Raw genomic sequence first — 57,671 nt, forward strand, 5'->3', positions numbered from 1 at the left:
ACGCCCGGTGCCCCGCTTCCGGTCCGGCCGGGGCTGGCGGCCTCCACGGTTCGCGTCCTGCTCCCCGCTCCTGCCGGGTCGGCGGGCCCAACGCCCGGTGCCCACCTGCACTCCGGGCGGGTCGGCGACCTGACCACCCGGTGCCCCACCTGCACTCCGACCGGGGCTGGCGACCTCAGCGGTTCGCGTCCTGCTTCCACTCCGGTCGGATCGGCGGGCCCAACGCCCGGTGCCCACCTGCACTCCGGCCGGGTCGGCAGCCTCAGCGCGTCGCGTCGTGACCGCACTGCGGTTGGGCTGGCGGCCTCAGCGTGTCGGGTCCTGCTCCCACTCCTGCCGGGTCAGGGCGTATTCGACCTCGCCGTGTTCGTCGCCGGGGATGGGGTTGGGCCAGTTCTGGAAGAACGTGCGCACGTACCGCAGGCCCGCCTTGGCCATGACCCGGCGGGAGGCGGTGTTGACCGTCATCGTCTCGGCGAAGATGCGGTCGACGCCCAGTTCGGTGAAGCCCTTCTCGATCAGGGCGCGGGAGCCCTCGGTCGCGTAGCCCAAGCCCCAGGCCGCGCGGCGGAGGCGGTAGCCGAGTTCGACGCCGTCGCGGTCGCCGTCGGGGTGGGGGCGGAAGTGGAACCAGCCGAGGAACGCGCCGGTCGTCCTCTCGATCGCCGCCCAGAAGCCGAAGTCGCCGCGGTCGTAGTAGGACAGCCAGTTCGGGATGATCTCGTCGCGGACCTCCTCCGGCGGTGTCGGCCTGCCGCCGGAGAGGTACCGCATCACCTCGGGGTCGCTGTCCAGCTCGACGATGAGGTCCACGTCGGCGGGGGTGAACCGGCGCAGCACCATCCGAGGGGTCTCCAGGTACACGTGCACGCCGTCATCGTCGACCAGACCGCCCGGCTCAGGCCAGCGAGATTCAGTAGACCCGCAGCTCATACAGCGAGTACCCGTGCCGGGTGCCCCTGCGCTCCCCCTGCATGCGGACGTAGCGCGCCGTCGTCGGCGGGAAGGTCACCACGTCCAGACCGCCCGTCCGGCCGGACAGCGCGGCCGCGGTCTGCCAGGTGCTCCCGTCCACCGACGTCTCGACGCGGTAGTCCGCGCCGTAGGCCGCCTCCCAGTGCAGGGCCACGCGGCTCACCGGCCGCGCCTGGCCGAGGTCGACCCGCAGCCACTCGCCGTCGCGGTTCGTGCTGGCCCAGCGGGTCCGCATGTCCCCGTCGACCGCGTGTCGGGGGCGCAGGTCGGTCAGGAGGTTGGACTCCGTGCTGCTCGCCGTCGCCGTCCCGGCGAGCGGGACCGGCGGCACGTGGGCCTCCGCCGCCCGCATGGTGCGCAGATAGGACTCCGCGCCGCGGACGAGGTCGTCGACGATCTCCGCGCCCGCGACCTTGCGGATGTCCTCGATCCAGTCCGGCATCAGCCCGTAGTGCGCCATGCCGTCGGTGTTCATGTCCCAGGTCCGCTCACCCATCGTGTACCGCTCGACCCGCACAGACCCGTCGGCGGAGGTGAACGGGTAGGTGACCGGGTCGCCGCCCGCGCGCGGGCCGGGCAGGCCGCCGATGCCGTTGGCGTCGATGCCGAACCCGTAGCCGTCCACACCGTACTGGTCGCGGACCGGCTCGCTGCGCCGCCACTCCTCGGCGAACGCGCCCGCGCCGTGGCCGTACTGGGCGACCATGCCGCCGAGGGCGTAGATGCGCGGGAACAGCTTCGGGTCGCTCCAGCTGTGCGAGGACACCACGCCCGGGTAGTCCGCCTCCTCCAGGATGTCCAGCGTGCGGTCGGCGGCCTTGACGCTCATGTGGTCCAGCTCGATCAGCATGCCGCGCTCCATCATCCCGCGCACCATGTGCTCGCCGAGCGCGCTGAGCCCGTGCACGTTGCAGTGCGGCGCGGGCGGGTACAGCGGCAGCGCCGGGACGAGCGGGGCGATCGGGTCCGGCAGGACGCCGTCGGGGGTGACGGTGTTGTCGGCCAGCTCGCCCGTGCAGGTCCTGGCCTGCCAGAACCGGCCGGTGCTCAGGAAGTTGCCCGCGTTGACGAACACGCCCTGCGCCCCGGAGTCGAACCGCACCCCGCACAGCGCGTTGTCGTACTTGTGGCAGACGAACATCGAGCGCACGCCCAGGGCGTGCATCTCGTCCAGCCCCCGGTCGATGTCGGCCGTCGTGCACTGCGGCACGCCCAGGACCTGCCTGCAGCCGAACGGCTCGGAGGTCTCCACCCCCAGCAGCACGGCCAGCCTGCCGCTCTCGATGACCTGCCGCGCCTCGGCCTCGCTGCGCACGATCCGCAGCCAGCCCCGCCCCGGCCCGCCGTTCTCGGCGTCGATGAACGCCTCCAGGTCGCGCATCATCCGCGCCTGCAGCCGCAGCGACTCCATCTCCCCGCACGGCTTGTTCTTCAGCGGGTAGATCTCGCACAGTTGCCGGTTGGCGACCAGGTGGTTGACCATCAGCCGCAGGCCGCCGCGCCAGGCCCGCTCGATCCACTTGTAGTAGGCGGCCTGGTGGGTCAGCGAGTCGTGCGCGGGCCAGTCCGTGAAGGTCGGCCAGCCGGTGGGGTCGTGCGTGCCGACCGGGCTGCCGTGCCGGGTGAAGTTCTCGAACCAGGCGAACTCGCCGTTGGGCTCGTGGTCGTGGCAGTCCTGGAGCGCCGCGGCGGGACCCCTGGCGTCGAAGACCTTGCCGCAGATGAGGTTGCCGCCGAAGGCCACATCGGACATCACGTGGTTGTGCGCGTCGAGCAGACCGGCCACGCTGCCGTCGGGCAGGGTGCCGCGGAACGGCTCGCCGATCACCCCGACGTCGGCGCCCGGCTCCGCGCCCTGCGCGGGCGGCGTGCCGAGCACGGCGACGGCGGCCAGCAGGGCCATCCCGAGGATGACTGGACGTCGGGGCATGGCGGCCTCCTCCTCAGCGAGATGAGGGCCGACCATACTCGTGAAACGGATTCACGTATAGGTCCGATCCGGGGAACGGCGAAGGCCCGGCACACACCTGTGCCGGGCCTTCGCGGGAGAGCCGTTACGCCTCGGTGGGCTGGGTCAGGCAGTAGACGACCTTCGGCTCCGGGTACGCCAGCGGCGTGCCCTCGGCGCAGTCGGCCTCGGCGGTGACCTCGGTGACCTTCAGCGCGCCCTGGGTCGAGCAGGGGACCTTCGGGTAGCCCATCGTGGTGGAGCCGGAGAACTGGTGGCACTCGCCAGCGACCAGCCTCGGCGCCAGGCACAGCTTGGAGTCCGGGCCGCGCCGCGCGGTCTCGGTGTACTCGTCGTAGCCTTCGCCGCAGCTCTCCGAAGTGGACGACAGCACCTTGCCGACGGTGTAGTTCGCCTCCGGGGCGGTGCACTCCACGGTGCTGAACTCCGGCGCGCTCGTCGTGCCGGTCACGCTCGCGCAGTCGCCCGCCTTGGTCTGCGCGGCGTCGCTGCTGAAGTAGTTGACGGCGTAGGCGACGCCGCCCGCCACCACGAGCGCGACGACGAACCCGAGGATCCGCTTCGCGACGCTCGGCTTCTTCGTGGGCGCGCTCGACTGGTCAGGCGTCTCAATGGTCATTCAGAAATCCCAGATTCTCCGTAGGTCCCCAGTACCTCGGTTGAGGTGCGCGGCGGATGCTAGCCAGGTCACGATCCGGTGTAGCCACCGGGGTGATCGTCACCGGAACAGCCGCGCGGGGACCGCCGCGGCCAGCGCCGCCATGCCCGCGTCGTTCGGGTGCAGGTGGTCGCCGCTGTCGTACTCGGGCCTGAGCCGCAACGGGTCGGCCGGGTCGCGCAGCGCCGCGTCGAAGTCGATGACCGTGTCGTACTCGCCGCTGGTGCGGATCCACTCGTTGACGGCCTGGCGCTTGGCCTCGTTCTCCGGGCTGTGGAAGCCGAGCGTGTCGCCCTTGAACGGCAGGATCGTGCCGCCGTGGATCCGCAGGCCCGCCTCGTGCGCCCGGGTGATCAGCTGCCGGTGCGCGCCGATGATCTCCTCCGCGGTCACCACTTCGGACAGCGGCGCCGACGTGCCCGGGTGGCCGAGGTCGTTGACGCCCAGCAGGACGATGACGTGCTCGACGCCGGGCTGGGCCAGCACGTCGCGGTCGAACCGGCGCAGCGCGCTCTGCCCGAAGTACGCCGCGTACGCCTCGGCGGGATGGCCGGCGGGCGGGTTCGGGTCGTGCAGCAGCCGGTTGCCCGCGACGCCGAGGTTGAGCACCCCGGTGTGCCGCAGGCGCTCGGCCAGCAGGTCCGGGTAGCGGTGGTTGGCGCCCACGGCGGTCTCGAAACCGTTGGTGATGGAGTCGCCCAGGGCCACGACCGCCTTCGCGTGCGGCTGTCGCGTTCGGACGCTGACCCCGGACAGGAAGTACCACTGGGTGATCGTCTCGGCGACCGTGACCGAGCGGTCGTCGGTGGCGTTGCCCGCCGCGATCACGTTCTCCTGGTAGGCGAACCCGTGCACGGTCGTGACCGGCGTGGTGTCCGGCAGGTAGATGCTGACCACCAGGTCGGCGGCCGCCGGCAGGCGCAGCTCCACCGGATCGCTGAGCAGGGGAGACCCGGCGGGGATGGTGACCGAGCGCTGGCCGCCGAAGGTCACGGCCCGGTCGGTGGCCGGATCGATGTCGGTGCCCTTGGTCCCGGCCCGCAGCGCCACCCTGACCTCGCCGACCCGCAGCGCGACGTCGCCGAACTCGTTGGTCAGCCGCAGCCGCAGCTGGTCGCCGCCGATGCTGGTGCGCAGCACCTGCCGCACGGTCTCGTCACGCAGTTCCGCCGTCCCGGACACCGGGGTCGCCGTGGGCACGCTGGCCCACGTCCCGACCCAGGCTGGCCGAGGACTCGCCGTGCCGGTCGCGGTCCACCCGCCGAGCAGGAGCGTCACGGCGGCCAAGAGTAGGGCCAGGCGACGGGATCGGGACATGGGACGCCTCCTCGGACATCCGGAAGTTTCCGGAAATCTAGAAGCGCGCCCGCCGCGCTGTCAACGACCGGCGGGCGCAGTGCTGTCCCGGACCACCAGCTCGGTCGCCAGCTCCACCCTCGGGCTGTCGATCTCCTCGCCGCGCAGCAGCCGCTGCACCGTGCGCACGGCGAGCTTGCCCATCTCGGCCATCGGCTGGCGCACAGTGGTCAGCGGCGGGGACGACCACCGGGCCTCGGGCAGGTCGTCGAAGCCGACCACGCTCACGTCCTCCGGCACCCGCAGGCCCCGTCGCCGCAGTGCCTCGTAGACGCCCAGCGCCATCTGGTCGCTCGCGGCGAACACCGCCGTCGGCGGCTCGGGCAGCGCGCACAGCCGCTCCCCGGCGCGGAACCCGGACTCGTAGTCGAACTCGCCCGGCACGATCAGCGCCGGGTCGACGCTCAGCCCCGCGGTCTCCAGTCCCGCCCGGTAGCCGTCCAGCCGGGCGCGGCTGCACCACAGCTCGGCGCGGCCGGAGACGAACCCGATCCGGCGGTGCCCCAGCCGGATCAGGTGCTCGGTCGCGCTGAGCCCGCCCGCCCAGTTGGTCGCGCCGATCGTCGGCACGTCGAGGCTGGGCACCCCGGCGGGGTCGACCACCACGGCGGGCACGTGCAGCTCGCGCAGCTCGGCGTGCAGCGCGGGGTCGAGGTCGGTGGTCACCAGGATCGCCCCGTCGCTCGCGCGCGAGCGGACGTTGTCCAGCCACTGCCGCGTGGAACTGGCCCGCCGGTGGATGGCCGAGACCACGGTGCCGCTGCCCGCCGCGTGCGCCGCGTCCTCCACGCCCCGGATGAGCTCCACGGCCCACGGGCTGTCCAGGTCGTTGAAGACCAGGTCGAGCAGACCGATGGCGGCCTGCTGCCCGCCCCTGCGGCGGTAGCCGTGGTCGCGCAGCAGGGCCTCGATCCGCTCACGGGTGGCCGCGGCGACGTCGCCCCGGCCGTTGAGCACGCGCGAGACCGTCGGCGCGGACACCCCGGCCGCCGCGGCGATGTCCGAGATCGTCACGGCGGGTCGTTGGCTGGCCACGGCGTCCTCCTTCTCCGACCGTTCGGGTCTTGACGGTCGCACAGCGGGCAATCTAGCGTTCCGCGGCATCGTATTCCGGAATATTCCGAAACTATATCGCTGGGGTTCACCCCGAACGCAGGAGACGCGATGAAGCCCCTCCGCATTGTCGGCACCACTCTGCTCGCCACCGCGCTCACGATCCCGCTCGTCGCCCCGGCCACGGCCGCGTCGCTCGAGCGCCACCAGCCGCCCGGCCACGCCAAGAAGGACACGCTGCGGGCCGCGGCGCCCAAGGGCTTCGTCATCGGCACGGCGGTCGCGGGCGGCGGCCACCACGAGAGCCAGCCCTACCCCGACCCGTTCACCAGCGACGAGCCCTACCGCGCCGCGCTGGCCCGCGAGTTCAGCTCGGTCTCGCCGGAGAACCAGATGAAGTGGGAGTACATCCACCCCGAGCGCGACCGCTACAACTTCGCCGCAGCCGACGCCATCGTCGACTTCGCCCGCCGCAACCGCCAGGTCGTGCGCGGCCACACGCTGCTCTGGCACAGCCAGAACCCGGCGTGGCTGGAGCAGGGCGGGTTCTCCAAGGAGGAACTGCGGGAGATCCTGCGCGAGCACATCTTCACCGTGGTCGGCCGGTACAAGGGCCGCATCCAGCAGTGGGACGTCGCCAACGAGATCTTCGACGGCGAGGGCAACCTGCGCACCCAGGAGAACATCTGGATCCGCGAGCTCGGCCCCGGGATCATCGCCGACGCCTTCCGCTGGACCCGCGAGGCCGACCCGAAGGCCGAGCTGTTCTTCAACGACTACGGCGTGGAGAGCATCAACGCCAAGAGCGACGCCTACCTCGCGTTGATCAAGGACCTGCGGGCCCAGGGAGTGCGGGTCGACGGCTTCTCCGCCCAGGCGCACCTGAGCATGCGCTACGGCTTCCCCGCCGACCTCGCCGACAACCTGCGCCGCTTCTCCCGGCTGGGCCTGGAGACCGCGATCACCGAGCTGGACGTGCGCATGGACCTGCCCGAGAGCGGCACGCCCACCGACGAGCAGCTGGCCACGCAGGCCGAGTACTACCAGCGCACCCTCGACGCCTGCCTGAGCGTGCGCGGCTGCGACTCGTTCACCATCTGGGGCTTCACCGACAAGTACTCGTGGGTGCCGGTGTTCTTCCCCGCCGAGGGCGCGGCCACCGTCATGTGGGACGACCTGACGCGCAAGCCCGCGTACTTCGCCCTGCAGGACTCGCTGAAGGAAGCCTCGAACTGCCGTAGGTAGGCCACAACCGGATCAGGGAGCGTGCGGCCATGAGCAGGGTGTCCTCGATCGTCGCCATCGTCGGCATGGCAGCGGCGGCGGTCGCCGCGTCGCCCGTGGCCGCACGCCCCGGACCGGAACCGGCCCACCACGCCCGGTGGGTCCACACGTGGACGGCCATGCCGCAGCTGACCGAGCCCCACAACCTGCCGCCCGCGCCGTTCACCGAGGACGGGCTGGTCATGGCCGACACCACGCTGCGGCAGACCGTCCACACCTCGATCGGCGGGCGGACCGTGCGGCTGCGGTTCTCCAACGCCTTCGGCGGTGCCGCGCTGCCGATCACCGCGGTGTCGGTGGCCAAGCCCGCGGGCGGGCAGGCGGGCGTCAGCGCGATCGACGCCACGACCGCGCGGCAGGTGACGTTCCACGGCAAGCCGTCCACGGTGGTCCCGGTCGGGGCGCAGGTGGTCTCCGACCCGTTCCCGTTCCCGCTCGGCGCGCAGGAGAACCTGGCGGTGTCGGTGTACCTGGCCGACGGGCAGGCGACGAACGAGGTCACCTCCCACCCCGGCTCACGCACCACATCCCACCTGCTGCGCGGCAACCACGTCGCCAGCCCCGACCTGCCGGGCGCCACGCCCACCGACCACTGGTACCTCCTCAGCGGCGTCGAGGTCATGGCCAGGGCGAGCGCGGTCGCCATCGTGGGCGACTCGCTGACCGACGGGCGCGGCTCCACGACCAACGGCAACAACCGCTGGCCCGACCGGCTGCTGGCCCGGCTCCAGGGACATCCGTCCACAGCGGACATCGCCGTGCTCAACCAGGCCGCGGGCGGCAACCGCGTCCTCAACGACGGCCTCGGCCCCAACGCCCTCGCCCGCCTGGACCGCGACGTGCTCGCCCACAGCGGCGTCCGGTGGATGATCGTGTTCGAGGGCGTCAACGACCTCGGCACGGCCGCGCCCACCGAGGCGGCGCAGAAGCAGGTCGCCGACGACCTGATCGCCGCGTACGAGCAGCTGATCGTCCGCGCCCACGCCCAGGACATCCGGGTGTACGGCGCGACCCTGCTGCCCTTCGGCGGCCACACCGGCTACGACGACCCCGACGGCCACCGCGAGGCCGCGCGGCAGCGGGTCAACGACTGGATCCGCGCCAGCGGCCGGTTCGACGCGGTCATCGACCTCGACCGGGCCGTCCGCGACCCGCGGAACCCGCGCGCCCTGCTGCCCGCCTACGACGACGGCGACCACCTGCACCTGAACCCGACCGGCTACCAGGCCGTCGCCGACGCCGTCCCGGCCCGGCTGTTCCGCTAGCCCCAGATCCGGCGCCCCGCGAGCCAGGTGCCCAGCACCGCCACGTCCGCGGGGCGCCCGGCCGTCGTGGGGTCCTCGGACAGCAGCGCCAGGTCGGCCTGCCTGCCCACGGCGAGCGTGCCGCGCTCGTGCTCGGCGAACGCCTGATAGGCGGTCCCGGCCGTGTAGCAGGCCAAGGCCGTCTCCCCGTCGACGCGCTCGGCGGGCACCCAGCCGCCGGGCGGATCACCGGAGAGGGTCTGGCGGGTCATGGCGACCTGGACGCCCTCCAGCGGCTTCAGCGAGTCCACCGGCCAGTCGCTGCCGAAGGACACCCGGGTCGTCGCCGTCAGCGTCCTGATCGGGTACTGGGCGGCGGCCCGGTCGGGTCCCAGGCGCGGGATCGTCAGCTCGGTCTGGGCGGGGTCCAGCTGCGCCCAGTACGGCTGCAGGTTGGCGATCACCCCCAGCTCCCGGAAGCGCGGCACGTCCGCCGGGTCGACCAGCTGCACGTGGGTGATCACCGGCCGCCGGTCGCGGGGCGGGTTGACGGCGGTCGCGTGCTCGACGGCGTCCAATGCCAGCCGGACGCCCGCGTCGCCGATGGCGTGCAGGTGCAGCTGGAAGCCCGCCGCGTCGACGGCGGCCGCCGCGGCCAGCAGCTCGGCCCGCGGCCAGACCGGCGTTCCGTGCCCGCAGGAATGGGCGTAGGGGGAGAGCAACGCGGCGGTCTCGGTCTCGATCACGCCGTCGGTGAAGAACTTGACGGTGTGCCCGCTGACCAGGTCCGTGGCGACCCGCTCGCGCTCGGCGCGGAACAGGGGGAGCTGGTCGCGCCAGTGGTCCGGGTCGGCCCGAAGCGCCAACGCCACGCGCAGGCCGGGGTTGGCCAGGTAGGCGTCGGCGAACCCGGAGTCCAGGTCGACCCACGCGTCCTGCACCCAGGTCACCCCGGCGGCGGCGTAGGCGGCGTAGGCGTGCCGGACGGCCGCGCCCAGGTCGGTCAGGCCCGGCGGGATCAGCCGCAGCACGAGATCGCAGGCCGCCCACTCGCGCAGCGTGCCCAGCGGCGAGCGCACGATCCCCTCGACCGTCGAGTCCTCGACCCCGGCCCGCGCCAGCGCCGCGGAGTTGCACCACACCGCGTGGTAGTCGCCCGCCCGCAGCACGACCGGGCGGTCCGGGACCGCGGCGTCGAGCCAGCGGGCGTCGTAGACCCCGTCCGGGGCGAGCGTCGGGTCGTAGCCCGCGCCCACGATCCACGGCACGTCCGGGTGCGCCTCGGCGTACACCCGGACCGCCTCGACGATCTCGGCCACGCTCGCCAGGCCCGCCACCGGCGGGCCCTGCCGCTCCAGGCCGCCGAGGACCGGGTGCGCGTGGCCGTCGCCGAACGCGGGCATGAGGAAGCCGCCCGCGAGGTCGATCTCCGCCGTGCGGTCGCCGATCAGCGCGGCGTCGCCGAGCGCGTGGACCCGGCCGCCCCGCACGGCGAGGGCGTGCGTGCGGCCCGTCCCGGTCCACACGGTCCCGCCCCGGAAGACGACGGTCGGCTCGTCGGCGCTGTCGGTCACGTCCGTATGATCTCCCGTCGGGAGTGCTCCATCTCATGGGATTCGTCGCGGAGACGGCCGTCCGGTCACGTATCATCCGCAGTCGAGTACTCGCGTCCCCAGGGGGAAGACCGGTCGAAGTCCGGCGCTGACCCGCAACGGTAGGCCACTCGTGGCGAGCCCGAACACCCGAGGACGCGACCTGCTCCGGACACCGTCGAGGACAGCGGGTCGGGGCCTGGCAACCGGGCTTCGTTCGCGCCATTTGAAGGGCGTGACACATGGGCGTGCGCACGGCAGCGAGAGTCGCCATCGCGTTGGCACTGATCGTCGGGACGGCGCCGGTCGCCGCCGCCGATGAGCAACCGGGACCGGCCGAGGCCGCCGCGAGCTGGCTGGCGGGCCAGTTGGCCGACGGCACCCACATGACCACCACGTTCGACGGCACCGCCTACCCCGACCACGGCCTGACCGCGGACGTCGTCCTGGCCCTCGACGCCGGGGGAGTGGCCCAGGACGCCGCCTCGGCGGCCACCGCGTGGCTGGCCGCGAACAGCGGCGCCTACCTCGGCGAGGGCGATGAGGCCTACGCGGGCGCGCACGCCAAGCTGGCGCTCGTCGCCCAGGCGCAGGGCGCCGACCCCACCGACTTCGGCGGCGTCGACCTGATCGCCCGGCTCACCGCGTTGCAGACCGACTCCGGCCGGTTCAGCGACAAGTCGCAGTACGGCGACTACAGCAACGGCATCAGCCAGGCGCTGGCCGTGCTCGCCCTGCACCGCGCGGGCGGCGCGCCTGCCGATGCGGTCGACTTCCTGGCCAAGGCCTGCCCCGACGGCGGCTTCCGGCTGCTCATCGACCAGGAGCCCTGTGTGTCCGATGTGGACGCGACCGGGTACGCCGTCCAGGCGCTCGTCGCCGTCGGCCGCGACGCCTCCGCCGCGCTGGACTGGCTGGAGGGCAAGCAGCGCGCCGACGGCGGCTTCCCCGGCAGCGACCCGACCCCGGGCGTGAACGCCAACAGCACCGGCCTCGCCGCGACCGCGCTGGCCGTGGGCGGGCGCGACGCCGCGGCGGCCAAGGCCGTGACCTACCTGCTGAAGCGCCAGGTCGACTGCTCCGGCAAGGCCGCCGCCCGCGGCGCGATCGCCTACGACGAAGGCGGCTTCGACTCGCGCGCCGCCCGCGCCACCGCCCAGGCCATCCCCGGCATCGTGGGCGTCTCGCTGGCCGAGGTGAGCGCCGACGGCGCGGCGGCCGACGCGCGCGGGCTCACCTGCGCCACCCAGCCGACGTCCTCCACCCCTCCGGGGACCACGCAGGCGACCACGACCGCTCCGGCCACAACGACCACCAAGGGCGGCGTCGTGCCCGCCGCCGACATCGACGACCTCGCCGACACCGGCGTGGAGGTCGGTCCGGCCGTCGGCCTCGGCGCGCTGCTGGTGCTCGGCGGGGCGGGCCTGCTGTTCGTCGTCCGCCGCCGACACGCGTCGTGACCCGGCTGTCCGCGCTGGTCGCGGCGCTGGTCGCGACCGCGTCCACCGTGGTGTGGGCGCCCTCGGCGGCGGCCGCGGCCTGCTCGGGGACCACGGGCGTGACCGTCGTGGTCGACTTCGGCTCCCTGGGCGGCGGCACGCGGGTCGCGTGCGCGCCCGGCGACCCGTCCAGCGGGATGGGCGCGCTGTCCGGCGCGGGCTTCGGGTACACCGGCGTGTCCAGCCATCCGGGCATGGTCTGCAAGATCAACGGCCAGCCCGCTGCGGAGGCGTGCAGGCGGCCGCCGCCGACCACGGCGTACTGGTCGTACTGGTACGCCGCCCGCGGCGGGTCGTGGACCTACAGCTCGACGGGCGCCGGATACCGCGACCCCGCGCCCGGAACGGTCGAGGGCTGGGCGTTCGGCGCGGGAAGCCCGCCCGGCACACCGCCGCCCGCGCCCGCGCCGAAACCGCGGCCGCCCGCTCCCGAGCCGACCGCTACCACCCGGCCGGGCGCTCCGCCGAGACCCGCGCCGTCCGGCCAGGAGCGGACCACCACCCCACGCACGAGCACGACTCAGACCACCACCACGGCGGCTACGACCACATCCGGCCAGTCCGCATCCGCCGAGCCCACAACCAGCCCGTCCACGACGGGGCAACCCACGGGTGAGCCGACGACGTCGGGGCCGGTCGGTGTGGACGTGGCGCCCAGCGCGGCCGAGCGGGAGGACGGCGGCGCGCCGACGTCGTTCCTCATCGGCGCGGCGGCCGTGGTGCTGATCGGCGGGCTCGCGATCGGCGCGGCGCGGCGGCGGGCCAAGGCCGACCCGTGACGGTCCACCCCGGGGCGTGGTGGCTGTGGGCGCTCGGACTGGCGGCCGTGGCCGCGCGCACCACCAACCCGCTGCTGCTGGGACTGGTGGCGGTCGTCGCGGGCTACGTCGTCATGCGCTGCCGCACGGCCGCGCCCTGGGCCGCGGCGTACGGGATGTTCCTCAAGCTCGGGTTGATCGTGATCGCGATCCGGGTGCTGTTCCACGTCCTGATCGGCGGCACGTCCGGCCCGACGGAGCTGTTCGCGCTGCCCGAGGTGCCGCTGCCGGACTGGACCGGCGACATCCGGCTGGGCGGCCCGGTCAGCGCCGAGGGCCTCGCCCACGCCGTCTACCAGGGACTGCAGTTGGCGGTCCTGCTCGGCTGCGTGGGCGCGGCCAACGCGCTGGCGAACCCGAAACGCCTGCTCAAGACGTTGCCCGCCGCGCTGTACGAGGTGAGCGTGGCGGTCGTGGTGGCGTTGACCGTCGCCCCGCAGTTGGCCGTGGCCGCGCGGGACGTGCGGCGCGCCCGGCAGTTGCGCGGCGACCCGGCCCGGGGCAGGCGGGCCGTCCGGACGCTGCTCGTTCCCGTTCTGGAGGACGCGTTGGACCGCGCGCTGACGTTGGCCGCCGCGATGGACTCGCGCGGCTACGGCCGCACGGCCGGGCTGCCCGCGCGCACCCGGCTGCTCACCTCCGCGCTGGTCGTGGGCGGGCTGCTCGGGCTGTGCGTGGGCGCGTACGGGCTGCTCGACGCGAGCGCGCCCGCGGTCGTGGGGCTGCCGATGCTCGTGGCGGGCGCCCTGCTCGCCGTCGCCGGGCTGCGGCTGGGGGCGCGGCGGGTGCGGCGCACGATGTACCGCCCGGACCGGTGGAGCGTGCCCGCCGGGCTGATCGCCGCGTCCGGGGTCGCGGCGATCGCGGTGACCGTCGTCGCCGAGGTCATGGGCACGGTGCTGGTGCCGCAGACCGTCCCGCTGGTGTGGCCCGAACTGCCGCTGCTGCCCGCGGTGGGCGTCCTCGTCGCGCTCGCGCCGATCGCCCTGCGGCGTCCGGAGGTGCCCGCGTGATCCGCTTCGAGAACGTCTCCTTCGCCTACGGCGACACACCCGTGCTGTCCGGTGTGGACTTCGAGCTGCCCGAGGGCGAGCTGTGCCTGGTGATCGGCGGCACGGGGGCGGGCAAGTCGACCCTGCTGCGCGCGATCAACGGCCTGGTCCCGCACTTCACCGGCGGCACGCTGACCGGGCGGGTCGTGGTCGACGGGCGCACGACCCGCGATCACCCGCCGCGCGAGCTGGCCGACGTGGTCGGCATGGTGGGGCAGGACCCGGCGGCCGGGTTCGTCACCGACACGGTCGAGGAGGAGCTGGCGTACTCGATGGAGTCGCTGGCGCTGCCCGAGGCCGTGATGCGCAAGCGGGTGGAGGAGACCCTGGACCTGCTCGGCTTGGCCGAGCTGCGGGCCCGCACGCTCAGCACCCTCTCCGGCGGGCAGCAGCAGCGGGTCGCCATCGGCGCGGCGCTGACCGCCCACCCGCGCGTGCTGGTGCTCGACGAGCCGACCAGCGCGTTGGACCCCGGCGCGGCCGAGGACGTCCTGGCCGCCCTGCACCGGCTGGTGCACGACCTGGGCATGACGGTGGTGATCGCCGAGCACCGGCTGGAGCGGGTCGCCCAGTACGCCGACCGCGTCCTGTGGCTGCCGGGCGCTGCCGGGGCCCCGGTGCTGGGCGATCCCGGGCCGGTGCTCGCCGAGGCGCCGGTCGCGCCGCCGGTGGTGCGGTTGGGCCAGCTCGCGCGGTGGTCGCCGCCCCCGGTGTCCATCCGGGACGCGCGCCGCAAGGCCGGTCCGCTGCGCGAACGGCTGGCGGCGCTGCGGCCGGTCGTCGAGCAGGCGGTGCTCGGCGATGTGCTGCTGAGCGCGTCGGACGTCAGCGTCCGCTACGGCGCCACCCACGCGGTCCGCGCGGCCGGGCTGACCGTGCGCGCGGGGGAGCGGGTGGCGCTGATGGGCCGCAACGGGTCCGGCAAGTCGAGCCTGCTGTGGGCGTTGCAGGGCACGGGGAAGCGCGCGGGCGGGACCGTCGAGGTGGCGGGGTCCGACCCGGCGGCGCTCAAGCCCGCCCGCCGCCGCGCCCGGGTCGGCCTGGTGCCCCAGCGCCCCGCCGACCTGCTGTACCTGCACACCGTCGCCGCCGAGTGCGCCCAGGCCGACCGCGAGTCGGCCAAGCCCGCGGGCACCTGCCGGGCGATCCTGGACGACCTCGCGCCCGGCCTCGCCGACGAGAGCCATCCCCGCGACCTCTCCGAGGGCCAGCGGTTGGCCCTCGTGCTGGCGATCGCCCTCACCCCCGCGCCGGACGTCCTCCTGCTGGACGAGCCCACCCGCGGCCTGGACTACCCGGCCAAGACCCGCCTGGCCACAGCCCTCCGCGCCTTGGCCGCGCAGGGCCACGCCGTCCTCCTCGCCACCCACGACGTCGAGTTCGTGGCCGAGACCGCCACGCGGGTGGTGGTCATGGCCGACGGCGACATCGTCACCGACGGGCCCGCCGCCGAGGTCGTCACCGCCTCGCCGGTCTTCGCCCCCCAGGTGGCGAAGGTCCTGGCCCCGGCCCCCTGGCTCACCGTCACCGACGTCCGCACGGCCCTGGAGTCCGCGTGAAGCGCGCGGACGGAGGCGGGCTCGATGGCGTGATGCGGGCTCGCGAGGTGGCTGTCCATCCGCGGCGGAGGTCGGGGGAGCGGGCAGGCGTGGTGCGGATGGGGCCGCGGGCGGCGGTCGCCGTCGGGCTGTCCGGGGTGTTGGGGATCGCGGCGTTCTGCTGGCCGTTGCTGGTCGATCCCGGCGCCGGGGTGGCCCATGGCGGGGACGCGCCGTTGACCTTCGCGTTGCTGCTGCCGCTCGCCCTGGCCGTCGTGCTGGCTGAGGTCAGCGAGGGCGGGATGGACGCCAAGGCGGTCGCCATGCTCGGGGTGCTCAGCGCGCTCGGGGCGGCGATCCGCACGCTCGGGGCGGGGACCGCGGGGATCGAGACCGTCTTCTTCCTGATCGTGCTGGCCGGGCGGGTGTTCGGGCCCGGGTTCGGGTGGGTGCTCGGCAACACGACCCTGTTCGCCTCGGCGCTGCTGACCGGCGGGATCGGGCCGTGGCTGCCCTACCAGATGCTGGGCGCGGCCTGGGTCGGGCTGGTCGCCGGGCTGCTGCCGCGCGCCCGGGGCCGGGTGGAGCTGGCCATGCTGGCCTGCTACGGGATGGTGGCCTCCCTGGTCTACGGGATGCTCCTCAACCTGTCCTTCTGGCCGTTCGCGCTCGGCACCGGGACCGAGCTGTCGTTCGTCCCCGGCGACCCGGTCTGGGACAACCTCGCCCGGCTCGTCGCGTTCAGCCTGGCCACCTCGCTGGGATGGGACATCGGCCGCGCGATCACGACCGTCGTCCTGGTGCTGGCCACCGGCACCGTCCTGTTGCGCGTGTTCCGCCGCGCGGCGCGGCGGGCGCGCTGGGGTCAGGAGACCTCCCACGTCGTGTAGTCGATGTGGAGGTTGCGTCCGCTGGGCCCCTCGCTGGTCCCGGTGATCCGCACGGCGGAGGGGCGGCCCTCGTCGGTCCACACGCAGACCACCGTGCCCACGGGCAGGTCGTCCGCCGGGATCTCCGCGCTCGAGGTCTTCGCGGTCGCGCACGTCCGGTGCTCCGGCGAGACCTGACCGACCACCGCGGCCCCGCCGGGGGACATGGGCTGCAGGTGGAAGGCGAGGGTGTTGGCGTCCTGCCCGAAGTAGAGGTCGCCGCCGTGCGACGGGCTGTAGGCACCGGTGTCGAGGTCGACCCAGTTGTAGCGGCCGACGACGATGCTCGTCTGCAGGTGGACCGGTTGCGCCCGGGGGGTGGTGGTCGTCGTGGTCGGCCGAGGCGGTTGCCCGCCGCCGGTCGCCCGGGTGGTCGGGCCACCGGTCGGACCGGGGCCGGGGCCGGGACCAGGGCCGGGGCCCGGACCGGGACCGGGGCCGGGTTGGCCCTGCGGGCTGGTCAGGGTGGTCACGCTGGTGATCGGCGGCGCGCTCCCCGCCGGGACGGCCAGGTAGAGGATCACGCCCGCGCCGTCGTCCAGCCGCGTCCCGGCAGGCGGGTCGGAGCGCACGACCGAGCCCGGCGGCAGCCCCGACGGCTCGGGCACGGTTGCCCTGACGACGAGGTCCTTGGCCCGCAACTGCTCCTCGGCGGCCGCCTGCTGCAGGCCGGTCAGGTGCGGCACCTCGGTCTTGGGCTGGTGGACGAACACCCACCAGGCCACCACCGCGACCACGCCCACCAGCCCCGTCCCGGTCACCGCCAACCCGGTCGACGACCACTGGATCCCGAGGTCCAGCCGCCGCCACCACGGCTTGCGCTTGTCCTCTTCGGGTGCGGGCTGCTCCTGCTGCTGCTGCTCGGTCATGTCCATCCCACGCTGCCGGAAGCGCCGATGCGGTCGCTTCGGTAATCGGCGGGTGCGGGCGATCATGGCGGGCCCGGCCGGAAGATCACCCGAAAGGCTGACGGACGGATGTGGCGCAGGCCGCTTGATCGGCACTTTGGGACGACGCGACCTTCGGTTATGTTAGGCACGCCTAACTAAGGCTAGCTTTACCCAGGTGTCGGGGCGCGTCCGTTCGAAGGGAAGTCCATGTCCATCATGTCCACCGGGTCGAGGCGCCTGCGCCTGGTCGCCGCCGTCCTCACCGCGGGCTTCGCGCTCGCCGCGTGCGGTGGCGGCGGCACGGCCGAGACGCCCGCCAGCACGACCGCCGCCGCCCAGACGCAGGCCGAGGGCAACTCGCTGCCGGTGACGGTCGAGCACAAGTACGGCACCACGACCGTGGAGAAGGCCGACCGCATCGTCACCCTGGGGCTGTCCGACCACGAGATCGTGCTCGCCCTGGGCGTCAAGCCGGTCGGCGCGGTGGACTGGTTCGGCGAGCGTCCCTTCGGCGTCTTCCCGTGGCAGGCGGAGAAGTGGGCGGGCACCGAGCCCGCCATCGTCGGCGTCCGCGACGACTACGACATCGAGAAGATCATCGAGCTGCAGCCGGACCTGATCATCGCCCAGTACTCGGGCATGTCCCAGGAGCAGTACGACACCCTCTCGGAGCTGTTCGACGTCGTCGCCCAGCCCAAGGAGCACGCCGACTACGCCGCCCCGTGGCAGGCCATGACCCGCGCCGTGGGCAAGGCCATGGGCAAGGCCGACCAGGCCGAGGCCCTGATCAAGGGCATCGACGAGAAGTTCGCCAAGGTCCGCGCCGAGCACCCCGAGTTCGCGGGCAAGACCGTCGTGGTCGCCGACGCCTTCCAGCCGGGCACCTACTCCGCCTTCGCCGCGCACGACCCCAAGGTCGTGTTCATGAACGAGATCGGCTTCCAGTCGCCGCAGCGGATCAAGGACGTGCCGAAGGAGAAGAACGTCATCGACGTGTCCTCCGAGGGCCTCGACCTGTTCGAGTCCGACCGCCTCATCTGGCTGACCTCGGACCCCGAGGCCGAGAAGCGCATCAAGGCCGACCCGCTCTACGGCAAGCTGAAGGTCGCCGCCGAGGGCCGCGACCTCTTCGTCCCCTACTCCGACCCGCCGGTCGGCGCCGCGATCTCCTTCAACACCGTGCTGAGCATCCCGTACGCCATCGACAACATGGTGCCCCTGCTCGTCGCGCAGTCCTAACCGGACACCACACGTGATCCCCGCCCGCCTCGGGGGACAACCCACCGAGGCGTCGCGGGCAAATTATCGATCACGCGTTCGAGATGTCAAACGGGTTTCAGCAGATCAAGTCCGAAAGGGACAACGGTGGCGATCTCCTCGTCCGGCCTTCCGCTGACCGGCGGCCAGTTGGGTGTCTGGCACGCGCAGCGCATCGACCCCGACAGCGCGGTGTTCCGGGTGGCGGTCGTGGTGGAGATCGGCGGCGCCGCCGTCCCGGTCGACGTCGACCGCCTGGCCGCCGCGGCGCGCCGGGCGGTCGAGGAGACCGAGTGCCTGCACATGACCTTCGCCGAGGTCGACGGCGCGCCCCGGCAGTTCCCGACCCGGGTCGACGTCCCGCTGCCGGTGGTCGACCTGCGCGGGGAGGCCGACCCGGAGGCCGCGGCGCTGGCGCGGCTGGACGCCGAGCGCGCCCGGCCGATGGACCTCGCGGTCGCGCCGCTGTTCGCCCACGCCCTGGTGCGCCTGGCCGACGACCGGGTGTGGTGGTCCATGGTCGGGCACCACCTGCTGTTCGACGCCACCAGCACGATGATGGTCGCCGCGCGGGCCGCGGCGCGCTACTCCGGGAGCGAGCCCGGCCCGATCCCGTCCTTCGCCGCACTAGTCCAGTCCGAACAGGACTACCTGGCGGGCCCGCAGCACGAAGCCGACGCCGCCTTCTGGGACGAGCGGATGGCGGGCGTCGGCGAGCCCGCCCGGGTGCTCCCCGCCGCCGAGCGCCCCGCGGACCGGTCGCACCGGCAGGTCGTCCGGCTCGACGCCGAGCGCACGGCAGCGCTGCGCGCCGTGGCCGAGGCGCGTGGCACCCGGCTGTCCCGGCTGCTGATCGCGGGCATCGCCGCCTACACCCACCGCGCCACCGGCGCCCACGACATCGTCATCGGCCTGCCCGTCGCGGGTCGCCCCGACCTGCTCACCCGCAGCACGCCCGCGATGCTGGCCAACGTCGTGCCGCTGCGCCTGGCGGTCGCACCCGGGCAGACCGTCGCCGACCTCCTCGACCACACCACCGCCCGCATCGCCGACGTCCTGGCGCACAGTCGGTTCCGCGGCGAGGAGGTCGCCCGGCGCATCGACGCCGCCGCTGGCGTGCACGGCCTGGTCGGCCCCTCCGTCAACGTGATCCCCTTCCACCGGCCGATCCGGTTCGGCGAGCACGGCTCCCGGCTCCTCCCCGTCTGGTACGGACCGGTCAGCGACCTCAGCGTCACCGTGCACGACCCGGCCGACGGCCATCCCACCCGCATCGACATCGAGGCCGACCCCGGCGTGTGCTCCGCCGACGAGCTGGCCCGCCACGCCGCCCGTCTGACCGCCGTGCTCGACGCGCTCGCCGACCCCGGGCGCAGGCTCGCCGAGATCGATCTCCTCGACGCCGACGAGCGCGCCCGCGTGCTGGCCATGGGCATCGACGAGCACGACTCGCCCGAGGTGACCTGGCCGGAGGCGGTCGAGGTCCAGGCCGCCCGCGACCCCGACGCGGTCGCCGTGGTGTGCGAGGACGTCCACCTCACCTACGGCGAACTCGACGCGCGCGCCAACCGGCTGGCCCGGATGCTCGCCGCGCGCGGCATCGGCCCCGAGGACGTCGTCGCCGTCGCCGTGCCGCGCTCGGCGGACCTCGTCGTCGCGCTGCTCGGCGTGCTCAAGGCGGGCGCGGCCTACCTGCCGCTGGACTCCGACCACCCGGCCGAGCGGCTGGCGTACATGGTGTCCGACTCCGGCGCCGCCGCGGTGCTCAGCGGCGGCGGGGACGTGCCCGACCTGGGCGTGCCCGTGCTGGACCTGGCCGACCTGGCCGATCACGACAGCGCCCCGCTGGACGTGCCCCGGCGGCTGGACGCGGCCGCCTACGTCATCTACACCTCCGGATCGACCGGCAGGCCCAAGGGCGTCGTCGTCACGCACGACGGCATCGGCAGCCTGATCACCACCGCCGTCGAGCGGCTGGGCGTGCACCGGGGGAGCCGGGTCGCCCAGTTCGCCTCCGTCGGCTTCGACGTCGCCGTCTGGGACCTGGTCATGGCGCTCGGCACGGGCGCGCGGGTCGTCGTCGTGCCCGCCGAGCGGCGCGTCGCGGGCCCGGAGCTGACCGGGTACCTGACCGCGCACGGCGTCACGCACATGATCCTGCCGCCGTCGCTGGTGGCCGCGCTGCCCGCCGAGTGCGAGCTGCCCGAGGGCGGCGTGCTGGTCGTGGGCACCGAGATGGTGCCCAACGAGCTGATCGCCCGCTGGTCGGGCCGGATGCGCGTGGTCGTGGCCTACGGCCTGACCGAGGCGACGGTGAACTCCACGCTGTGGCTGTCGGAGCCAAGCTGGGAGGGCGCAGCGCCGATCGGCGTACCGGACCCGAACACCCGCTGCTACATCCTCGACTCCGCGCTGCGCCCGGTCCCGGTCGGCGCGGTCGGCGAGCTGTACGTGGGCGGCCGCGGCCTGGCCCGCGGCTACCGCGGCCGGGCCGACCTGACCTGCACCCGGTTCGTCGCCGACCCGTACGGGCCCGAGGGCGCGCGGATGTACCGCACCGGCGACCGCGCCCGCTGGCGCGCCGACGGCACCATCGACTTCCTCGGCCGCTCCGACGGCCAGCTCAAGATCCGCGGCCACCGCATCGAGCCCGGCGAGGTGGAGAACGCGCTGATGACGCACCCGGCGGTCGCCGCGGCGGCGATCGCGGTGCGCAAGGACCACCGCGGCGCCGCGCGGCTCGTCGGCTATGTCGTCGCCCAGGAGTCGGGCGCCAGCCCGGCCGATGTCCGCGCCCACGTCGGCAGCCTGCTGCCCGAGGCGATGGTGCCCTCGGCGATCGTGCCGCTCGACCGGCTGCCGCTGACCCCCAACGGCAAGACCGACACCGCCGCCCTGCCTGACCCGGACTGGACGGCCGGGACCTCCGACGTCGCCCCGCGCACCCCGGTGGAGACGGTGCTGGCCGACTGCTTCGCGGCCGTGCTCGGGCTGGAGTCCGTCGGCGCGCACGACGGGTTCTTCGACCTCGGCGGCGACAGCATCGTCGCCATGCAGCTGGTCAGCCGGGCCCGCGCGGCCGGGCTGCTCATCACGCCCCGGCAGGTGTTCCAGCACCGGACCGTGGCCGCGCTGGCCGCCGTGGCCGAGCCGGTCGCGGTGGTGGCGGCCGAGTCGGGCGTCGGCGACGTGCCGGTCACCCCGATCGTCGGCTGGCTGCGCGGGCTGGGCGCGGCGTCGGTGGACCGGTTCCACCAGTCGATGCGGGTGCGGGTGCCCGCCTCGGCCGACCGCGCGCGGCTGACGTCGGCGCTGCAGGCCGTGATCGATCGCCACGACGCGCTGCGCGCGACCCTGACCCCGGAGTGGGAGCTGCGGATCGCGCCGGTCGGCGCGGTGCGCGCGGTCGTGGAGGTGTCCGACGAGCCCGTCGACGCCGCGGCCGGGCTGGACCCGGCGGGCGGGGTGATGCTGCGGGCGGTGTGGTCGCCCTCGGCGGGCACGCTGCTGCTCGCGGCGCACCACCTGGTCGTCGACGGCGTGTCCTGGCGGATCCTCCTGGAGGACCTCGCCGCCGCGTGGGCGGGCGAGCCGCTGCCTGCCAGCGTCTCGCTGCTGCGCTGGGCGCGCACGCTCACCGCGGCGTCCTATGAGGACGAGCTGCCGCACTGGCGGGCGATCGAGCCCGACGCGCCGATCGGCGCGCGGGCGCTGGACCCGGTGGTCGACCTGGCCGCGACCGCCCGCGCCCGCGACATCGCGCTGGACGCCGAGACCACCGAGCCGCTGCTGACCACCCTGCCCGCCGCGTACCACCTGGGCACGCACGAGGTGCTGCTGACCGCGTTCGCCGTCGCCGTGGCGCACTGGCGCGGCGGCGGGTCGCGGGTGCTGGTCGACGTCGAGGGGCACGGCCGCGAGCCGATCGCGGGCGTCGAGCTCGACACCACCCGCACGGTCGGCTGGTTCACCAGCGTGCACCCGGTGGCGCTGGACACGGGCGCGGTCGACTGGGCCGAGTTCGCCGAGGGCGGGCCGGTCGTCGGGCGGGCGCTGGCCGCGGTCAAGGAGCAGCTGCGGGCCGTCCCGGGCCACGGCCTCGGCTACGGCGTGCTGCGGCACCTGCGCGGGCACGACCTCGCGCAGGCCCACTACCTGGTCAACTACCTGGGCCGCTTCCCGGCGACGGGCGGCGACTGGACCCCGGACGGGCCGATGGGCGCCGGGCCGGACCCGGCGATGCCGCTCGGGCACGCCGTCGAGCTGAACGCGATGGTCGCCGACGACCGGCTGACCGCGACCCTGTCCTGGGCGGGCGGGGTGCTCACCGAGACCTCCGCCGCCGAGCTGGCCGCGCACTGGCTGACCGCGCTGCGCGGGCTGGCCGCGCACGCCGCGCGCCCCGGCATCGGCGGGTACACCCCGTCGGACTTCCCGCTCGCCGACCTCGACCAGACCACAGTGGACGAACTCGCCACGCCGGGCGTCGTCGACATCCTGCCGCTCACCCCCGTCCAGCGCGGCATCTACTTCCACGCCGCGACCTCGGCGACCGACCCCTACACCGTCCAGCAGGTCATCGAGCTGGCCGAGCCCGTCGACGCGGGCGCGCTCGCCGCCGCCGTCACCGCGCTGGTCGCCCGGCACGCGCCGCTGCGCACCGGGTTCGCACGCGCGGGCGACGGCCGGGTGCGGCAGGTCGTCGTCGCGCCCGTGCCCGTCCCGGTCACCGCCGTCGACGGCGACGCCGACCGGATCGCGGCCCGGGAGAAGGCGGCCGGGTTCGACCTGGCCACCCCGCCGCTGCTGCGCTGCGCCCTGGTCGGCGGCACCCGGGTCGTGCTCACCCTGCACCACCTGGTGGCCGACGGCTGGTCCGTGCCGCTGATGCTGCGCGACCTGCTCGGCCTGCTGCGCGGCGAGCAGCTGCCGCCGGTCGCGCCGTTCCGCGACCACATCGCCTGGCTGGCGACCCGCGGCGGCGAGGCGACCAGGGCGGCGTGGGCCGCGGCGCTCGCGGGCGCGGAGCCGACCCGGCTCGTCGCGCCGGGGGAGGCCTCCGGCCGCACCCGGCTGATCGACGTGCCGCTGGCCGCGCCCAAGACCGTCCTGACGGCAGCGCGCGAGCTGGGCTTGACCGCGAGCACCGTCGTGCACGGCGCGTGGGGACTGCTGCTGGCGGCCGAGACCGGGCGCTCGGACGTGGTGCTGGGCAGCACGGTGTCCGGGCGGAACACGCCGGTGCCGGGCGTGGCCGACATGGTCGGCCTGTTCATCAACACCGTGCCGGTCCGCGTGCGCGCCGCGGCGGGGGAGACCCTGTCGGCGGTGCTGACCCGGCTGCAGGACGAGCAGTCGGCGCTGATCGAGCACCAGCACCACGGCCTCGGCGACATCCAGCGGGAGACCGGCGAGCTGTTCGACACGCTCGTCGTGGTCGAGAACTACCCGCTCGACGCCGACGCGCTGCGCGCGGCCGGGATCGTCGACCTGCAGGTGCACGACGCCACGCACTACCCGGTGTCGCTGATGGCGATCCCGGACCCGGCGCGCGGGCTGGTGCTGAAGCTGGAGCACGACCCGGCGCGGATGACCGACTCGGCGGCCGACGCGCTCGCCGCGCGGCTGGGCCTGCTGCTGGACACCTTCGCCGTCGACGCCGACACCCGTGTCGCGGCCGTGCCCCGCACGCTCGACCCGTCGAGCGGCAGGCTGTCCGGCGACGTGGTCCCGCTGCCGGATGAGTCCATTGTGGACACGATCGACCGGGTCGTCGCGCAGGCCCCGGACGCGGTCGCCGTGCGCGCGGAGGACGGCGAGCTGACCTACGCCGACCTCGCCGCGCGCTCCGACGCCGTCGCGAATGCCCTGCGGGCCCGGGGTGTCGTTCCCGGCGACGTCGTCGCGGTGGAACTGCCCCGGTCGCTGGACTGGGTCGCGGCGCTGCTGGGCGTGCTCAAGACAGGCGCCGCCTACCTGCCGATCGACCTCGACCTGCCCGCCGAGCGGCGCGAGTTCCTGCTGGCGGACTCGCGGGCGCGCGTCGTGATCGACGCCGACTTCGCCGCCGACGGCGGTCCGGCGGGCACCCGCCCGCACCCCGACCACGGCGCGTACGTGATCTACACGTCCGGGTCGACCGGCACGCCGAAGGGCGTCGAGGTCACCCACCGGGCCGTCGTGAACCAGCTGGCCTGGCTGGAGGGCGTGTTCGGCCTCGCGCCCGGCGACCGGGTGCTGCAGAAGGCCCCGGGCGGCTTCGACGTGGCGGTGTGGGAGCTGTTCTGGCCGCTGGTGCGCGGCGCGACCGCGGTGCTGGCCCGGCCGGGCGGGCACCGCGACCCGCTGTACCTGGCCGAGGTGATCCGCCGGGAGCGGATCACCGCGGTCGAGTTCGTCCCGTCCCTGCTCTCGGCGTTCCTCGACGGCGGGCCCGGCCCGCTGCCGAGCCTGCGGCTGGTCTTCAGCGGCGGCGAGGCCCTGACCGGCGACCTGGCCCGCCGCTGGGTCGACGCCACCGGCATCCCGCTGCACAACATGTACGGGCCGACCGAGACCACGATCGGCGTCACCGGCTACACGTTCGCCGAGGACGTGCCCCAGGTGCCCATCGGCTACCCGGTGTGGAACACGACCCTGCACGTGCTGGACGCCCACCTGCGCCCGGTGCCCGAGGGGACTCCGGGCGAGCTGTACGTGGCGGGCGTCCAACTGGCCCGCGGCTACCTGGGCAGGCCCGCCCTGACGGCGGCGCGGTTCGTGGCCAACCCCTTCGCCGCCGACGGCTCCCGCCTCTACCGCACGGGCGACGTGGTCGTCCGGGGGGAGGACGGCGCGCTGACCTACCTGGGCCGCACCGACGATCAGGTCAAGATCCGGGGGAACCGGGTGGAGCTGGGCGAGGTGGAGGCCCGCGTGGCCGACCTCCCGGGCGTCGCCAGGGCGGCGGCGGCCGTGCGCGGCGGCAGGCTCGTCGCCTGGGTGATCCCCTCGGGGTCCGACCTGGACGTGCGCGGGCTGGCCGCGCACGCGGGGGAGCGGCTGCCGTCGGCGCTGGTGCCGTCCGCGTTCGTCGTGGTGGACGCCTTCCCGGAGACGGCGGCGGGCAAGCTCGACCGCGCGGCCCTGCCCGACCCCCGGCCCTCCGCCGAGCCCCGACCGCAGGTGTCCGCGCCCTCGACGGTCCAGACACTCCGCGAGGTGTTCGCCGCTGTGCTGGACGTGCCCTCTGTCGGTCCTGACGACGATTTCTTCGTGTTGGGTGGGGACAGCATTCTGTCGATGTCGGTGTCCACGCAGGCCCGTCAGCGGGGAGTGGAGGTCAGCCCGACCGACGTCTTCACCCACCGCACGCCCTCGGCGCTGGCCGCTGTCGTCGGTGCGCAGGATTCCGTCGCCGCGCCGACCAGCGCGTCTGTTGATGTTCTGCGCGAGGTGTTCGCCGCTGTGCTGGGCGTGCCCTCCGTCGGTCCCGATGACGACTTCTTCGTGCTCGGCGGCGACAGCATCCTGTCCATGGCGGTGTCCACGCAGGCCCGTCAGCGCGGGCTGGACGTCAGCCCGACCGACGTCTTCACCCACCGGACACCGGCCGCCCTGGCCGCGCGGACGCCCGACGCTCCCGTCGCGCCCGCGCCCACCGGGGACTCCGACGGCGTCGGGGACGTGCCGCCGCTGCCGATCGTGCACCAGCTGCGGGAGGACGGCGGCGGCATCGACCGGTTCACCCTGCCCGTCCTCGTCCGCACCCCCGCCGACGCGACGCTGCCCGCGCTCACCCGCGCGCTGTCCGCGCTGATCGCCGCCCACGACGCGCTGCGGCTGCGGCTGACCCGCATCGCCTCGGTGCTCTGGACCCAGGAGATCAGCGCGACGGCGAGCGCGGACGATTTGATCGTCCGGGTCGACGTCACCGGTCTCGACGACGACGCCCTGCGCGCGGTCATCGCCGAGGAGGCCGACGCCGCCGCGGGCAGGCTCGCCCCGGACGCGGGCGTCGTGCTCCAGGCCGTCTGGTTCGACCGCGGCGACCGGCCCGGCAGGCTCGCGCTCATCGCCCACCACCTCGTGGTCGACGGCGTGTCCTGGCGCGTGCTGCTCGCCGACCTCGCCCGGGCGTACGCGGGGCTGCCGCTGGAGCCCGTGCCGACCTCGCTGCGCCGGTTCGCCCGGCTCGTCCACGAGCAGGCGGCCAGCCCGGCCCGGCTCGGCGAACTCCAGCACTGGGCCGCGACCCTCGCCCCCGGCGCAGACCTGGTCCCCGCGCACACCCCCGCCACCGTCGCCGAGGCCGCGACGCACCGCGTGACGCTGTCCATCGAGGACACCCGCCCGCTGCTGACCACCGTCCCGGCCGCCGCCGACGCCGATGTCACCGAGGTGCTGCTGACCGCCCTGCGCGTCGCCGCGCGCCGCTGGCAGGCAGCGCCGACCGACGACCTGCTGGTCGACCTCGAACGCCACGGCCGCGAGCCCATCGACGGGATGGACCTGTCCCGCACCGTCGGCTGGTTCACCAGCGTGCAGCCGGTCCGCCTGCCCACGGCCGACACCGCCGCCGCCACCCTCGCCGTGGTCCGCGACGCCGTCCGGCAGGCCCCGGACCACGGCATCGGGCACGGCCTGCTGCGCCACCTCAACGCCCAGGCCGCCCCGGTGCTGGCCCGCATGGCCCGCGCCCAGGTGCTGTTCAACTACTACGGCCGCTTCGCCGCGGGCCACGACGCCGACTTCACCCCGGCGCCCGAGCCGCTGGCCGTCCGGCCCGACGACGACCTGGCCCTGCCGTACGCGCTGCAGGTCGACGCCGTCTGCGACGACACCCCCGACGGCCCGGCGCTGACCGCGGCGTTCACCCACGGCCCGAGCCTGTCCGCCGCCGACGTCGCCGCGATCGCCGACGCCTGGATCGATGCGCTCAAGGAGCTGTCCGCCCAGGTCAGGCCGCGCGCGCTGATCGAGCTCACCGACGAGGAGATCGCGCGCGTCACCGCCCGGGGCGAGGTCGACGACATCTGGCCGCTGTCCCCGCTGCAGGAGGGCCTGTACTTCCACGCGGGCTACGACCAGGGCGACATCGACGTCTACACCGCCCAGGACAGCTACGACTTCGCCGCCCGCATCGACGTCGACCGGCTCCAGGCCGCGCTGCGCGCCCTCGCCCGCCGCCACCCCAGCGTCCGGGTCGGGTTCACCAGCGACGGCCTCTCCCGGCCGGTGCAGTTCGTCGCCAGCGACCCGGGCATCCCGATCACGGAGATCACCACGGACGAGGCGGGCGTCGACCGCATCCTCGCCGAGGACCGCACCACCCGCTTCGACCTCGACCGCCCGCCGCTGCTGCGCGTGCTCGTGCTGCGCCTGCCCGACCGCGACCGGCTCGTGGTCAGCCACCACCTGCTGCTCTGGGACGGCTGGTCGGCGGGCATCTTCACCAGCCAGCTGCTGGCCCTCTACCGCGACCCGAACGCGGCGCTGCCCCCGGCGGGCACCTACCGCGACTACCTCGCCTGGCTGGCTGAGCAGGACGAGCGCTCGGCTCGCGAGGCTTGGAAGAGCGCGCTTTCCGGTCTCGACGAGCCCACCCTGGTCGCGCCCGAGCCCGGCCACCCCGCCGTCCCCCGGCAGCGCCGCCGCGCCCTGTCCGAAGCGGACACCCGCGCGCTCCGCGACGCCGCCCGCGCCGCGGGCGTCACCCTCAACACCGTGCTCAGCGCGGCATGGGGGCTCGTGCTGGCGGCCGAGACCGGCCGCGACGACGTCGTGTTCGGCACGACCGCGGCGGGCAGGCCCGCGAGCGTGGCGCACGTGGAGACCGTCATCGGCATGTTCCTCAACACCGTGCCGCACCGGATCGCGCTGCGGCCGGACGAGCCGGTGCTGGCCTTCCTGCGCAGGCTGCAGGACGAGCGCACCGCGCTCATGGCCCACGACTACCTCGGCCTCGGCGAGATCCAGCGCGAGGCGGGCCACGACCGCCTCTTCGACACCCTCTACGTGCTGCAGAACTTCGCCGACGAGGACGGCGCGGCCGCGCTCATGGCCGAGCACGGCATCACCGCGGGCACCGGCGTCGACGCCACCCACTACCCGCTGACCGTCGTCATCACCCCGGGCGCCGCCATCAAGGTCAAGCTCGACCACCGCCCCGACCTGATCGACGACGAGCGGGCCGAGGCGATCCTCACCCGGTTCCTCACCGTCGCCCGCAGGCTCGCGGAGCGGCCCGACGCGCTCGTCGGCACGCTCGACCTGCTCATGGACCACGAGCGCGCCGAACTGGCGGCCGAGTGGGACGCCAGCGCGAACCCGGTGGTGGAGAAGACCGTCGCCCAGCTGCTGGCCGAGCAGGCCGAGCGCACCCCGGACGCCACCGCGCTCGTCTTCGGCGACCGGCGGCTGACCTACGCCGAGCTCGACGCCCGCATCAACCAGCTCACCCGCCTGCTCATCGACCGCGGCGCTGGCCCGGAGCAGGTGGTCGCGCTCGCGCTGCCCCGCTCGGTGGAGATGGTGGTCGCGCTGTTCGCGGTGCTGCGCGCGGGCGCGGCGTACCTGCCGCTGGACCTCGACCACCCGGTCGACCGGCTCCAGCTGATGATCGACGACACCCGCCCGCTGTGCGTGCTGACCACGTCCGCGCAGAGCTTCACGGCCGAGGTGGTCAACCTCGACCAGACCGACCTCGACGCCTACGACGCGTCCCCGGTCGAGGTGGCGCCGTTCAGCCTGGACCACCCGGCGTACGTCATCTACACCTCCGGCTCGACCGGCCGCCCCAAGGGCGTCGTCACCCCGTACCGGGGCCTGACGAACATGCAGCTCAACCACCAGGAGGCGATCTTCGGCCCGGCCATCGCCGCCGCGGGCGGGCGCAGGCTGCGCATCGCCCACACCGTGTCCTTCGCCTTCGACATGTCGTGGGAGGAGCTGCTCTGGCTGGTCGAGGGCCACGAGGTGCACGTCTGCGACGAGGACCTGCGCCGCGACGCCGAGGCCCTGGTCGCCTACTGCCAGGCGCACCGGATCGACGTCGTCAACGTGACCCCCACCTACGCCGCGCTGCTCATCGAGCAGGGCCTGCTGCGCGGGCACGTGCCGCCGCTGGTCCTGCTGGGCGGCGAGGCCGTGTCGGACTCGGTGTGGACGACGCTGCGGGAGACCGACGGCACCTACGGCTACAACCTCTACGGGCCGACCGAGTACACGATCAACACCCTCGGCGCGTCCACAGAGGACAGCGCGACCCCCGCCGTCGGCCGGGCCATCTGGAACACCCGCGCCTACGTGCTCGACCCGCACCTGCGGCCCGTCCCCGTGGGGACTCCCGGCGAGCTCTACATCGCGGGCATCGGCCTGGCCCGCGGGTACCACGACCGGCCGGGCCTGACCGCCGACCGGTTCGTCGCCGACCCGTTCGGCGCGCCCGGCACCCGCATGTACCGCACGGGCGACCTCGTGCGGGCCCGCCGCGACGGCATCCTCGACTTCCTCGGCCGCACCGACGACCAGGTCAAGATCCGCGGTCACCGGGTCGAGCTCGGCGAGGTCACCTCCGCGGTCAGCGCGCACTCCGCGGTCGCGCACGCCGCCGTGATCGCCACCGGCGAGGTCAAGCGGCTCGTCGCCTACGTGGTGTGGTCGGGGGAGGAGCGGTCCGACGAGCTGCGCGCGCACCTGAGGACCCGGCTGCCCGACTACATGGTCCCGGCCGCGGTCATGACCGTGGAGCGCATCCCGCTGACCGTCAACGGCAAGCTCGACGTCCGCGCGCTGCCCGCGCCGCGGATCGAGGCGACGGCGGCCAAGCGCGAACCGGCCAGCGAGGCCGAGCGCGTGCTGTGCGACCTGTTCGCCGAGGTGCTGGGCGTGCCCGGCGTCGGACCGCTGGACAACTTCTTCGAGCTGGGCGGGCACTCGCTGCTGGCCACCCGGGTGATCAGCCGCGCCCGCACCGCGCTGGGCGCCGAGCTGGCGATCCGCGACCTGTTCGAGGCGCCCACCCCGGAGGAACTGGCGGTGCGCGCCGCCCGCACCGGCGAGACGCGTCCCGCCCCGGTCGCCGCCGCCCGCCCGGCGCGGCTGCCGCTCTCGGCCGCCCAGCGGCGGCTCTGGCTGCTCCAGCAGTGGGAGACCGGGTCACCGGCCTACAACTTCCCGCTGTCGCTGCGCCTGCGCGGGCCGCTGCACGTGCCCGCCTTCCGCGCCGCGATCCGCGACGTGGTCGGCAGGCACGAGGCGCTGCGCACCCGCATCGCGGTGCACGAGGGGGTGCCGTACCAGCACATCGTGCCCGCCGCGGACGCCGACCCGGCGTTCGAGCTGGCGCAGGTCGGCGACCTGGCCGCGTTCGTGCAGGAGCGGGTGGACCGGCCGTTCGACCTCGCCGCCGAGCTGCCCATCCGGGTCTGCGTCGGCCGGATCGGGCCGGACGACCACGTCGTCGTGGTGCTGCTGCACCACATCACCACCGACGAATGGTCCGACCTGCCGTTCCTGCGCGACCTCGACCACGCCTACACCGCCCGCTCGGCAGGCCGAGCTCCACAGTGGACTCCACTGCCGCTGCAGTACGCCGACTACACGCTCTGGCAGCACCGCCTGCTCGGCGACCCCGCCGACCCGACGAGCCTGGCCGCCCGCCAGCTCGACTTCTGGCACCGCAGCCTCGACGGCGCGCCGGAGGACCTGGAGCTGCCCGCTGACCGCGGCAGGCCTGCGCACCCGACGTTCACCGGCGGCGAGGTCGACTTCGCGCTGTCGGCCACCCGGCTGCGCCAGGTCGCCGCCGACACCGGGGCCAGCATGTTCATGGTCCTGCACGCCGCCGTCGCCGCGCTGCTGCACCGGCTCGGCGCGGGCGCCGACATCCCGCTCGGCGCGCCCGTGGCGGGCCGCACCGACGCCGCGTTCGACGACCTGATCGGGTTCTTCGTCAACACGCTCGTGCTGCGCGCCGACGTGTCCGGCGACCCGGCGTTCACCGAGCTCGTCGGCCGCGTGCGGGAGACCGCGCTGGCGGCGCTGGAGAACCAGGACGTGCCGTTCGAGGCGGTCGTGGAGAAGGTCAACCCGGTCCGCTCGCCCGCCCGCAACCCGCTGTTCCAGGTCATGGTCGGCTACCACGCCCGCTCGGGCGACGGCGTGCGGCTGGGCGGGATGCGCGCGGAGTGGGTCGAGCACGAGACCCGCGCCGCCAAGTTCGACCTGGTCTTCAGCTTCACCGACCACCTCGACACCGACAGCCTGCACTGCCGCCTGGAGTTCGCCCGCGACCGCTTCGACCCGGCCACCGCGGCCCGGCTGGCCGAGCGGCTGCGCGGACTGCTCGACGCGGCCGCCGCCGACCCGACCGTGCGGGTCAGCGCGCTGGACGTCGTCACCGACGCCGAGCACAAGCAGGTCGTGGACCTGTTCAACGCCACCGACCGCGCCGTGCCCGCCCAGACGCTGCCCGAGCTGTTCGCCCGCTGCGTGGCCGACGGCCCGGCGAAGACCGCGGTCGTCGACGGCTCCGGGGTCACCGACTACGCGACCCTGGACGCCGAGTCCGACCGGATCGCCGCGCTGCTGGCCGCCGACGGCGTTGGCGAGGGCGCGGTCGTGGCGATCGCCGTGCCGCGCTCGGCGCGCATGGTCGCCACCGTGCTGGCCGTGCTCAAGCTCGGCGCGGCCTACCTGCCGCTGGACCTGGCGCACCCGGCCGACCGCATCGCCTACCTGCTCACCGACTCCGGCGCGGCCGCCATGGTCGCCACCGCCGCCGAGGCCGTCCGCGTGCCCGATGTGGACGGCGTGCGGCGGGTGCTGGTCGACGAGGTGCCCGACGCCCCCGCGCCCGAGTACCCGGCGCTGACGCTGGAGCACCCCGCGTACGTGATCTACACGTCCGGGTCGACCGGCAGGCCCAAGGGCGTGGTCGTGCCGCACGACGGCATCGCCAGCCTCGCCGCCACCGCGATCGACCGCATGCGCCTGACCCCCGACAGCCGGGTGCTGCAGTTCGCCTCCGTCGGCTTCGACGTCGCGGTGTTCGAGCTGACCATGGCGCTGACCGTCGGCGGGGCGCTGGTGTTCTGCCCGGCAGACGCCCGCGTCGCCGGACCGGCGCTGACGGACTTCCTCGCCGCCCAGCGGATCACCCACATGATCCTGCCGCCGTCGCTGGTGGCCGCGCTGCCTCAGGACTGCGAGCTGCCCGCCGGGTCGACGGTCCTGGTCGGCACCGAGGTCGTCCCGCCGTCGGTCATGGAGCGCTGGGCGGGCAAGGTCAACATCCTGTGCGCGTACGGCCTCACCGAGGCCACCGTGAACTCCACGCTCTGGCAGGCAGAACCGGGCTGGACCGGCGCCATCCCGATCGGCGTCCCCGACCCCAACACCCGCTGTTACATCCTCGACGAGTACCTGCGGCCCGTGCCGCCCGGCGTCGTCGGCGAGCTGTACGTCGGCGGCCGCGGCCTGGCGCTGGGCTACCTGGGCAAGCCGGGCATGACGGCGTCGCGGTTCGTGCCGAGCCCGTTCGGCCCCGCCGGGGCCCGGATGTACCGGACCGGCGACCGGGCCCGCTGGCGCGCCGACGGCAACATCGACTTCCTCGGCCGCGTCGACGACCAGGTCAAGGTGCGCGGCTTCCGGGTCGAGCTGGGCGAGATCGAGGCCGTGCTGGCCGACGACCCGGCCGTGCGGCAGGCGATCGTCGTGCCCGACCGCGACGGCGACATCGTCCGCCTCGCCGCGTACGTTGTCCCCGACGACGGCGCCGCGCCCGACCCGGCCGCCCTGCGCGCCCGGGTGGCCGGGTCGCTGCCGGAGTACATGGTGCCCGCGGTCGTGATCGTCCTCGACGGGCCCGCGCCGCTGACCCCCAACGGCAAGCTCGACAAGCGCAGGCTGCCCAAGCCCGACTTCGCCGCGCTCGCCGGGGCCGACGCGCCCGCCACGCCGGAGCAGGAGGCGCTGGCCGCGCTGTTCGCCGAGGTGCTCGGCCTGCCCAGGGTCGGCGTCCGGGACGGCTTCTTCGACCTGGGCGGCCACTCCATGGCCGCGATGCGGCTGCTCGGCCGCGTCCGCGCCGTGCTGGGCGTCGACCTGTCGATCCGCGACGTGTTCGACGCGCCGTCGGTGGCCGCGCTGGCCGAGCGGCTCGCGGGCGCCACCGCCGCGCGGCCGCCGCTGCTGGCCACCGGCATCACCGGGCCCCGGCCGCTCGCCCCCGCGCAGCGGCTCTACCTCGGCGGCACCCGCTACGACCACTCGCTGCTGCTGCGGCTGCCGGAGCCGTTCGACGTCGACGTCCTCCGGACGGCGCTGGCCGACGTGTCCGCCCGGCACGCGCCGCTGCGCACGTCGGTCGACGCGTCCGGCCAGACCCCCTGCGACCCGCCGGAGCTGGGGATCGCCCTCGGCGCCGATCCGACCGCGCTGGCCCAGGGCCCGGCGACCGCGCCGTGGCGGCCGGTCCTGGTCGCCGAGGACGCCCTGCTGCTCCTGCTGCGCTACACCGTGGTCGACGAGTGGTCGGTCGTCCCGCTGGTCCGCGACCTCGGCGCCGCCTACGCCGCGCGGAAGGCAGGCGCCGCGCCGGACTGGACACCGCTGCCGGTGTCCTATGGCGACTACACCGACTGGGCACTGCGCGTGGCCGATGACCCCGCGCAGCTCGCCTTCTGGCGGGAGGAGCTGGCGGGCCTGCCCGACGCCGGGCTGTCCTCCGGCACGCGGCGGGGCACCGGCGACCACGTCGCCTTCGAGTTGCCCGCGGACCTGCGCGCCGAGCTGGACCGGTTGGCGTCGGAGACCGGCACGAGCCTGTTCATGCTCCTGCACACCGCCTTCGCCACCCTGGCCGCCCGCCACGGCGCGGGCGCCGACCTCGGCATCACCGCCCAGGTCGCGGGCCGGGGCGACGACCAGCTGGTCGACCTGGTCGGCTGCTTCGCCAACCACGTCGTGCTCAGGGTCGACGCCGACGGCGGCTTCACCGACGTGCTGGCCCGGGTCCGCGCGGCCACGTTGCGCGCGCTGGACAACCAGGACGTGCCGTTGACCGACGTGCTCGCCGCCGTGGACCTGCCCCGGCCGCGCCTGGCCGTCGTGCACCACGAGCAGGCCGTGCTGGGCGGCGAGGCGGGCGCCCGGGTGGACGCGCTGCCCACTGGCGTCGCCCACACCGACCTGACCCTGAGCGGCTACGAGACCCCGGCGGGCCACGCGGTGCAGTGCTATCTGGAGTACGCCGACGACCTGTTCGACCGGGAACGGGTGGCGGCATGGGCACAGGAACTCCTGGCGATCCTGCGTGGAGCCGTGGGTAGGCAAGGCTAGGCTAACCGTCATGGCCGTCCAGTCCCCACCGGTCGAGCGCGCCCCCGCGGCGCGCTTCATCGGGCTGCTCGCCGCGCTGGGCGTGCTCGTGGTCGCCGTCGGCCTCAGCGTGTGGGTCGGCCTGAAGGACATCCCGTTCAGCACGGTGCTGTCCGCGCTGCTCGACGGGGACGGCAGCACCGCATCGGTCACCATCCGCGACGTGCGGCTGCCCCGCGCGCTGCTCGGCGTCCTCGTCGGCGCGGCGCTCGGCCTGGCGGGCGCGGTGATGCAGGCGCTCACCCGCAACCCGCTGGCCGACCCCGGCCTGCTCGGCGTCACCATGGGCGCCTCGACCGCCGTGGTGCTCGCGATCTCCGTCTTCGGGATCTCCAGCGTGCTCGGGCACGTCTGGTTCGGGCTCATCGGCGCCGCCCTGGCCTCGCTCATGGTGTACGCGCTGGGCGCGACCGGCAGGCAGGTCACCACGCCCGACCGGCTCGTGCTCGCCGGGGCCGCGGTCTCGGCGGTGCTGTTCACGGTCAACTCGGCGATCCTGCTGCTCGACCCGGCGGCGTTCAACCAGTTCCGGTTCTGGAACGTCGGCTCGCTGGCCGGGCGCGAGGTGGGCGTGCTGCCGGTCGTCGTGTGGTTCCTGGCGCCCGGGATCGTCCTCGCCGTGCTCATGGGCCGCGCGCTCAACGCGCTGGCCCTCGGCGACGCCGCCGGGCGCGGGCTCGGCGCGAACGTCGGCCGGATCCGGCTCGTCGGCGTGGCCGCGATCATGGTCCTGTGCGGCGCGGCCACCGCGGCCGTCGGCCCGCTGGTGTTCGTCGGGCTGGTCGTGCCGCTGGTGGCCCGGCTCATCGTCGGCGCCGACCAGCGGTGGGTGCTCGCCTACTCCGCGGTCCTCGCCCCGACGCTGCTGGTCGCCGCCGACATCGTCGGCAGGCTGGTCGTGCAGCCGGGGGAGCTGCAGGTGGGGATCGTGACCGCGGTGCTCGGCGCCCCGGTGTTCATCGCGCTGTGCCTGCGCAAGCGGGTGGGCCAGTGGTGACCGCGCGCGTCACGACCGGCGTCGTCGTCCGGGCGTTCGGCGTCAGCGTCCGCGTCGCCCCGCGCACGCTCGTCGTCGTCGCGGTGCTGGCCGCGCTCGCCGCGGTGGTCTCCGTGCTGTCGATGACCGTCGGCCAGGTCTCGCTCAGCCCCGGCGAGGTCGTCGCGGCGCTGTTCGGCGGCGGCACGCCCGTCTCGGAGATGGTCGTGCTCCGGCTGCGCCTGCCCCGCGCGCTCACCGGACTGCTCGCGGGCGCCGCGCTCGCCGTCAGCGGCGCGCTCCTGCAGAGCATCACCCGCAACGTCCTGGGCAGCCCGGACTTCATCGGCATCACCACCGGGTCGGCCACGGGCGCGCTCATCACGATCATCGTGCTCGGCGGCGGCATGCACCAGACCTCGCTCGGCGCGCTCGTCGGGGGACTGGCCACCGCCGCGGTGATGTACGCGCTGGTGCTGCGCCGCGGCCTGCAGGGCTTCCGGTTCGTGCTCGTCGGTGTCGGCGTCGCCGCGCTGCTGCTGGCGGTCAACTACTACCTGATCACCCGCGCCGACATCTACGACGCCGTCGCCGCGCAGGAGTGGCTGACCGGCAGCCTCAACCTGCGCACCTGGCCGCAGGTCATCGCCATCGCCGTGACCGTCGCGCTGCTGCTGCCGCTGGGCGCGCTGTGGTCGCGCAGGCTCACCGCGATGGAGATGGGCGACCCGATCGCGGGCGCGCTCGGCGTCCCCCTGGTCCCCACCCGGCTCGTGCTGATCGGCGCGGCGACCGGGCTCGCCGCCGTCGCCACCGCCGCCACCGGCCCGATCGCCTTCGTCGCGCTCGCCGCCCCCCAGCTCGCCCGCGCCGTGACCAGGGCCAACGGGCCCGCCGTGCTGACCTCCGCGCTCATGGGCGCGGTGCTGCTCGGCGCCAGCGACTTCGCCGTCCAGCGGATCTTCGGCACCGCCCAACTGCCCGTCGGCATCGTCACCAGCGCCGTCGGCGGGCTCTACCTGGCCTGGCTGCTCGCCGCGCGCTGGCGCGGCCGGACCTGACGAGGAGACCACCCGTGAGCCGACTGACCGCGGAGAACCTCACCCTGGCCTACGACCGCCGCGTCGTCGCCCGCGACCTGGACGTGGCCATCCCCGACGGCTCGTTCACCGTGATCATCGGCCCCAACGCGTGCGGCAAGTCCACGCTGCTCAACGCCTTCGCCCGGCTGCTCACCCCGACCGCTGGCCAGGTGCTGCTCGACGGCAGGATGATCTCCGGCTACCGGTCCAAGGAGGTCGCGCGCAAGCTCGGCCTGCTGCCGCAGTCCTCCACCGCGCCCGGCGGGATCACCGTCGGCGACCTCGTCGCCCGCGGCCGCTACCCGCACCAGAAGCTGCTGCGCCAGTGGTCGGCCGAGGACGAGGACATCGTGCGCGAGTCGATGGCCCGCACCGGCGTGCTCGACCTCGCCCACCGCGCGGTCGACGAGCTGTCCGGCGGGCAGCGCCAGCGGGTGTGGCTGGCGCTGGTGCTCGCCCAGCAGACCGACATTCTGCTGCTCGACGAGCCGACCACGTTCCTGGACATCGCGCACCAGTTCGAGGTGCTGGACCTGTGCGCCGACCTCAACGAGCGCGAGGGCCACACCCTGGTCGCCGTGCTGCACGACATCAACCAGGCCTGCCGCTACGCCACGCACCTCATCGCGCTGCGGCCCGGCGGGGTGGTCGCCGCGGCGGGGCGCCCGGCGGAGATCGTGGACGCCGACCTGATCGCCGACGTGTTCGGCATCCAGGCCAGGGTCATCGACGACCCGGAGACGGGCACGCCGATGATCGTGCCGGTCGCGCGGACGCGGGCGTCAGCCCCGAGCCTGGCCTAGCTTCCAGTAGCCGGAGAACAGCACCTGCCTGCGGTCCATGCCGCACTCGTGCAGCAGGTGCCTGCGCACGCGCGCCACCATCCCGGCCTCGCCGCACACCCAGGCGAACTCCGGGGCGGCGGGCGGGTTCGCGGTCAGCGCCTCGATCAGCCGGTCGCCGTGCTCGCCGTCGCGGCGCAGCAGGGTCGGCTGGACGGCGGCGGCGATGGGGGAGGGGCGGAAGTCCGGCCCGACCTCCAGGTAGACCCGCAGGTCGGGGGTCTCGGCGGGCAGGGACTCCAGGATCGCCGCGAGCGCGGGCAGCGCCGCCTCGTCGGCGACGAGCACCTGCGTGCCGGTCGGCGGCTGGTAGCCGGACCCGCCAGCGCGGAAGCCGACCTCGTCGCCCTGCCGGGCGCCCGCTGCCCAGCGGGTGCCGGGACCCGCGTGCTCGTGCAGCACGAAGTCGACGTCGATCTCGCAGACGGCGGGCCGGTGCGCGCGCACGGTGTACCAGCGCAGCTCGGGCCGCTCGTGCTCGCCGATCCGGTGCACGGCCTGGCGGGTGTTGAGCCTGCCCGGGTCCGGCATGACCAGGCCCGCGGCCGGGTGGGGGATGAGCAGGCCGAAGTACTCGTCCGGGCCGGTCACCGCGAAGTCGGCGAACTCCGGCGCGGTCAGCGTCACCCGGCGCTGGTGGGCGCTGAGGTCCTCGGTCCCGGCGACCCGCGCCCGGAACTGCACGGGCGTCTCCCGCCTGCGCGAGGGCGCGGTGACCAGGTTGTTGACCTTGTCGATGAGCTTCATCTGCAAGCGATCCACCCCGTACACGCGGTCTCCTCCCCCAGTAGGATTAGGTAAGCCTAACTTATCTCCTGCTCCTGCGGGTCCGGAACTGTGCTGTGCCCCACGACGAAGGCCGCCGGGACGCTGCCCGGCGGCCTTCGCGGATCGGGTCGTCAGTGCGGGGTGTACACCTTGCCCACGAACTCGGCGATCTTCTCGTCGCTGAGGTTCCGCGCGATCTCGGCCTCGCTGATGATGCCGACCAGGCGCATGCCCGCCTGGGTATCGATCACCGGCAGCCGCTTGATCTGGTGGCGCTCCATGGTGTCGAGCACCTCCTGGACGTCGGCGTCGGCGTCGATCCAACGCGGCGTGCCCTGGGCGAGCTCGCCCGCCCGCACGCGCCCGGGGTCACCGCCCTCGGCGATGCACCGCACGACGATGTCCCGGTCGGTGATCATCCCGCCGAGGCGGTCGTTGTCGCAGATCGGCAGGGCGCCGACGTCCAGCTCCCGCATCAGCTGCGCGGCTTCCCGCAGACTGCGGTCCGGCGGGATGCAGCGCACGTCCCGGTGCATGATGTCGCGTGCCTTGAGGTTCTTCGAGGTCATCTCCCGTCCTCCTCACGGTGGCCGGTCACGGCGACTCGGCCACGAACCAGGATGAGCCGACCGCCCGGCGCCAGCCACCGCACGCTAGAGCGCCGCGAGCCTGGCGAACCCGTCCGATCCGCGCCCGGCGTCGATCGCGCGCTGCACCTCGGCCCGCGCGGCGCTGAGCACGCCGTTGTCGAGGCCGTTCGCCCGGATGGTGCTCAGGACGTGGTCCATCGCCGCGGCCGCGGCGCTGATCGGGCCCCCGTCGCCGGGGAAGTCGCCCGCGGCCAGCTGCCCGGCGAGCTGGTCGATCATGTCGGGGAAGAAGCCGAGCAGCGCCTTGGCGTGCCCGGCCAGCTCGGTGGCGTCGATGTTCTCCGCCCTGGCCAGGGCGAACGCGTGCACCGCGCCGCTCATCGATGTCCACAGCAGGTCCTGCAGGGCCGCGTCGAACGCGGCGGCCCGGCCGGGGTCCTCGCCGACGTGGGTCGCGTTCTCGCCGAGCGCGGCCAGGGTCGGCCGGTGTGCGGCGTAGACCTCGTGCTGGCCGCTGTAGAACAGCGCCGCCTCCGGGCCGCCGATCGCCTCGGGCGGCGCCATGATCACGCCGTCGAGGTAGTCGGCGCCGTGGTCCGCCGCCCACGCGGCCAGCGCGCGGGCCTGCTGCGGGGAGCCGCCGCTGAGGTTCACCAGGGTGCGGCCCTTCAGCGTGTCGGTGTCGACGATCTCGCGCGCCACCTCGTAGTCGCGCACGCACACGATGACGAGCGGACTGGCGGCGATCGCGTCGGCTGCGGTGCGCGCCACGGCGGCGTCGAGGTCGTGGTCCTTTCCGGGAGTGCGGTTCCAGACGGTGGTGGGGTGCCGGGCGGCGACGAGGGCGGCGGCCAGGGCGTGTCCCATGGGGCCGAGTCCGAGGACGGTCACTGCGGTCATGCCGGGGAACCTAAACTCTGACATCGGTGTCAGAGTCAACTCGAAACCTCGGGGGCGGCCATGCGGATCGGTGAACTGGCCCGGCGCACGGGCGTCAGCGAGCGGTCGTTGCGCTACTACGAGACGCAAGGGCTGCTGACCCCGGAACGGCGTCCGAGCGGATACCGCGTCTACCGCGAGGCGGATGTGGCGGCGGTGCGGAGGATCCAGATCCTGCTGGCGGCCGGTCTGGGCACGACGCAGATCGCGGAGATGCTGCCGTGCGTCGTCGACGACGACGGCCTGCTGACCCCGGACTGCCCGGGGCTGGTCGACGCCCTGGTGCGCCACCGCGACCGCATCGACGCCGCGATCGCCGAACTGGAGTCCACCCGCGCCAACCTCGACGCGATCATCGCCAGGGAGCGCCGGTCAGGCGATGGTGATCCAGCGGCGCGCGAGCCGTCGGCAGGCCTCGACGAGCTCGGGCGGGCGGACGTCGGTGAGCTCGGTGTCGAACGTCGCGAGGATCCCGGCGACGCCCGCCCAGGACCAGGCGCCGAGCGTGAGCCTGCAGTGGTCGTCGTCAAGGTGCTCGACCACAGAGCCGCCCGGCGCCCAGCGGGCCACGACGTGGGCGGGCAGGGCGAGCCGGGCGGAGCCGGTGCACTCCCAGTCGGCGGGCGTGTCGCCGCGGTCGGGGCTGCTCATCACGAAGCGGGCGAGGTCGTCGTCGGGGAGCCTGCGGGCGGGGAAGCGCCGCGTCGTGGGGCGGGGGAGGAGCCGGTCGACCCGCAGCACGCGCCAGCGGGCGTCGGTGAGGTCGTAGGCGACGAGGTACCACCGCGCGGCCCAGACGACCAGGTGGTGGGGCTCGACGTGGTGCGCGGGCCGGAAATCGGGCTCGCCCGGTTCGGCGCGGGTGCCGTCGGGCCGCAGCGTCTCGGCGACGAGTAGGCAGCGCTGGCGCACCGCCGCCCCGACGGCGGTCAGTGCGGCCGGGTCGATGGGCGGGCCCGGGAACTCCCAGTAGTTGCGCAGCCGGGTCAGGCGCAGGGACTCCATGGCGGCGCGCAGCGTGGGCGGCATGACCTGGTGCAGGGTGGCCAGCGCCCGCGCGGCGTCGTCGGCGAGGCCGAACATCGTGCTGGGCGCGGTCTGCAGGGCCACCGCGACCGCGAGCGCCTGGTCGTGGTCGAACAGCAGCGGCGGCAGGGTGTGCCCGGGTCCTAGCTGGTAGCCGCCGTCGGGGCCGTGGATGGTGGAGATCGGGTAGTCGAGCCCGCGCAGGGTCTCGATGTCGCGGCGGACGGTGCGCTCGCTGGCCCCGAGCCGGTCCGCCAGTTCCCGCAACGGCCACCGCCGCCCTGATCCGAGCAGGGACAGCAGTCGCAACGCCCGCTGTGAAGTGTTCGCCACGGTCCCATCATGGCCGGTACTGGCCACTCGATGTCCAGTACCGCTGACAGGGTCGGTCCCAGTCGAGCGAAGGGACGGTCGGTATGCGGGTGGTCGTGGTCGGTGGGGGGATCGGCGGGCTCGCCCTGGGGGCGGGGCTGCGGCGGCGGGGGTTCGAGGTGGCGGTGTTCGACCGCGACACGGACGTCACGGCGACCGGCGGCTACCACATCACCCTGGACGAACGGGCGCAGTCAGCGCTGAGCGAGCTGGTGGAACCCCGGATCATGCGGCGGCTGCTGGCCTCGGCCTCGGCCCTGCGCCTCCGCGAGCGGGACGCGTTCTGGGACCGGCGCGGCAGGCTGCTCGGCCACGGCCCGGACCTCAGCGGCAGCCGCAGCGTGGACGTCGACCGGATCACCCTGCGCATGCTGCTCGCCGAAGCGGTCGGCGACGACCTGCACCTGGGCTGCCGGGTGTCCGCGGTCGGCTATGACGACGACGGCGCGCCGCAGGTGCTCTTCGCCGACCGCGAGCCGGTCTCCGCGGACCTGGTGGTGGGCGCGGACGGCGTTCATTCGGTGGTCGCCCGGCATCTGGCAGGCGGCCCGACCAACCGTCCCGCGGGCATCATCGGTTTCTCCGGCCGCACCCTCCGCCGGGACCTGAGCGCGGCCGAACGGCAGCGCCTGCGCCCCCGATCGAGCCTGGCCGTAGGCCCGCACGGCGCGGCCCTCTACATCGGCTACCTCGACCCCACCGGCAACGCCGCACTGGACGCCCCCGAGCTGCGGATGTCGATGACCACCGAACCCACCTACATCTGGGGCGCCATGTTCCCCGCCCCCGACGCCCCATCCGGCGACGATCTGCAGGCCGCGCTGCTGGCGAAGTTCCAGGAGCGCGGCTGGTCCGCCCACACCCTCGAGGTCATCACCCGCGCCGCCCCGGACAGCGTCGCCCGATACCGCTTCAACGCCGCCTCCACCCGAGCCCACGACCTCGCCCCCTGGCCACCGGGAAGAATCACCGCCCTCGGCGACGCCGTCCACGCCACCCCGCCCACCGCCGGAATGGGCGCTGGCGCCGCCATCCGAGACGCCGCCAGCCTGCTCGACCACCTCAGCGAGAGCCCCACCATCACCGAGGCCGTCGGCGGCTTCGAGGCGGAGATGCGCCAGCGCGGCAGCGAAGTCCTCACCCTCGCCATGAAGACCGTCCGCCTCATCCTGGCCACCAACACCCCACTCGGCGCCGCGGCCACCGCCCTGACCACCCCGCTCCTGGCCGCGACCGCCCGCCTCCGCCGCTGACGAGTGGCCCAGAGGCCGACACCCCTCGCCCACAGCGAAGGCGGCGGTGAACTCCCCGTCGCCGATAGCGCGCTCGCTCGCGGGCCGTGAACGCCCGCACACCAGCCGAGGCCACGGCTGAACGGCGCCGAACGACCACCTCAGGGCCCCTCGTCTCGCACTCTCTACTCCACTCCCCCCGAATTTACCTCTTTACTATGCACTATCAAGATAACCAAGAGGGCCTATCCAGCCAGCGGCACACCAGTATCACTGCGACCTGACCGAAGGTGGGGTGACCCAAACCCGCCCAGAAGGAGAGCGGCGAGAGGTGGCAACCTTCCTGTGTCCAATTGGGTGAGATGGTCACGGAGGACCCACTCGGCAGGGATGCTCCTTTTCGGGGAGCGGCTGGAAGCGCATGCCCGGCGACGGCCACGCCGACTACATCTAGCACCGGTTGGCTAGGCGACTGGTACAACTGCACGCCGTGGTCGAAGGGCGCCCTCCCGAGACTCCGATCCGGGAGGGCGCGTGTCCTCAGTGGGCGGTGCCGAACCAGCGGGATAGGTGCGTGTGCAGGTCGTCCTGTTCTTCGCCTACCCACGCCACGTGGCCGTCGGGGCGGAGGAGGACGGCGGGGGCGTCGAGTTCCTCGCTGGCGTCGACGACGTGGTCGACTCGGTCGGACCAGCCTGCGGTGGAGAGTGTGGCGGTTTGGTCGAGCAGGAGGCCGCGGCCGCGGTGCATCAGCTCGTACAGGCGGCCCCGCTTCAGCGGCACGTCCCGCAGGCGTGTGCCGAGGAGGGGGTGGCCGTCGCCGAGGTCGTAGCGGATGGCGGTGGCGGTGATCTTCTCGGTGAGGCGGCGGTTGACCTCGGGGAGGTCCATCAGCTCCGACAGGAGCCTGCGCACGGCCTGCGGGCCCGGCTCAGGGGAGAGCAGCTGCATCTGGGCGCGGGTGTTGTCCAGGACGTCGGCGGCCACGGGGTGGCGTTCGCTGTGGTAGGTGTCCAGCAGGCCCTCGGGCGCCCAGCCCGCGATCTGAGCGGCCAGTTTCCAGCCGAGGTTGACCGCGTCCTGGATGCCGAGGTTGAGGCCCTGTCCGCCGAGCGAGCGGACGAATGTGCCCGGCGCCGGGTCCTTCTCCACCACGACCACGCGTACGCCGTGCAGGCGCAGTTCGCAGGCCAGCATCATGCCGGTCGGTCCGCCGCCTGCGATGACCACGTCGATCACGTAACCCCCGTTTGTTTCCATGAAATCGAATTCGGACGCAGAGTGTGCGGGACGGCCCCGGTCTTGCCGCAAGTCCCCCGGTGCGCTATAAGTTGGAGGTGGCAAGGAGTGGTTTATCTCCTTGCCTTTTTGTTTTCGTGGGCTGGACGGAGAACGAGGACATGCTGAGTGACATGGGGGTGCGGGCGTGAACTGGACGCTGGAGGTGATCGTCGTCCCGGTGTCGGATGTGGACCGGTCGAAGCGGTTCTACGCCGAGGTGCTGGGTTTCGCGGTCGACCACGACACCGAGGTCGGCGGCGGGCGGCGGATCGTGCAGCTGACGCCGCCGGGGTCGGGGTGCTCGGTGGTGATCTCCGACGCGCTGTCGGAGATGGCGCCCGGGTCGCTCAAGGGCGTGCAGCTGGTGGTGAATGACGTGCGCGCGGCGCGCGAGCAGTTGCTGTCGCGGGGGTTCGACCCGGGGGAGGTCGTGTTCGTGGGCCGGGAGGGGATGCGTCCGGCCACCGAGGAGGACGACCTGAACAACCAGGGGTTCCTGTTCTTCGCCGATCCGGACGGCAACGGCTGGGCCGTGCAGCAGATCACCGCTCGGCCGTGATCCCGAGGGGGTGGTGACGCGCTGCTCCGAACGGCCCAACCTCCGTTTTGCCGGTCGGGGCCAGTGGTAGCCATCGGGCAAGCGACCTTGAAGGAGATCCGATGTCCACTGGAGCGATCATCGGCATCGTCGTCGCCGCGGTTGTCGTGCTCGGCCTGTTGGTGCTGGCGGCGGTCGTGCTGCGGCGCAGGCGGTCCGGTTTGGCGTTGCGCCCGTTGGAACCGAGGGCGCGGGAGCAGTTCAGCAGGCGGTGGGCGCGGGCGCAGGAGCAGTTCGTCGACCGTCCGGACGCCGCGTTGGCCGAGGCCGAGCGGATCGTCACCGACGTGATGACCGAGCGCGGCTACCCGGCGATCGCCGACCACGACCGCCGCGAGGCCGATCTGCCCCGCGGCGACCGTGAGCACTACCGCGCCGCCCACTCCGTCCTGGAGCGCGTGCCCAACGGCGCGTCCACTGAGGACATGCGGGCGGCCATGGTCCGGTACCGCAGCCTGTTCCAGGACCTGATCGGCGACGACCGCGCCAAGGCGAGCCACTGAGGAGGACAGCATGCGTTCCACCGACCACCGCCGCGGCGTCGAGGACTGGCAGGGCGGGCCCGACGGCCATCCGACCCCGGACGACGCGGGCACCCCGTCCCGTCACCCGGAGGCACGGCGCCCGGAGGCCCGTCGTCCGGAGGCACGGCACGGCGAGCAGTCCACCGCGGATGAGCGGACGGCGGCGATCCCGACCCGGCGCGACGGTGTCTTCACCGCGCAGGAGGCCGACGGTTACCGCGACCGCTGGCACCGGGTGCAGGGCGCCTTCGTCGACAACCCGTCGGTCGCGGTGGAGGAGGCGGACAAGTTGGTCGTCGACGCCATCCGCACGCTCTCGGAGCACAAGCGCTCCTTGGAGCGCTGGCGTGAGGGCGCGGAGACCGAGGAACTGCGTCAGGCCCTCCAGGGCTACCGGTCCTTCCTGGACCGGCTGCTGAAGGTCTGACCGCAAGGCCCAGTGGGGAGTCCCGCCATCGCGGCGGGGCTCCCCACTGTCGTCCGCCCGGCCTCGGTTCCGGTGGCCGGGCAATCGCTTTCCGCTGCTGCCACCGTCCAGGACGGACTCATCGGTGGGATGATCCACTGATGTCGTCCGGGCCCCGCCGGGGGCTGTGGGCTCAGTCGTGGGGGCTGTCGGCGCTGGTGTCGGCTTGCCAGGGGCTGTCGGCCGAGTCCACCGGGGGCGCGGGGCGGCGGGCCGGGCTGTCGGCGGATTCCACCTTCGGGCGGACCACCCGCGTCGCCGGGCTGTCGGCCGAGTCGAGGCCGGACCCGCCGGACGGGGAGGTACGAGCGGTCGGGGAGGCGTCGGAGTCCGTGGATTCCGGCGAATCGTTCACGGACGGGGTGGGGGAGTCGGCCGATTCCGGGGACGGGTCGCTTCGGTCGGGGGTGTTCGCCGAGTCGGCGGGAGAGGCGGTCGGGGAGTCGGCGGATTCGGGGGAGGCGTCGGCCAGTTCGATCGCGCCCACCGGTTCCCTGTCGTGCGCCTCTCCGGCGTCGGCGAGGGCGACGGCGGTCGTGCCGAATCCGGCGAGCGCGAGTGTCGCGGTGGCTACCAGCCAAGGGCGCCGCATCGTCATGGTTGATCCCTTCCTGTTCTGTCGGACATCTCAAGCCTCGTGGGCGTGGATGAGTGGGGGCCGAGTGCGGCGTGAGGGTTTCCTCATGACCATTCGACCCACTGCTGGGCCAGTCGCAGGCGGGCGCGGGTGTTCTCGCGCCATCGTGGTTCCTGGACGCGGTGGGGTCCGGTGGCCAGTGACAGCACGACGGCGGCGGTGCGGCGGCGCAGGGCCGAGGGGCACAGGTCGCGTTCGAGGCGTTCCTGCAGTCGGGTGCCCGTGGCGGTGATGGCGGGTGCGCGGTCGGGGCGGAGTTGGGCGAGGACGGCGAGGTGGCCGAGCAGGCAGGCGGCGTCGTCGAGGCGTTCGCCCTGTCCGGTGGTGTCGAGGTCGAGCAGGCCGGTGGGCAGGCCGGACTCGACCATGAGCTGGGCTTCGTAGAAGTCGCCGTGGACGGGGACGGTGGGGCCTTCCGGGCTGGGGTGGTCGACGGCGGTGGCCAGGTCGGTGGCCCAGGCGCCGAGTTCCGGGGCGATGCCCGCGATGACGCGCGCGTAGTGCGGGGCCTTGCGTCCCCAGGTGTCGCGGTGTTCGGGGATGTGGGGGAGCCGGTCGAGCAGGGTGATGACCGCGTCGGGGTCGAGGTGGGGTTCGCCGGGGGCCAGGAGGGTCTCGCGGAGGGTGCGGCCGGGGAGGGCGGTCAGCACCACCAGGCCGTCGTCGGTCCAGCCGAGGGAGCGCGGGGCCGGGCAGTCGTGGGCGGCGCGGTGGCGGGCGTGCAGGGGTTGGGCGCGGGTGGGTCGCACGACCTTGACGAACACGGTGCCGCCGGTCGTCTGCGCCTGGATGACGGCGCGGCGGCGTGGTCGGTAGGCGCGGAGTCGGATCGTGGCGGGTGTGCCGTCGCCGACGCCGAGGTCGGCGGCGAGTCGTCCGATGCGGTGGGGGTCGGTGGCGTGGGGGAGGCCGGGCAGGTCGGGGTCGTGGGGGAAGCGCCAGAGGCCGATCTCGGTGTCGCCGTCGCGGAGGCGGGCGGTGGCGGCGGGGAGGTCGCCGTGGCAGGCGCCGAGGGTCTCGGTGGTCTCGGCGCCGTCGGCCCAGCGGACGCGGGCCCGGTAGGCGACGGTGGTGCCGGTGCCGGGTTGGTGGTCGACCTGGCGTGGGGTCCAGCGGAGGAGTTCGCCGCCTGCGGCGGCGAGTGCGGCGGCCAGGGGGTCGGCCGCGTCCGGTCCGGTCAGCAGTCGGAGCCCGTCGTTCATGGGGTCAGGGTCGTCGGGGGGTGTGAGGGGTGGCTGAAGGGCGGATGAGCGCGGCTTCATGTCTCAACCTCTACTTGAGGTTGACCCTCAAGTAGAGGTTGAGCATTGTCGTTGACCTGCTATAACCGTGTGCCGGTGAAGGTGGCGGTGAACTCCGCCGGCGGCGCCGCCAGACACGGCCCGCGCGCGGTGACGGATCCCGTCACGGCCCCGCCGGCCCCGAAGCGCACCTCCATGCGCCCCTCGGACACCGGGTGCAGGCACTCCAGGGGCCCGATGAAGGCGTTGAGCCCGGTGACCGCCGGGTCGGCATCGACGGTGACCGTCGCCCCCGCGGCGCTCGTGCGGGCGAGGTCGGTGTCGGCCAGGCCGACGTTCGGGAAGCAGCCGGTGTTGCTGCCGAACCACACCGCCCCGGCCTCCGGGGTGGCGAGCGGGAAGCCGGCGGCCAGGCAGACGTCGAGCGCGTTGACGCCGTTGGGTGTGCCGGTCTCGGTGATGGTGCCGGTGACGGAGAGCTGCGCGGGCCGTTCGACGGGCTGCCCGTCGAGGGTTCCGGTCAGCGTCACCGCGTATTCGCCGAGCTGGATGTCGGGTTGGACGGCGGCGCTGGTCGTGGTCGGCGGGGCGCTGACCGTGGCGCGTGCGGTCGTGCTCGGCGGCGGTGGGGCGGTCGTGGTCGGGGCGGCGCTGGTGGGGGCGGTGGTCGTGGTGGTGGGCGCGGGTGTGGCGCGCGCCACGGGCGCGCCCGGTTCGGGGCGCGCGCACGCGGTCAGCGCGGCGATCAGGGCGGTGAGGACGACGAGACGGGCCATCACAGGCGGCGTCGCCCGCTTCGGCGCCGGTGTTACCGCGTCGCGGCGGTGGGGCGGGGCGGTGGGCCGATAGGCTGATCGCATGGCGAGCACGGACCAGGACATCGCGCGGACGCGGCTGGATCGAGCCCGGCGGGCGGCGGTGGCCGCCGGGGTGGACGCGCTGGTCGTCGCCCCCGGCGCGGACCTGCGGTACCTGATCGGGCAGGCCGGGCATTCCTTCGAGCGGCTCACGGCGCTGCTGGTGCCCGCCGATGGCGAGCCGGTGCTGGTGGTGCCCAAGCTGGAGGCCCCGGGCTTCGGCCCGCTGGGCGGGCTGGGCGTACGCGTGGCGACCTGGGTGGACGGTGAGGACCCGTACCGGCTGGCCGCGGAGGTCGTCGCGGGCGCGGGCCGGGTGGCCGTCGGCGACATGCTGCCCGCGCTGCACGTGCTGGGCCTGCGGGCGGCGCTGCCGGGCACCGAGCAGGTGCTGGCCGGGCCGGTGCTCAGCGGGCTGCGGATGCGCAAGGACGCCGCGGAGGTCGCGGCGTTGCGCGCGGCGGGCGAGGCGATCGACCGGGTGCACGCGCGGATGGGCGAGTGGCTGCGGCCGGGGCGCACGGAGGCGCAGGTGGCCGCGGACATCGCCGAGGCGATCGTGGCCGAGGGGCACACCAGGGCGGACTTCGTGATCGTGGGGTCCGGGCCGAACGGGGCGAGCCCGCACCACGAGGTGTCGGATCGGGTGATCGAGGCCGGGGACGTGGTGGTGGTCGACATCGGCGGGCCGACGCCGGAGGGCTACTGCTCGGACAGCACGCGCACCTACAGCCTGGGCGAGCCCAGGGAGCCCGACGTCGCCGAGGCGTACGCGGCGCTGGAGGCGGCGCAGGCGGCTGCGGTGGCCGCGGTGCGGCCGGGGGTGAGCGCGGAGTCGGTGGACGCCGCGGCGCGGCAGGTGCTGGCGGAGGCGGGGCTGGCGGAGTTCTTCATCCACCGCACCGGGCACGGCATCGGCCTGGACGTGCACGAGCACCCGTACATCGTGGCCGGGAACGGGCTGGTGCTGGAGCCGGGGATGGCCTTCAGCGTGGAGCCGGGGGTGTACCTGCCGGGGCGGTGGGGCGCGCGGATCGAGGACATCGTGGTGGTCACCGAGGACGGGGTGGCGGCGTTGAACAACCGCCCGCACGGGCTGGCGGTGCTGTGACCGAGTTGGAGCCCATCGACGCGGCGATCGTGCGGGTGCTGTCCGACGATGGGCGCTGCAGTTTCACCGACCTCGCCGAGCGGGTGGGGTTGAGCGTGTCGGCGGTGCACCAGCGGGTGCGCAGGCTCGAGCAGCGCGGCGTGGTGCGCGGGTACGCCGCGCGGCTGGACAGCGAGGCGATCGGGCTGCCGCTGACGGCGCTGATCTCGCTGACGCCGATCGATCCGGCCGCGCCGGACGACTACCCGCAGCGGCTGGAGCACATCCCGGAGATCGAGTCGTGCTACTCGGTGGCCGGGGACGAGTCGTACGTGCTGCTGGTGCGGGTGGCGGGGCCGACGGCGCTGGAGGACCTGCTGCGCAAGATCCGCGAGTCGGCGAAGGTGTCCACGCGCACGACGGTGGTGCTGTCGACCCCGTACGAGGGGCGTTCACCCGCGCTCTAGCCGGAAGGTGACCACGGTCAGCCCTGGTTCGGGCTGGAACTGGCCGGTGCGGGTGAAGCCGTGGCGCTCGTAGAGGGTGATGGCGGGGGTGTTGGCGGCCACGGTCGAGACGGTGACCGGCCCGCTGGTGCGGGCGAGCAGCGCGGTGAGCAGCGTGGTGGCCAGGCCGCGGCGGAAGTGGTCGGGGTGCACGCACAGCCGGTCGATGTCGACGACCTCGTCCTCGACGGTCCAGGCGATGATCGCGTCCGGGGCGCCGACGCCGAGCCAGCGCAGCGGCAGGGCGCGCAGTTCGGCGAGGGTCTCGCGCAGCGCGGGGATGGCGTCGGAGCCGATGAGGTCGGCCTCGACGCGGTAGGCCGCCCGCACCACCTCGTGGGCGGTGCGGGCGGTGGTGTCGTCGGTCAGGTCGAGTTCGCGCGCGGTCACACGGTGGTTTCTACCCGCCTCCGCTGCGGGGCCAGGTACAGGCGGTGCCAGACGGTCTCGATGGGGCCGCGTTCGAAGCGGCGCGTCCACCCGGCGGCCCCGGCCATGAGCAGCGCGGTGACGGTGAGCCACGCGCCCGCGGTGAGCCAGGGGCCGTGGTGGCCGAACCGGTCGGCCAGGCCGAGGCCCCAGTCGTAGCAGAGGGCCGAGGCGATGAGGTTCTGCAGGATGTAGCAGCTCATCGCGCAGCGTCCGACGGCGGTGAGCCCGGCGCGCAGCGGCCCCGGCCGGGGGCGCATGCGGTGCACGACGGCGGTGATCGCGCCGAGCAGGCCGAAGGCGACCAGCGGCGCGCACAGGTAGCGGTCGACGAGGAACCACGACGGCCCGGCGAGGGCGGCCAGGAAGTTCAGCGGCACGCCGACACCGATGCCCCAGCCGATGAGGCGGGCGCGCAGCGCGGCGCCGCGGGCGGTGTCGGTGAGCGCCCCCGCCCGCCACAGCAGCACCCCGGCCAGGAACAGCACGGTGGACAGCGGCAGCACGAACAGCCCTTCCGCGCGCAGCGCCACCCAGTGCTCCAGGCGCATGGCGACCTGCCCGGTCCAGGTGTCGGGGGCGGGCAGCCCGCCGCCGCCGACGGCGCCGCCCGTGGCGGCCATCGCGGCGGTCAGCAGCGCGACCGCGGCGACGTGCAGGGCGCCCGCGGTGATCATCCAGGCGCGGATCGTCCGCTCGGAGCGGGCGGCGAGGTAGGCGACGATGACCGAGACGACGGCGTAGAAGGCGAGCACGTCGCCCTCGAAGACCAGCACGTAGTGCAGGACACCCTCGGCGAACAGCAGGGCGGCCCGCCACAGGTACCAGCCGGGCCAGCGGGCGCCGCGGCGGCGGGCGGAGCCGAGCTGGATGGCGATGCCGATGCCGAACATGATCGACAGCAGGCCGAGGAACTTGCCGTTGCTGATCGTGCGCAGGACGGTCTCGCCGGTGCCCGCGGTGGCGGTGTCGGCGAGGAACCCGGCGAACCCGCCGGGGTTGGTGAAGATCCAGACGTTGTGCCCAGCGTGCCGAGGATCGCCACCCCGCGCAGCGTGTCCAGGGCGGTGACGCGTGTGCTCACGAAAGTTCTCCCCCTTCTCCCTGGCGAGCACGCTAGGGGCGGGCGGCGCGCGGGGGCGTCCGTCGTCGGGGGGAGGGCGGGTCGGCGGTTGGGGTGAGTCAGGGGCCGATGGCGGGGGCGGGGTGCAGGTCGCCGTCCGCGCCCGCCAGGCAGGCCGCGGCGGTGTGGTCGGTGCCGAGGAACTCCCCGAGGCAGCGGCCGAACTGGGTGTGCCCGGCCGCGTTGGGGTGGAAGGACTCCTGCATGGCGTGCCCGGCGCGGGTCTCGTCGCGCAGGTCGTCCCAGCGCACCGACAGCCGGGAGAACCACTCCTCGGTGGGGTCGCGGTGCGAGCAGGCCTCGCGGCCGACCCCGGCGCGGGAGAGGTCGAGGAAGCGGGCCTCGGCCGCGCGGGCGGCGCGGCGGATGCCGTCGGTGATCTCGGGGACGGCGCGCTCGCGCACCCAGACCAGGTCGTCGCGGCGCAGCGGGCAGCCGTTGAGGTTGCGCAGCTCCTCGAGCATGTCCGGGCCGACGGGGGCGGCGTAGGACTGCAGGACGAGGGTGTAGTCGGTGGGGGCGTAGCCCGCCTGGGCCATGACCTGGCGGATGTCGGCGAGGGCGGCGGTCACCTTGGGCACCATGGCCTCGACGCGGCGCGGCCACTCCTGGCCCATCTCGTCCGCGCAGCTGGGCCGGTTGGGGTCCAGCCAGGCCTGCACGCAGGCGTCGAGGACGTTCGAGAAGCGCGGGTCGTCGTTGGCGCCGACGGCGACGACCACGGCCACCACGCGGCGTTCGCGGGCGAGCACGCCGAGGCGCCGCGCCTGCGACGGCTCGCCGTACTGCTGGGCGTCGCCGAGGCCGACCTGCGCGGAGCCCGCGCCGGAGCAGGCGAGGTTGACGGTCTCGTCGATGCCGCGCAGCCCGGTGGCGTGGATGCTGGCGTGCTCGGAGCGGTGGCACCAGTTGCCGCCGCGGCCGTCGGTGCCGGGCAGGTAGTCGCCCGCGGCCTCGCCTGCCATGGTGCTGTCGCCCATCGCGACGAGCACGCGGGGCACCCCGGCGGGCGGGGCGGGGGCGGGCGGGGGTTCGGGGTCGCCGAGGATGAACAGGCCGCCGACCAGCGCGGCCACGGACAGCAGGGCGGCTGGCCAGACGATCTTGCGGTTCATCACCGCAGAGTCTAGATGCCCTCGGCGGCGCGCAGGCGACGACGATCGACCGGGTGCGTCCGGCCGCGGCGCCGCTCCCGGATGGCCCCGGCGGCGCGCCGCGGCCGACTCGGCGCCGGGGTCGGGGGTCAGGCGGCGATGCGGCCCTCGACGAGGGCGAGGCGGCGGTCGGCGATGGTGTGGACCTGGTCGTGGTGGGTGGCCACCAGCACGGCGGTGCCGGTGTCGGCGACGCGGCGCAGCAGGCCCAGCACGGCGGGGATGCTGCCGTGGTCGAGGTGGGCGGTCGGCTCGTCGGCCAGCAGCACGGCGGGGCGGCCGACGGCGGCGCGGGCGAGCGCGGCGCGCTGCTGCTGGCCGTAGGAGACCTCGCCTGGGTAGCGGTCGCCGAGGGCGCCGATGCCGAGTTCGCCGAGCACGTCGGCGACCCGGGCGTCGACGTCGGCGGAGTCGCCGGACAGGCGCAGCGGCAGGGCGACGTTCTCGGCCAGGGTCAGCTCGGCGGACAGGCCCAGCGCCTGCGGCAGGACGGCGCAGTCGCGCCACGGCGGCGCCGAGTCGACCACCCGGCCGCGGACGGTCACGGTGCCGCTGTCGGGGCGGTCGAAGCCGCACAGCAGCGCGAACAGGGCGCTCTTGCCGGAGCCGGAGCGGCCGGAGACGGTGACCAGCTCGCCCGCGGCGACGTCGAGGTCGACGCCCTTGAGGACCGGCAGCGGCCCGTCGGGGTGGGGGAAGGCGCGGGTGAGGCCGCGCGCGGTCAGCTCGGGCTGTGTCGACGGCGCGCTCACGCGGCCTCCTCGATGCGGCCCTCGCGCAGCCGCACGACGCGGTGGGCGCGGGCGATGACCTCGTCGTCGTGGGAGGCCACGACGACCGGGACGCCGTCGGCGACGAGCCGGTCGACCACGTCGAGCACGAGCGCGGCGGAGGCGGCGTCGAGCTGGGAGGTGGGTTCGTCGGCGAGCACGACGGCGGGGCGGCGGGCCAGGGCGCAGCCGAAGGCCAGGCGCTGCTGCTGGCCGCCGGAGAGGGCCTCGACGCGCCAGTCGGCGGTGTCGGGGATGCCGAGCCAGCCGAGGACGGCGTCGGGGTCGGCGGGCACGCGGGCGGACTCGGCGGCGGCGCGCAGGTTCTGCCCGACGGTGAGGTGGCCGATCAGGTTCTCCGGCGGGTACTGCACGACCAGGGCGATGCGGTCGCGGCGCAGGAGGCGGCGCTGCCGGTGGCCGAGGCCGCCGACGTCGCGGCCGGAGACGCGGACGCGGCCCGCGGTGGGGCGGTCGATGAGGCCGAGCACGCGCAGCAGGGTGGACTTGCCGGACCCGGAGGGCCCGGCGAGCACGGTCAGGCCGTCGGCGGGGACGGTGACGGTGACCTCCTCCAGGGCGGGCACCGGCCCGGCGGGGGTCGGGTACTCCACGCGCACGCGGTCGACCTCGAACAGCGGGGCGGGTCCCTCGGTGACGAGGGGGTCGTCGGTCAGCAGTTCAGCCACGGATCAGCTCTCCCACTCGGGCGGTGGTCACCGACCGCACCGCCGACCAGCACACCAGGGCGACCACGGCGAGCGCGGTGGCCAGCGTCGTGGACACCAGCCCGACGAGGTCGGGGGCGGCGGCGACGGGCCGCAGCCACGGCGAGGGGTCCAGCATCGGCGAGGCCACGGCGGTGCACGCCCATCCGGCGGCGGCGCCCGCGGCGACCGAGAGCCCGGCCAGCGAGCCCAGTTCCAGCAGGTGGCTGGCGACCAGGGTGCGGGGGCGCAGGCCCATGCGGGTGGCCAGGGCCCCGGCGAGGGCGTTCTGCCGCCTGCGCACCTCCACGGCCAGCAGCAGCGCGGCCGCGGCGACCACGGCGAGGACGAAGCCCAGGGCGGTGACGAAGTCGAAGGTCCAGCGCACGGTCAGGAACGGCAGCCCGTCCAGCGCCTCGCTCTTGCCTCGGGCGTGCAGGTGGTGCAGTCCGGCGGCGTCGAGGTCGGCGAGCAGCAGGTCGACGGGTTTGGGCGACCAGATCTGCCAGACGTCGATGTCGCCGGGGTCGGGGATGGCGGCGGTGGACACGACGTAGCCGCGGTTGCCGACCAGGGGGAAGGCGGGCAGGTGGTCGACGGGCTCGACGTCGCCGATGCGGGGCAGCCGCACCCGCTGGTCGGGGGCGGACCCGACGCGCAGGGTGGGCAGCGCCCCGGCGGCGGGGGCGTCGAGGCGGGCCAGGCGGGCGGCCAGCTCGGCGCGGTCGCCGTCGACCCAGGCGATGTCGGCGAAGGTGGCCGGGTCGACGGCGAGGATGACGTCGTCCTGGCTCTTGAGGACGCCGACGAGGGTGGTCTGGGCGGCCAGCAGCGGCGGCAGCCCGGTCTCGGTGGCGACCCTGGTGGAGATCTGGGCGCTGGACTCGGCGCCGACGAAGAGCCCGGACTTGGTGTCGAAGGCGTCGTCCTGGGCGGTGGCGATGCCCACGCCCACGGTGAGCGTGCCGACGGCGAGCGTGCCGACCAGCAGGATCCCGACGGCCGACCCGGCGGCCGCGGCGAGGCGGCGGACGGCGAGCTGGGCGGCCGGGACGCGCCACCAGCGCAGCCGGTGGGCCGCGCGCAGCCCCCACCGCACCAGCCGCACGGCGACCAGGGCGACGGTCAGCACCACCAGCAGCGGGAAGGCCAGGCCGACGGCGTCGGGCTGTTCGGGCAGCGGCTGCCCGAAGGCCATGCGCACCGGGGTGGCGTCCAGCCGCGCCCACGCCAGGTAGGCGGCGACGCCGGTGGCCAGTTCCCAGGGCAGGTACCGCAGTCCGCGCCAGAGGCGCCTGCGCCCGCCGGTGGCCTGGAAGGCGCGGTGGGTGTGGGCGACGGTGACCGCGCCGGTCACCAGCAGCGCCGCGGCGAACACGCCGGTGGCCACGAGCGCGGAGACGACCGCGGTGCCGTCGCTGAGGTAGGGCGAGGGGGCGTACCAGGGCAGGGCGAGGCGGGCGATGAGCCAGCCGAGGACGGCGCCCGCCAGCAGCGGCGCTGCCAGTTCGAGCACGGCGCGCGCGCCGAGGGCGCGGGGCCCGGCGCCGCGCGCCCACAGCAGCCGCAGCTCGGCGCGGCGGCGCTGGCACCACTGAACGGTGACCGCGGCGACCCCGGCCAGGCCGACGAGCAGGCTGACGACGGTCAGCGGCAGCACCGCGCCGAGCACGGTGTCCCCGGCCTCGCGGCTGACCTCGACGGGGGTGGCGAAGTAGTTGCCGGTGATGACCATGTTCGGGCGCGGCAGCATGGCCTCGATGGCAGGCAGCATGGCCGCGCCGCGGGCGGCGACGTCGGCGCCCTCGTCGGCGGTGCGCGGCAGCCGCTCCAGCGGGAAGCGCACCGAGACGGTCACCGAGTCGCCCGCGATGTCGTCGAAGGCGGCGACGAAGGAGTCGCGGTCGGGGAACAGGACCAGCGCGCCCGCGCCGCCGTCGGGGGCCAGCGGGTTGACCACGGCCTCCTCGCGCTCGGCGCACCAGTAGTCGCCGACCGGGTCGGCGAGGTCCTCGTAGATGGCGGTGACGCGGGGGAAGCCGGGCAGGGCGACGGTGTCGCCGAGCCGCACGTCGCCGTCCTCGGCGACGGTGCGCGGCACCCACAGCCCGTCGCGGGAGCCGCCCTGCAACACCGTGAGGTTGTCCATGGCGCCCTCGCGCCAGCCGAAGCGCGACCACGGGTGCAGCCCGCTGTCCCAGGTCCACTGCCGCACGGGGGAGTAGAGCGCGCCGATCGGGGCGGGGAAGCCGTGGCGGGGGGCCTGGGCGGCGGCGGCGTCGATGACCGCGGCGCCCTCGCCCGCGGTGACGCGGCGGTGGTCGATCACCGGGGCCACCGACTGCGGGCACAGCCTGCCCGCCTGGTAGCCGGCGGCGGCGTTGCCTGCGGCGTCGGAGTGCAGCACCGCGGCGGCTCCGACGAAGGTGAGCAGCAGGGCCGCGACCACGGCGACCAGCACCGTCAGCGGGCTCGACAGGGCCGCGCGGGGCGCGGATCTCCACGGCAGCTGCATGGCGGCACGTTACCCGGCGTTCATCCGTTCGGGTGGCGACGCGATCGTTTCGATATTTACCGAACTGCCATTCGGCCGGACGCGCTGGGCGCTCTGGCCCAGGCGCGGGCCCAGGTCAGAGCGCCCCGTGAGCGCGTGGCTGCGGCTCGTGGCCGCGGCGGGCGCCGTTACGCGCGGTGGTCGGGGTTGGCGGCCCAGAAGCGCCTGCCGGACTCGGGCAGGGTGCTGATCGGGTCGTAGTAGGGGTAGCGGCGGGACAGGATCGCCGCGGCGTCGGCGTCCTCGTCGCGCTCGGTGCCCGCGCGGTAGTTCTTCGTCCAGTAGGAGACGCCGAGGTCGCGGTCGTACTCGGCGATCTGGTGCACCCACCGCTTGCCCACGTAGGGCACGTCGCAGATGATGCGCGGGGTGGCGTAGCCGGGCAGGTATCCCATGATGGCGTGCTGGAGCTCCTGCGCCTCCCACACCGCGAGCCGCCAGTGCTCGGCGTTGGGGATCATGTCGCACATGTAGAAGTAGTAGGGCAGGATGTTCGCCTCGCCCTGCAGGGCGAAGCACAGGTCCAGCAGCGCCTCGGGGGTGGCGTTGACCCCGCGCATGAGCACGCCCTGGTTGCGCACGTCGCGCACGCCGACCTCCAGGGCGGTGCGGGCGGCCTCGGCGACCAGCGGGGTGACCGACTGGGCGTGGTTGACGTGGGTGTGGATGGCCAGGTTGACCCCGCGGCGGGCGGCGGTGCGGGCCACGCGCTCGAGGCCCTCGACGACGGCGGGCTGCAGCCAGTGCTGCGGCAGCCCGGCCAGCGCCTTGGTGGCCAGGCGGATGTCGCGCACGGTGGGGATGTCCAGCAGGCGCATCAGGAAGCCCTCGAGCTGCTTCCACGGCACGTTGGCCACGTCGCCGCCGGAGACCACCACGTCGCGCACGCCCGGGGTGCGCTTGAGGTAGTCGATCATGGCGTCCTGGCGGTCGACCGGTTTGAGCGTCAGCTTGTGCTTGTCGATCTGCGGGGTGGAGTTGCCGACGAGGTCCATGCGGGTGCAGTGGCCGCAGTACTGCGGGCAGGTGGACAGCAGCTCGGCGAGCACCTTGGTGGGGTAGCGGTGGGTCAGGCCCTCCACCACCCACATCTCCGCCTCGTGCAGGGAGTCGCGCGCCGAGTGCGGGTGGCTGGGCCAGTCCGGGTCGCGGTCGGAGGCCACAGGGAGCATGTAGCGGCGGACCGGGTCGGCCAGGAACGCCTCGGTGAACTCGGCCTGGCCCGCGGCCGGGTCCAGCGCCGAGGCCATGGTGTTGAGCATCTGCGGGGGCAGCAGCATCGACATCGTGGCCATGGTGGCCTGGTCGGCGGCGAGGTCGTCGTAGAAGGACTCGGCCAGCAGGCCGCCGGTCACCGCGCGCAGCTGCTTGGCGTTCTTGACGCAGTTGACCCGCTGCCACTGCGCGTCGCGCCACTGGGCCTCGGTG

The 57,671-nt window shown here is 74.3% G+C and carries 40 protein-coding genes, 3 pseudogenes and 1 riboswitch (1 of these 44 running past the window's edge); of the genes and pseudogenes, 19 read left to right on the plus strand and 24 right to left on the minus strand.

Translation table 11 applies throughout. The features are described from left to right. Positions 1 to 306: 306 nt before the first annotated feature. The 5 genes from IEY98_RS10110 to IEY98_RS10130 form a co-directional block, all read right to left on the minus strand. Positions 307 to 870, minus strand: a complete 564-nt coding sequence (locus IEY98_RS10110; protein ID WP_189210183.1) for a GNAT family N-acetyltransferase — start codon at positions 868 to 870, stop codon at positions 307 to 309. 43 nt (positions 871 to 913) lie between these two features. Further along, positions 914 to 2,905: a discoidin domain-containing protein gene (locus tag IEY98_RS10115; RefSeq protein WP_189210184.1), complete on the minus strand. Its 1,992-nt coding sequence runs from the start codon at positions 2,903 to 2,905 to the stop codon at positions 914 to 916. Positions 2,906 to 3,029: 124 nt separating this feature from the next. Next, complete coding sequence (locus IEY98_RS10120) at positions 3,030 to 3,563, minus strand: LppU/SCO3897 family protein (RefSeq protein WP_189210185.1); 534 nt, start codon at positions 3,561 to 3,563, stop codon at positions 3,030 to 3,032. A gap of 99 nt (positions 3,564 to 3,662) precedes the next feature. Further along, positions 3,663 to 4,880 carry an SGNH/GDSL hydrolase family protein gene (locus IEY98_RS10125; protein WP_229786777.1) on the minus strand — a complete coding sequence of 406 codons (1,218 nt, stop codon included), beginning with the start codon at positions 4,878 to 4,880 and terminating at the stop codon, positions 3,663 to 3,665. Positions 4,881 to 4,979: 99 nt separating this feature from the next. Next, entirely contained in the window at positions 4,980 to 5,993 is a 1,014-nt protein-coding gene (locus tag IEY98_RS10130; protein ID WP_229786778.1) for a LacI family DNA-binding transcriptional regulator, read from the minus strand. A 129-nt stretch (positions 5,994 to 6,122) separates the two neighbouring features. Here IEY98_RS10130 and IEY98_RS10135 point away from each other — a divergent pair, with 129 nt between their 5' ends. After that, positions 6,123 to 7,256 carry an endo-1,4-beta-xylanase gene (locus tag IEY98_RS10135; protein WP_189210188.1) on the plus strand — a complete coding sequence of 378 codons (1,134 nt, stop codon included), beginning with the start codon at positions 6,123 to 6,125 and terminating at the stop codon, positions 7,254 to 7,256. 29 nt (positions 7,257 to 7,285) lie between these two features. After that, positions 7,286 to 8,560: an SGNH/GDSL hydrolase family protein gene (locus tag IEY98_RS10140; protein WP_189210189.1), complete on the plus strand. Its 1,275-nt coding sequence runs from the start codon at positions 7,286 to 7,288 to the stop codon at positions 8,558 to 8,560. Here the strand turns inward: IEY98_RS10140 and IEY98_RS10145 are convergent. Further along, the gene (locus tag IEY98_RS10145; protein WP_189210190.1) at positions 8,557 to 10,113 is read right to left on the minus strand and encodes an amidohydrolase; all 1,557 of its coding nucleotides are present in this window, start codon (positions 10,111 to 10,113) and stop codon (positions 8,557 to 8,559) included. The two genes, IEY98_RS10140 and IEY98_RS10145, sit on opposite strands and share 4 nt — an antisense overlap. A 59-nt stretch (positions 10,114 to 10,172) precedes the next feature. Then, a riboswitch (cobalamin riboswitch) is annotated at positions 10,173 to 10,303 on the plus strand. Positions 10,304 to 10,373: 70 nt separating this feature from the next. Here IEY98_RS10145 and IEY98_RS10150 point away from each other — a divergent pair. The 5 genes from IEY98_RS10150 to IEY98_RS10170 all read left to right on the plus strand — a co-directional run bounded on the left by IEY98_RS10150 (position 10,374) and on the right by IEY98_RS10170 (position 15,928). Then, positions 10,374 to 11,591, plus strand: coding sequence for a prenyltransferase/squalene oxidase repeat-containing protein (locus IEY98_RS10150; protein ID WP_189210191.1), 1,218 nt, complete (start codon positions 10,374 to 10,376; stop codon positions 11,589 to 11,591). After that, entirely contained in the window at positions 11,588 to 12,409 is an 822-nt protein-coding gene (locus IEY98_RS10155; RefSeq protein WP_189210192.1) for a hypothetical protein, read from the plus strand. The genes IEY98_RS10150 and IEY98_RS10155 overlap by 4 nt, the downstream gene beginning before the upstream one ends. Further along, positions 12,406 to 13,461: a CbiQ family ECF transporter T component gene (locus IEY98_RS10160; RefSeq protein ID WP_189210193.1), complete on the plus strand. Its 1,056-nt coding sequence runs from the start codon at positions 12,406 to 12,408 to the stop codon at positions 13,459 to 13,461. The genes IEY98_RS10155 and IEY98_RS10160 overlap by 4 nt, the downstream gene beginning before the upstream one ends. Beyond that, entirely contained in the window at positions 13,458 to 15,059 is a 1,602-nt protein-coding gene (locus tag IEY98_RS10165) for an ABC transporter ATP-binding protein (RefSeq protein WP_189210194.1), read from the plus strand. Before IEY98_RS10160 ends, IEY98_RS10165 begins: the two co-directional genes overlap by 4 nt. 98 nt (positions 15,060 to 15,157) lie before the next feature. After that, the gene (locus IEY98_RS10170) at positions 15,158 to 15,928 is read left to right on the plus strand and encodes an ECF transporter S component (protein ID WP_229787027.1); all 771 of its coding nucleotides are present in this window, start codon (positions 15,158 to 15,160) and stop codon (positions 15,926 to 15,928) included. Here the strand turns inward: IEY98_RS10170 and IEY98_RS10175 are convergent. Then, complete coding sequence (locus tag IEY98_RS10175; protein WP_189210196.1) at positions 15,904 to 16,836, minus strand: PASTA domain-containing protein; 933 nt, start codon at positions 16,834 to 16,836, stop codon at positions 15,904 to 15,906. The genes IEY98_RS10170 and IEY98_RS10175 overlap by 25 nt on opposite strands. Positions 16,837 to 17,064: 228 nt before the next feature. Here IEY98_RS10175 and IEY98_RS10180 point away from each other — a divergent pair, with 228 nt between their 5' ends. From IEY98_RS10180 to IEY98_RS10200, 5 genes are all read left to right on the plus strand, one after another. Beyond that, complete coding sequence (locus IEY98_RS10180; RefSeq protein WP_229786779.1) at positions 17,065 to 18,096, plus strand: iron-siderophore ABC transporter substrate-binding protein; 1,032 nt, start codon at positions 17,065 to 17,067, stop codon at positions 18,094 to 18,096. 126 nt (positions 18,097 to 18,222) lie between these two features. Beyond that, on the plus strand, positions 18,223 to 34,440 hold the full coding sequence (locus IEY98_RS10185) for a non-ribosomal peptide synthetase (RefSeq protein ID WP_189210197.1): 16,218 nt from the start codon (positions 18,223 to 18,225) through the stop codon (positions 34,438 to 34,440). Positions 34,441 to 34,450: 10 nt separating this feature from the next. Further along, positions 34,451 to 35,476, plus strand: a complete 1,026-nt coding sequence (locus tag IEY98_RS10190) for a FecCD family ABC transporter permease (RefSeq protein WP_189210198.1) — start codon at positions 34,451 to 34,453, stop codon at positions 35,474 to 35,476. Then, positions 35,473 to 36,516: a FecCD family ABC transporter permease gene (locus IEY98_RS10195; protein ID WP_229786780.1), complete on the plus strand. Its 1,044-nt coding sequence runs from the start codon at positions 35,473 to 35,475 to the stop codon at positions 36,514 to 36,516. The genes IEY98_RS10190 and IEY98_RS10195 overlap by 4 nt, the downstream gene beginning before the upstream one ends. 14 nt (positions 36,517 to 36,530) lie before the next feature. Further along, a complete protein-coding gene (locus tag IEY98_RS10200; protein ID WP_189210200.1) occupies positions 36,531 to 37,340 on the plus strand; it encodes an ABC transporter ATP-binding protein in 810 nt (269 codons plus the stop codon). On the opposite strand, the gene IEY98_RS10205 is transcribed toward IEY98_RS10200, so the two are convergent. The 3 genes from IEY98_RS10205 to IEY98_RS10215 form a co-directional block, all read right to left on the minus strand. After that, a complete protein-coding gene (locus tag IEY98_RS10205) occupies positions 37,320 to 38,150 on the minus strand; it encodes a siderophore-interacting protein (protein ID WP_189210201.1) in 831 nt (276 codons plus the stop codon). The genes IEY98_RS10200 and IEY98_RS10205 overlap by 21 nt on opposite strands. Before the next feature lie 128 nt (positions 38,151 to 38,278). Then, on the minus strand, positions 38,279 to 38,716 hold the full coding sequence (locus IEY98_RS10210; RefSeq protein ID WP_189210202.1) for a CBS domain-containing protein: 438 nt from the start codon (positions 38,714 to 38,716) through the stop codon (positions 38,279 to 38,281). Between the two features lie 84 nt (positions 38,717 to 38,800). Continuing rightward, entirely contained in the window at positions 38,801 to 39,637 is an 837-nt protein-coding gene (locus tag IEY98_RS10215) for an NAD(P)-dependent oxidoreductase (RefSeq protein WP_189210203.1), read from the minus strand. Between the two features lie 60 nt (positions 39,638 to 39,697). Between IEY98_RS10215 and IEY98_RS33370 the strand changes: the two are divergent. Next, positions 39,698 to 39,835 (plus strand): annotated as a pseudogene (locus IEY98_RS33370) (MerR family DNA-binding transcriptional regulator); the annotation flags it as partial. Here IEY98_RS33370 and IEY98_RS33375 read toward each other — a convergent pair. Together IEY98_RS33375 and IEY98_RS10225 are read right to left on the minus strand one after the other, a co-directional pair. Further along, a complete protein-coding gene (locus tag IEY98_RS33375; RefSeq protein ID WP_373292368.1) occupies positions 39,808 to 40,008 on the minus strand; it encodes a hypothetical protein in 201 nt (66 codons plus the stop codon). The pseudogene IEY98_RS33370 and the gene IEY98_RS33375 sit on opposite strands and share 28 nt — an antisense overlap. A gap of 40 nt (positions 40,009 to 40,048) precedes the next feature. Next, the gene (locus IEY98_RS10225; protein ID WP_189210204.1) at positions 40,049 to 41,035 is read right to left on the minus strand and encodes a helix-turn-helix transcriptional regulator; all 987 of its coding nucleotides are present in this window, start codon (positions 41,033 to 41,035) and stop codon (positions 40,049 to 40,051) included. Between the two features lie 83 nt (positions 41,036 to 41,118). On the opposite strand from IEY98_RS10225, the gene IEY98_RS10230 reads away from it, so the two are divergent. Further along, positions 41,119 to 42,327, plus strand: coding sequence for an FAD-dependent oxidoreductase (locus IEY98_RS10230; protein WP_189210205.1), 1,209 nt, complete (start codon positions 41,119 to 41,121; stop codon positions 42,325 to 42,327). Positions 42,328 to 42,846: 519 nt separating this feature from the next. Here IEY98_RS10230 and IEY98_RS10235 read toward each other — a convergent pair. Continuing rightward, positions 42,847 to 43,419, minus strand: a pseudogene (locus IEY98_RS10235) (aromatic-ring hydroxylase C-terminal domain-containing protein); the annotation flags it as partial. A 45-nt stretch (positions 43,420 to 43,464) separates the two neighbouring features. Then, positions 43,465 to 43,566, minus strand: a pseudogene (locus tag IEY98_RS33270) (FAD-dependent monooxygenase); the annotation flags it as partial. A 166-nt stretch (positions 43,567 to 43,732) separates the two neighbouring features. Between IEY98_RS33270 and IEY98_RS10240 the strand changes: the two are divergent. The 3 genes from IEY98_RS10240 to IEY98_RS10250 all read left to right on the plus strand — a co-directional run bounded on the left by IEY98_RS10240 (position 43,733) and on the right by IEY98_RS10250 (position 45,136). Then, on the plus strand, positions 43,733 to 44,146 hold the full coding sequence (locus IEY98_RS10240) for a VOC family protein (RefSeq protein ID WP_189210207.1): 414 nt from the start codon (positions 43,733 to 43,735) through the stop codon (positions 44,144 to 44,146). Between the two features lie 101 nt (positions 44,147 to 44,247). After that, entirely contained in the window at positions 44,248 to 44,688 is a 441-nt protein-coding gene (locus IEY98_RS10245; protein ID WP_189210208.1) for a hypothetical protein, read from the plus strand. Positions 44,689 to 44,698: 10 nt separating this feature from the next. Beyond that, positions 44,699 to 45,136 (plus strand): hypothetical protein, encoded by a 438-nt coding sequence (locus tag IEY98_RS10250; RefSeq protein ID WP_189210209.1) that lies wholly within the window; start codon positions 44,699 to 44,701, stop codon positions 45,134 to 45,136. 172 nt (positions 45,137 to 45,308) lie between these two features. Here IEY98_RS10250 and IEY98_RS10255 read toward each other — a convergent pair whose 3' ends face one another. The 3 genes from IEY98_RS10255 to IEY98_RS10265 form a co-directional block, all read right to left on the minus strand. Then, positions 45,309 to 45,773, minus strand: coding sequence for a hypothetical protein (locus IEY98_RS10255; protein ID WP_189210210.1), 465 nt, complete (start codon positions 45,771 to 45,773; stop codon positions 45,309 to 45,311). 83 nt (positions 45,774 to 45,856) lie between these two features. Further along, the gene (locus tag IEY98_RS10260) at positions 45,857 to 47,014 is read right to left on the minus strand and encodes an aminoglycoside phosphotransferase family protein (RefSeq protein WP_189210211.1); all 1,158 of its coding nucleotides are present in this window, start codon (positions 47,012 to 47,014) and stop codon (positions 45,857 to 45,859) included. A gap of 119 nt (positions 47,015 to 47,133) precedes the next feature. Then, positions 47,134 to 47,829: a hypothetical protein gene (locus IEY98_RS10265; RefSeq protein WP_189210212.1), complete on the minus strand. Its 696-nt coding sequence runs from the start codon at positions 47,827 to 47,829 to the stop codon at positions 47,134 to 47,136. Between the two features lie 82 nt (positions 47,830 to 47,911). On the opposite strand from IEY98_RS10265, the gene IEY98_RS10270 reads away from it, so the two are divergent. Together IEY98_RS10270 and IEY98_RS10275 are read left to right on the plus strand one after the other, a co-directional pair. Then, positions 47,912 to 49,021, plus strand: a complete 1,110-nt coding sequence (locus IEY98_RS10270) for a M24 family metallopeptidase (RefSeq protein WP_189210213.1) — start codon at positions 47,912 to 47,914, stop codon at positions 49,019 to 49,021. Then, complete coding sequence (locus IEY98_RS10275; RefSeq protein WP_189210214.1) at positions 49,018 to 49,467, plus strand: Lrp/AsnC family transcriptional regulator; 450 nt, start codon at positions 49,018 to 49,020, stop codon at positions 49,465 to 49,467. The genes IEY98_RS10270 and IEY98_RS10275 overlap by 4 nt, the downstream gene beginning before the upstream one ends. Here the strand turns inward: IEY98_RS10275 and IEY98_RS10280 are convergent. The 7 genes from IEY98_RS10280 to IEY98_RS10310 all read right to left on the minus strand — a co-directional run. Beyond that, on the minus strand, positions 49,453 to 49,896 hold the full coding sequence (locus IEY98_RS10280; protein ID WP_189210215.1) for a GNAT family N-acetyltransferase: 444 nt from the start codon (positions 49,894 to 49,896) through the stop codon (positions 49,453 to 49,455). The two genes, IEY98_RS10275 and IEY98_RS10280, sit on opposite strands and share 15 nt — an antisense overlap. Then, positions 49,893 to 51,050: a DUF418 domain-containing protein gene (locus IEY98_RS10285; protein WP_189210216.1), complete on the minus strand. Its 1,158-nt coding sequence runs from the start codon at positions 51,048 to 51,050 to the stop codon at positions 49,893 to 49,895. Before IEY98_RS10285 ends, IEY98_RS10280 begins: the two co-directional genes overlap by 4 nt. 67 nt (positions 51,051 to 51,117) lie before the next feature. Then, entirely contained in the window at positions 51,118 to 52,173 is a 1,056-nt protein-coding gene (locus IEY98_RS10290) for a GDSL-type esterase/lipase family protein (RefSeq protein WP_189210217.1), read from the minus strand. Positions 52,174 to 52,301: 128 nt separating this feature from the next. Further along, positions 52,302 to 52,964, minus strand: coding sequence for an ABC transporter ATP-binding protein (locus tag IEY98_RS10295; protein WP_229786781.1), 663 nt, complete (start codon positions 52,962 to 52,964; stop codon positions 52,302 to 52,304). Continuing rightward, on the minus strand, positions 52,961 to 53,671 hold the full coding sequence (locus IEY98_RS10300) for an ABC transporter ATP-binding protein (RefSeq protein WP_189210218.1): 711 nt from the start codon (positions 53,669 to 53,671) through the stop codon (positions 52,961 to 52,963). The genes IEY98_RS10295 and IEY98_RS10300 overlap by 4 nt, the downstream gene beginning before the upstream one ends. Next, entirely contained in the window at positions 53,664 to 56,204 is a 2,541-nt protein-coding gene (locus IEY98_RS10305) for an ABC transporter permease (protein ID WP_189210219.1), read from the minus strand. The genes IEY98_RS10300 and IEY98_RS10305 overlap by 8 nt, the downstream gene beginning before the upstream one ends. Positions 56,205 to 56,371: 167 nt before the next feature. Continuing rightward, positions 56,372 to 57,671, minus strand: partial view of a KamA family radical SAM protein gene (locus tag IEY98_RS10310; protein ID WP_229786782.1) — the 3' portion only. Its footprint extends 152 nt past the window's final position; 1,300 of the gene's 1,452 nt are visible here — the last part of the coding sequence; the start codon falls outside the window, past its right edge; the stop codon is at positions 56,372 to 56,374.

This window comes from Actinokineospora fastidiosa (genome assembly GCF_014648415.1).
Lineage (GTDB): Bacteria > Actinomycetota > Actinomycetes > Mycobacteriales > Pseudonocardiaceae > Actinokineospora > Actinokineospora fastidiosa.

Excerpts from the sequence above, each read along its gene's own strand:
- IEY98_RS10115 (WP_189210184.1), bottom strand. The coding sequence starts at position 2,905 with ATGCCCCGACGTCCAGTCATCCTCGGGATGGCCCTGCTGGCCGCCGTC.
- IEY98_RS10120 (WP_189210185.1), bottom strand. The coding sequence starts at position 3,563 with ATGACCATTGAGACGCCTGACCAGTCGAGCGCGCCCACGAAGAAGCCG.
- IEY98_RS10135 (WP_189210188.1), top strand. The coding sequence starts at position 6,123 with ATGAAGCCCCTCCGCATTGTCGGCACCACTCTGCTCGCCACCGCGCTC.
- IEY98_RS10140 (WP_189210189.1), top strand. The coding sequence starts at position 7,286 with ATGAGCAGGGTGTCCTCGATCGTCGCCATCGTCGGCATGGCAGCGGCG.
- IEY98_RS10150 (WP_189210191.1), top strand. The coding sequence starts at position 10,374 with ATGGGCGTGCGCACGGCAGCGAGAGTCGCCATCGCGTTGGCACTGATC.
- IEY98_RS10170 (WP_229787027.1), top strand. The coding sequence starts at position 15,158 with ATGGGGCCGCGGGCGGCGGTCGCCGTCGGGCTGTCCGGGGTGTTGGGG.
- IEY98_RS10175 (WP_189210196.1), bottom strand. The coding sequence starts at position 16,836 with ATGACCGAGCAGCAGCAGCAGGAGCAGCCCGCACCCGAAGAGGACAAG.
- IEY98_RS10180 (WP_229786779.1), top strand. The coding sequence starts at position 17,065 with ATGTCCATCATGTCCACCGGGTCGAGGCGCCTGCGCCTGGTCGCCGCC.
- IEY98_RS10190 (WP_189210198.1), top strand. The coding sequence starts at position 34,451 with ATGGCCGTCCAGTCCCCACCGGTCGAGCGCGCCCCCGCGGCGCGCTTC.
- IEY98_RS10210 (WP_189210202.1), bottom strand. The coding sequence starts at position 38,716 with ATGACCTCGAAGAACCTCAAGGCACGCGACATCATGCACCGGGACGTG.
- IEY98_RS10215 (WP_189210203.1), bottom strand. The coding sequence starts at position 39,637 with ATGACCGCAGTGACCGTCCTCGGACTCGGCCCCATGGGACACGCCCTG.
- IEY98_RS10230 (WP_189210205.1), top strand. The coding sequence starts at position 41,119 with ATGCGGGTGGTCGTGGTCGGTGGGGGGATCGGCGGGCTCGCCCTGGGG.
- IEY98_RS10245 (WP_189210208.1), top strand. The coding sequence starts at position 44,248 with ATGTCCACTGGAGCGATCATCGGCATCGTCGTCGCCGCGGTTGTCGTG.
- IEY98_RS10250 (WP_189210209.1), top strand. The coding sequence starts at position 44,699 with ATGCGTTCCACCGACCACCGCCGCGGCGTCGAGGACTGGCAGGGCGGG.
- IEY98_RS10255 (WP_189210210.1), bottom strand. The coding sequence starts at position 45,773 with ATGACGATGCGGCGCCCTTGGCTGGTAGCCACCGCGACACTCGCGCTC.
- IEY98_RS10260 (WP_189210211.1), bottom strand. The coding sequence starts at position 47,014 with ATGAACGACGGGCTCCGACTGCTGACCGGACCGGACGCGGCCGACCCC.
- IEY98_RS10265 (WP_189210212.1), bottom strand. The coding sequence starts at position 47,829 with ATGGCCCGTCTCGTCGTCCTCACCGCCCTGATCGCCGCGCTGACCGCG.
- IEY98_RS10270 (WP_189210213.1), top strand. The coding sequence starts at position 47,912 with ATGGCGAGCACGGACCAGGACATCGCGCGGACGCGGCTGGATCGAGCC.
- IEY98_RS10290 (WP_189210217.1), bottom strand. The coding sequence starts at position 52,173 with ATGAACCGCAAGATCGTCTGGCCAGCCGCCCTGCTGTCCGTGGCCGCG.
- IEY98_RS10305 (WP_189210219.1), bottom strand. The coding sequence starts at position 56,204 with ATGCAGCTGCCGTGGAGATCCGCGCCCCGCGCGGCCCTGTCGAGCCCG.